The organism is Isoptericola sediminis, assembly GCF_013085345.1.
Classification (GTDB): Bacteria; Actinomycetota; Actinomycetes; order Actinomycetales; family Cellulomonadaceae; genus Isoptericola; species Isoptericola sediminis.
The window spans coordinates 228,897-285,432 of the sequence record NZ_JABFAJ010000024.1; the positions used below are offsets into that span (position 1 = coordinate 228,897).

Annotated in this window: 53 protein-coding genes (2 of these 53 only partly in view); 23 read left to right on the forward strand and 30 right to left on the reverse strand. The window is 71.6% G+C overall.

What is annotated here, in order from left to right:
• Positions 1-240: the 3' portion of a cytochrome c oxidase subunit 4 gene (locus HLI28_RS13500; RefSeq protein ID WP_171248080.1), read on the forward strand. 162 nt of this gene lie to the left of the window's left edge; the window shows 240 of its 402 coding nt (coding positions 163-402); the start codon falls outside the window, past its left edge; the stop codon is at positions 238-240.
• A 579-nt stretch (positions 241-819) separates the two neighbouring features.
• On the opposite strand, the gene HLI28_RS13505 is transcribed toward HLI28_RS13500, so the two are convergent.
• From HLI28_RS13505 to ctaE, 5 genes are all read right to left on the reverse strand, one after another.
• Positions 820-1,443, reverse strand: a complete 624-nt coding sequence (locus tag HLI28_RS13505; RefSeq protein WP_171248081.1) for a superoxide dismutase — start codon at positions 1,441-1,443, stop codon at positions 820-822.
• A 177-nt stretch (positions 1,444-1,620) separates the two neighbouring features.
• Entirely contained in the window at positions 1,621-3,327 is a 1,707-nt protein-coding gene (gene qcrB, locus HLI28_RS13510; protein ID WP_171248082.1) for a cytochrome bc1 complex cytochrome b subunit, read from the reverse strand.
• A complete protein-coding gene (qcrA, locus tag HLI28_RS13515) occupies positions 3,324-4,373 on the reverse strand; it encodes a cytochrome bc1 complex Rieske iron-sulfur subunit (protein WP_343035837.1) in 1,050 nt (349 codons plus the stop codon). Before qcrA ends, qcrB begins: the two co-directional genes overlap by 4 nt.
• Positions 4,370-5,152 (reverse strand): cytochrome bc1 complex diheme cytochrome c subunit, encoded by a 783-nt coding sequence (gene qcrC, locus HLI28_RS13520; RefSeq protein ID WP_171248084.1) that lies wholly within the window; start codon positions 5,150-5,152, stop codon positions 4,370-4,372. Before qcrC ends, qcrA begins: the two co-directional genes overlap by 4 nt.
• Before the next feature lie 70 nt (positions 5,153-5,222).
• Entirely contained in the window at positions 5,223-5,876 is a 654-nt protein-coding gene (ctaE, locus tag HLI28_RS13525; protein WP_171248085.1) for an aa3-type cytochrome oxidase subunit III, read from the reverse strand.
• A 203-nt stretch (positions 5,877-6,079) separates the two neighbouring features.
• Between ctaE and HLI28_RS13530 the strand changes: the two genes are divergently transcribed.
• Positions 6,080-6,469: a response regulator transcription factor gene (locus HLI28_RS13530; protein WP_171248086.1), complete on the forward strand. Its 390-nt coding sequence runs from the start codon at positions 6,080-6,082 to the stop codon at positions 6,467-6,469.
• 37 nt (positions 6,470-6,506) lie between these two features.
• The gene (gene trpD / locus HLI28_RS13535) at positions 6,507-7,571 is read left to right on the forward strand and encodes an anthranilate phosphoribosyltransferase (RefSeq protein ID WP_171248087.1); all 1,065 of its coding nucleotides are present in this window, start codon (positions 6,507-6,509) and stop codon (positions 7,569-7,571) included.
• A 30-nt stretch (positions 7,572-7,601) separates the two neighbouring features.
• Here trpD and HLI28_RS13540 read toward each other — a convergent pair whose 3' ends face one another.
• From HLI28_RS13540 to HLI28_RS13550, 3 genes are all read right to left on the reverse strand, one after another.
• Complete coding sequence (locus HLI28_RS13540) at positions 7,602-7,883, reverse strand: Lrp/AsnC family transcriptional regulator (RefSeq protein ID WP_171248088.1); 282 nt, start codon at positions 7,881-7,883, stop codon at positions 7,602-7,604.
• Positions 7,877-9,640: a DEDD exonuclease domain-containing protein gene (locus HLI28_RS13545; protein WP_171248089.1), complete on the reverse strand. Its 1,764-nt coding sequence runs from the start codon at positions 9,638-9,640 to the stop codon at positions 7,877-7,879. Before HLI28_RS13545 ends, HLI28_RS13540 begins: the two co-directional genes overlap by 7 nt.
• A gap of 93 nt (positions 9,641-9,733) precedes the next feature.
• On the reverse strand, positions 9,734-11,545 hold the full coding sequence (locus tag HLI28_RS13550; RefSeq protein WP_171248090.1) for an AMP-dependent synthetase/ligase: 1,812 nt from the start codon (positions 11,543-11,545) through the stop codon (positions 9,734-9,736).
• A 217-nt stretch (positions 11,546-11,762) separates the two neighbouring features.
• On the opposite strand from HLI28_RS13550, the gene HLI28_RS13555 reads away from it, so the two are divergent.
• On the forward strand, positions 11,763-12,707 hold the full coding sequence (locus tag HLI28_RS13555) for an ROK family glucokinase (RefSeq protein ID WP_171248091.1): 945 nt from the start codon (positions 11,763-11,765) through the stop codon (positions 12,705-12,707).
• Between the two features lie 22 nt (positions 12,708-12,729).
• Here HLI28_RS13555 and HLI28_RS13560 read toward each other — a convergent pair whose 3' ends face one another.
• Entirely contained in the window at positions 12,730-13,260 is a 531-nt protein-coding gene (locus HLI28_RS13560; RefSeq protein WP_171248092.1) for a hypothetical protein, read from the reverse strand.
• A 42-nt stretch (positions 13,261-13,302) separates the two neighbouring features.
• Here HLI28_RS13560 and HLI28_RS13565 point away from each other — a divergent pair, with 42 nt between their 5' ends.
• From HLI28_RS13565 to HLI28_RS13575, 3 genes are all read left to right on the forward strand, one after another.
• Positions 13,303-14,061 (forward strand): lysophospholipid acyltransferase family protein, encoded by a 759-nt coding sequence (locus HLI28_RS13565; RefSeq protein ID WP_246246770.1) that lies wholly within the window; start codon positions 13,303-13,305, stop codon positions 14,059-14,061.
• Between the two features lie 74 nt (positions 14,062-14,135).
• Entirely contained in the window at positions 14,136-15,362 is a 1,227-nt protein-coding gene (locus tag HLI28_RS13570; RefSeq protein ID WP_171248093.1) for a pyrophosphate--fructose-6-phosphate 1-phosphotransferase, read from the forward strand.
• 14 nt (positions 15,363-15,376) lie between these two features.
• Positions 15,377-16,741 (forward strand): class II 3-deoxy-7-phosphoheptulonate synthase, encoded by a 1,365-nt coding sequence (locus tag HLI28_RS13575; protein ID WP_171248094.1) that lies wholly within the window; start codon positions 15,377-15,379, stop codon positions 16,739-16,741.
• Here HLI28_RS13575 and pknB read toward each other — a convergent pair.
• Complete coding sequence (pknB, locus tag HLI28_RS13580; protein ID WP_171248095.1) at positions 16,728-18,764, reverse strand: Stk1 family PASTA domain-containing Ser/Thr kinase; 2,037 nt, start codon at positions 18,762-18,764, stop codon at positions 16,728-16,730. The genes HLI28_RS13575 and pknB overlap by 14 nt on opposite strands.
• Positions 18,765-18,817: 53 nt before the next feature.
• Between pknB and HLI28_RS13585 the strand changes: the two genes are divergently transcribed.
• Entirely contained in the window at positions 18,818-19,204 is a 387-nt protein-coding gene (locus HLI28_RS13585; protein WP_343035838.1) for an Rv2175c family DNA-binding protein, read from the forward strand.
• Positions 19,205-19,211: 7 nt separating this feature from the next.
• Here HLI28_RS13585 and HLI28_RS13590 read toward each other — a convergent pair whose 3' ends face one another.
• Positions 19,212-20,321 carry a polyprenyl synthetase family protein gene (locus tag HLI28_RS13590; RefSeq protein WP_171248096.1) on the reverse strand — a complete coding sequence of 370 codons (1,110 nt, stop codon included), beginning with the start codon at positions 20,319-20,321 and terminating at the stop codon, positions 19,212-19,214.
• Positions 20,322-20,407: 86 nt separating this feature from the next.
• On the reverse strand, positions 20,408-20,971 hold the full coding sequence (locus HLI28_RS13595) for a hypothetical protein (RefSeq protein ID WP_171248097.1): 564 nt from the start codon (positions 20,969-20,971) through the stop codon (positions 20,408-20,410).
• Between the two features lie 108 nt (positions 20,972-21,079).
• Between HLI28_RS13595 and HLI28_RS13600 the strand changes: the two genes are divergently transcribed.
• From HLI28_RS13600 to HLI28_RS13610, 3 genes are all read left to right on the forward strand, one after another.
• Positions 21,080-22,246 carry a DUF4192 domain-containing protein gene (locus tag HLI28_RS13600; protein WP_171248098.1) on the forward strand — a complete coding sequence of 389 codons (1,167 nt, stop codon included), beginning with the start codon at positions 21,080-21,082 and terminating at the stop codon, positions 22,244-22,246.
• A gap of 9 nt (positions 22,247-22,255) precedes the next feature.
• Positions 22,256-22,600 carry a universal stress protein gene (locus HLI28_RS13605; protein ID WP_171248099.1) on the forward strand — a complete coding sequence of 115 codons (345 nt, stop codon included), beginning with the start codon at positions 22,256-22,258 and terminating at the stop codon, positions 22,598-22,600.
• A 253-nt stretch (positions 22,601-22,853) separates the two neighbouring features.
• On the forward strand, positions 22,854-24,473 hold the full coding sequence (locus tag HLI28_RS13610; protein WP_171248100.1) for an RNA polymerase sigma factor: 1,620 nt from the start codon (positions 22,854-22,856) through the stop codon (positions 24,471-24,473).
• Between the two features lie 102 nt (positions 24,474-24,575).
• Here the strand turns inward: HLI28_RS13610 and HLI28_RS13615 are convergent, their stop codons facing one another.
• Entirely contained in the window at positions 24,576-25,334 is a 759-nt protein-coding gene (locus HLI28_RS13615) for a hypothetical protein (RefSeq protein WP_171248101.1), read from the reverse strand.
• Between the two features lie 265 nt (positions 25,335-25,599).
• Positions 25,600-25,803 carry a DUF7455 domain-containing protein gene (locus HLI28_RS13620; protein ID WP_171248320.1) on the reverse strand — a complete coding sequence of 68 codons (204 nt, stop codon included), beginning with the start codon at positions 25,801-25,803 and terminating at the stop codon, positions 25,600-25,602.
• Between the two features lie 152 nt (positions 25,804-25,955).
• Between HLI28_RS13620 and HLI28_RS13625 the strand changes: the two genes are divergently transcribed.
• Both HLI28_RS13625 and HLI28_RS13630 read left to right on the forward strand, forming a co-directional pair.
• A complete protein-coding gene (locus HLI28_RS13625) occupies positions 25,956-28,082 on the forward strand; it encodes a DNA gyrase subunit B (protein ID WP_171248102.1) in 2,127 nt (708 codons plus the stop codon).
• Between the two features lie 11 nt (positions 28,083-28,093).
• Positions 28,094-28,270, forward strand: coding sequence for a hypothetical protein (locus tag HLI28_RS13630; RefSeq protein WP_171248103.1), 177 nt, complete (start codon positions 28,094-28,096; stop codon positions 28,268-28,270).
• A gap of 152 nt (positions 28,271-28,422) precedes the next feature.
• Here the strand turns inward: HLI28_RS13630 and HLI28_RS13635 are convergent, their stop codons facing one another.
• From HLI28_RS13635 to HLI28_RS13645, 3 genes are all read right to left on the reverse strand, one after another.
• Positions 28,423-28,971, reverse strand: a complete 549-nt coding sequence (locus tag HLI28_RS13635; protein WP_171248104.1) for a hypothetical protein — start codon at positions 28,969-28,971, stop codon at positions 28,423-28,425.
• Between the two features lie 67 nt (positions 28,972-29,038).
• Complete coding sequence (locus HLI28_RS13640) at positions 29,039-30,250, reverse strand: amidohydrolase (protein WP_171248105.1); 1,212 nt, start codon at positions 30,248-30,250, stop codon at positions 29,039-29,041.
• Complete coding sequence (locus tag HLI28_RS13645) at positions 30,247-31,293, reverse strand: pyridoxal-phosphate dependent enzyme (protein ID WP_343035839.1); 1,047 nt, start codon at positions 31,291-31,293, stop codon at positions 30,247-30,249. The genes HLI28_RS13640 and HLI28_RS13645 overlap by 4 nt, the downstream gene beginning before the upstream one ends.
• Positions 31,294-31,405: 112 nt before the next feature.
• Here HLI28_RS13645 and HLI28_RS15995 point away from each other — a divergent pair, with 112 nt between their 5' ends.
• Both HLI28_RS15995 and HLI28_RS13655 read left to right on the forward strand, forming a co-directional pair.
• Positions 31,406-31,840 (forward strand): DUF4430 domain-containing protein, encoded by a 435-nt coding sequence (locus tag HLI28_RS15995; protein ID WP_171248107.1) that lies wholly within the window; start codon positions 31,406-31,408, stop codon positions 31,838-31,840.
• Positions 31,837-32,430 carry a DUF6580 family putative transport protein gene (locus HLI28_RS13655; RefSeq protein ID WP_171248108.1) on the forward strand — a complete coding sequence of 198 codons (594 nt, stop codon included), beginning with the start codon at positions 31,837-31,839 and terminating at the stop codon, positions 32,428-32,430. Before HLI28_RS15995 ends, HLI28_RS13655 begins: the two co-directional genes overlap by 4 nt.
• Here the strand turns inward: HLI28_RS13655 and HLI28_RS13660 are convergent.
• From HLI28_RS13660 to HLI28_RS13675, 4 genes are all read right to left on the reverse strand, one after another.
• A complete protein-coding gene (locus HLI28_RS13660; RefSeq protein WP_171248109.1) occupies positions 32,397-33,323 on the reverse strand; it encodes a hypothetical protein in 927 nt (308 codons plus the stop codon). The genes HLI28_RS13655 and HLI28_RS13660 overlap by 34 nt on opposite strands.
• Positions 33,324-33,389: 66 nt before the next feature.
• On the reverse strand, positions 33,390-34,304 hold the full coding sequence (locus HLI28_RS13665) for a hypothetical protein (protein ID WP_171248110.1): 915 nt from the start codon (positions 34,302-34,304) through the stop codon (positions 33,390-33,392).
• A 55-nt stretch (positions 34,305-34,359) separates the two neighbouring features.
• Positions 34,360-35,289 carry a hypothetical protein gene (locus HLI28_RS13670; protein WP_171248111.1) on the reverse strand — a complete coding sequence of 310 codons (930 nt, stop codon included), beginning with the start codon at positions 35,287-35,289 and terminating at the stop codon, positions 34,360-34,362.
• Positions 35,290-35,335: 46 nt separating this feature from the next.
• A complete protein-coding gene (locus HLI28_RS13675; RefSeq protein ID WP_171248112.1) occupies positions 35,336-35,980 on the reverse strand; it encodes a dihydrofolate reductase family protein in 645 nt (214 codons plus the stop codon).
• Between the two features lie 157 nt (positions 35,981-36,137).
• Between HLI28_RS13675 and HLI28_RS13680 the strand changes: the two genes are divergently transcribed.
• On the forward strand, positions 36,138-36,509 hold the full coding sequence (locus HLI28_RS13680; protein ID WP_216077738.1) for a rhodanese-like domain-containing protein: 372 nt from the start codon (positions 36,138-36,140) through the stop codon (positions 36,507-36,509).
• Positions 36,510-36,512: 3 nt separating this feature from the next.
• Here HLI28_RS13680 and arfB read toward each other — a convergent pair whose 3' ends face one another.
• On the reverse strand, positions 36,513-36,959 hold the full coding sequence (gene arfB, locus HLI28_RS13685) for an alternative ribosome rescue aminoacyl-tRNA hydrolase ArfB (protein WP_171248113.1): 447 nt from the start codon (positions 36,957-36,959) through the stop codon (positions 36,513-36,515).
• Between the two features lie 98 nt (positions 36,960-37,057).
• Here arfB and HLI28_RS15820 point away from each other — a divergent pair, with 98 nt between their 5' ends.
• Both HLI28_RS15820 and HLI28_RS13695 read left to right on the forward strand, forming a co-directional pair.
• Positions 37,058-37,381 (forward strand): ATP-binding cassette domain-containing protein, encoded by a 324-nt coding sequence (locus tag HLI28_RS15820; RefSeq protein WP_171248114.1) that lies wholly within the window; start codon positions 37,058-37,060, stop codon positions 37,379-37,381.
• 399 nt (positions 37,382-37,780) lie between these two features.
• Positions 37,781-40,771 (forward strand): SIR2 family protein, encoded by a 2,991-nt coding sequence (locus HLI28_RS13695; protein WP_171248115.1) that lies wholly within the window; start codon positions 37,781-37,783, stop codon positions 40,769-40,771.
• A 417-nt stretch (positions 40,772-41,188) separates the two neighbouring features.
• Here the strand turns inward: HLI28_RS13695 and metH are convergent, their stop codons facing one another.
• Positions 41,189-44,785: a methionine synthase gene (metH, locus tag HLI28_RS13700; RefSeq protein WP_343035840.1), complete on the reverse strand. Its 3,597-nt coding sequence runs from the start codon at positions 44,783-44,785 to the stop codon at positions 41,189-41,191.
• 69 nt (positions 44,786-44,854) lie between these two features.
• Between metH and HLI28_RS13705 the strand changes: the two genes are divergently transcribed.
• Together HLI28_RS13705 and HLI28_RS13710 are read left to right on the forward strand one after the other, a co-directional pair.
• Entirely contained in the window at positions 44,855-45,979 is a 1,125-nt protein-coding gene (locus HLI28_RS13705; protein ID WP_171248116.1) for a GNAT family N-acetyltransferase, read from the forward strand.
• A 61-nt stretch (positions 45,980-46,040) separates the two neighbouring features.
• Positions 46,041-47,165 (forward strand): GNAT family N-acetyltransferase, encoded by a 1,125-nt coding sequence (locus HLI28_RS13710; RefSeq protein ID WP_171248117.1) that lies wholly within the window; start codon positions 46,041-46,043, stop codon positions 47,163-47,165.
• A 173-nt stretch (positions 47,166-47,338) separates the two neighbouring features.
• On the opposite strand, the gene HLI28_RS13715 is transcribed toward HLI28_RS13710, so the two are convergent.
• Positions 47,339-47,893, reverse strand: a complete 555-nt coding sequence (locus HLI28_RS13715; protein ID WP_171248118.1) for a GNAT family N-acetyltransferase — start codon at positions 47,891-47,893, stop codon at positions 47,339-47,341.
• A 42-nt stretch (positions 47,894-47,935) separates the two neighbouring features.
• Here HLI28_RS13715 and HLI28_RS13720 point away from each other — a divergent pair, with 42 nt between their 5' ends.
• Entirely contained in the window at positions 47,936-48,643 is a 708-nt protein-coding gene (locus tag HLI28_RS13720) for a lysoplasmalogenase family protein (RefSeq protein ID WP_171248119.1), read from the forward strand.
• 14 nt (positions 48,644-48,657) lie between these two features.
• Here the strand turns inward: HLI28_RS13720 and HLI28_RS13725 are convergent, their stop codons facing one another.
• From HLI28_RS13725 to HLI28_RS13735, 3 genes are read right to left on the reverse strand one after another with little or no spacing between them, the layout of a single operon-like run.
• The gene (locus HLI28_RS13725) at positions 48,658-49,116 is read right to left on the reverse strand and encodes a hypothetical protein (RefSeq protein ID WP_171248120.1); all 459 of its coding nucleotides are present in this window, start codon (positions 49,114-49,116) and stop codon (positions 48,658-48,660) included.
• Positions 49,117-49,174: 58 nt separating this feature from the next.
• Positions 49,175-49,591: a GNAT family N-acetyltransferase gene (locus HLI28_RS13730; protein WP_171248121.1), complete on the reverse strand. Its 417-nt coding sequence runs from the start codon at positions 49,589-49,591 to the stop codon at positions 49,175-49,177.
• Between the two features lie 44 nt (positions 49,592-49,635).
• A complete protein-coding gene (locus HLI28_RS13735; protein ID WP_171248122.1) occupies positions 49,636-50,349 on the reverse strand; it encodes a class I SAM-dependent methyltransferase in 714 nt (237 codons plus the stop codon).
• A 117-nt stretch (positions 50,350-50,466) separates the two neighbouring features.
• Here HLI28_RS13735 and HLI28_RS13740 point away from each other — a divergent pair, with 117 nt between their 5' ends.
• Entirely contained in the window at positions 50,467-52,059 is a 1,593-nt protein-coding gene (locus HLI28_RS13740) for an MFS transporter (protein ID WP_171248123.1), read from the forward strand.
• A gap of 7 nt (positions 52,060-52,066) precedes the next feature.
• On the opposite strand, the gene HLI28_RS13745 is transcribed toward HLI28_RS13740, so the two are convergent.
• From HLI28_RS13745 to HLI28_RS13755, 3 genes are all read right to left on the reverse strand, one after another.
• On the reverse strand, positions 52,067-54,553 hold the full coding sequence (locus tag HLI28_RS13745) for a DNA gyrase/topoisomerase IV subunit A (protein ID WP_171248124.1): 2,487 nt from the start codon (positions 54,551-54,553) through the stop codon (positions 52,067-52,069).
• A 184-nt stretch (positions 54,554-54,737) separates the two neighbouring features.
• Positions 54,738-55,358, reverse strand: a complete 621-nt coding sequence (locus HLI28_RS13750) for a hemerythrin domain-containing protein (RefSeq protein ID WP_246246735.1) — start codon at positions 55,356-55,358, stop codon at positions 54,738-54,740.
• Between the two features lie 260 nt (positions 55,359-55,618).
• Positions 55,619-56,164, reverse strand: a complete 546-nt coding sequence (locus tag HLI28_RS13755; protein WP_171248126.1) for a hypothetical protein — start codon at positions 56,162-56,164, stop codon at positions 55,619-55,621.
• 166 nt (positions 56,165-56,330) lie between these two features.
• Here HLI28_RS13755 and HLI28_RS13760 point away from each other — a divergent pair, with 166 nt between their 5' ends.
• On the forward strand, positions 56,331-56,536 hold the 5' portion of the coding sequence (locus tag HLI28_RS13760) for a class I SAM-dependent methyltransferase (protein ID WP_216077739.1). 406 nt of this gene lie beyond the right edge of the window; 206 of the gene's 612 nt are visible here — the first part of the coding sequence; it begins with the start codon at positions 56,331-56,333; its stop codon lies off the right edge, out of view.

Below are 56,536 nucleotides of genomic sequence, written 5' to 3' on the forward strand. Positions count from 1 at the left end.
GCCAAGCACACCGACCCGCGTCCGGAGGACGACGAGAACGGCGAGATCGAGCAGGGCGCCGGCGACCAGGGCGTCTACGCCCCGTGGTCCTGGTGGCCCCTGGTGCTCGGCATCGCCGCCGCCGTCAGCTTCTTGAGCCTGGCCGTGGGCTGGTGGGTGCTCTACATCGGCGCGATCATCGGGATCGTCGGCCTGGTCGGCTGGGTCTTCGAGTTCAGCCGGGGCCAGCACGCCCACTGATCGTCAGCATCTCCCGAGAGGCGCTCCGCACCGTCCGGTGCGGGGCGCCTCTTGTCGTCTCCCGGCTCCGCCCTGGCCCGAGGCCCCTCCACGCCAGTCAGGCCGCCCTGCGCCGACTCAGGACCTCTCCGGCCTCCCCGACCGACTCAGGACCTCTCGGGCCGGGTCAGGGCTTTTCTCGCCGAGTCAGGACGCCTCACGCCCGGTCAGGACTGCGGGGAGCGAGTGCAGCCGGCCCATCTCGCCATGACGCGCCCGGAGCCCGTCGTTCGGATGGGACCAGGGGAGAGAGGTCGTCCACGACCAGGCGTGCCGGCCCGTCGGAGGGCCTCGATCGGCCCTGTGCCGCCCTGACCCGCCGCAGGCCGCCCTGACCCGCGCAGCACCGCCCTGACCCGCGCAGAGGGCGCAGGGTGGATTCCCCGTGCTGCCCAGGCCGAGCGGCCCGGAGAAGGGCGCAGACGCGTTCTCGGGGGCAGTTCGAAGGTCGTGGGAACACGCGAGAGGGCCCCGCACGCAACGGCGTGCGGGGCCCTCCGTCGGCCGCCGTCGTGACGGTGGCCGCAGGCTTGGACGAGCTCAGGCGGTGAGGAGCCCGTTCGTGGCGGTGCGGGCGCGCTCGAGGCGGGCGGCCACGTCCTGCCAGTTGGCCAGGTTCCAGAACGCCTTGACGTAGTCGGCCTTGACGTTCAGGTAGTCCAGGTAGAAGGCGTGCTCCCACATGTCGAGCATCAGCAGCGGGGTGATGCCGACCGGGACGTTGGCCTGCTGGTCGAACAGCTGGAAGATCAGCATCTTCTGGCCGATGGAGTCCCAGCCGAGCACGGCCCAGCCGGAGCCCTGGATACCGGTCGCGGTCGCGGCGAAGTGCGCCTGGAACGCGGAGAAGGAGCCGAACTGGTCCTTGATGGCCTCCGCCAGCTCACCCTCGGGCTCGCCACCGCCCTCGGGGGACAGGTTGTGCCAGAAGATCGTGTGGTTGGTGTGCCCGCCGAGGTTGAACGCGAGGTTCTTCTCGTGCAGGTTCACTGCCGCGAGGTCGCCCGACTCGCGCGCCTCGGCCAGCTTGTCCAGCGCGGTGTTCGCGCCGGAGACGTAGGTCGCATGGTGCTTGTCGTGGTGCAGCTCCATGATCTTGCCGCTGATGTGCGGCTCGAGCGCGCTGTAGTCGTAGGGCAGGTCAGGCAGCGTGTAGACGGCCATGCTGGGTACCTCCGGTGTCAGGCCGCACGACACCCGGTGGGCGTGCGCGGCGTGTTCTCGTCGTCCCGGTGGGTCGGCCGTGCCGACCCCCGGTGCAGGATAGACAGAGACCCGCGCGCCCTGCCCGCCGGAGCGGGCGATGGGTGCGCGGGTCTCGGTCGCGACCTGGCAGGAGTCTCAGCGCTCCCGCTCGACGCTCTCCGCCCCCGTGGTGACCTCGGGGGACTTCCTCTCGGCAGCGATCTCGTCGTGCTCGCCGTGCGAGTGCGCGGCGGCGAGCTCGGCCGGGGTCACCGGCTCGACGCGGTCCTCGTAGAAGAACCGGGACAGACGCTGCCAGCGCTTGTCCTTCTGGTAGCCCTTGCGCTTGACGCCGCGGGCGTCGGTCGCGGGCTCGATCTCCAGCGGTTTGTGCGCCGTGTAGTTGACGCGCAGCCAGCGCTCCTGCTCGTCCAGCGGGCGGTGGACCTCGATGTACTCGCCGTTGGCGAACCGCACGATCCGACCGGTCTCGTGACCGTGGAGCACGAGCTCGCGGTCCTTGCGCTGCAGGCCGAGGCAGATGCGCTTGGTGATCAAGAACGCGAGGACCGGACCGACGAAGAACAGGATGCGGAACGCCCAGGTGATCTGGTTGATCGACATCCCGAAGTGCGTCGCGATGAGGTCGTTCGATCCTGCGAGCGCCAGGATGATGAACGCGGTCAGGAACCCGACGCCCAGCCCGGTGCGGACCGGGACGTTGCGCGGACGGTCCAGCACGTGGTGCTCGCGCTTGTCACCGGTGACCTTGGCCTCGACGAACGGGTACGCGAACAGGAACAGGAACAGCAGGGTGGGGATGACCACGGCAGGGATCAGCACGTTGAGCGACAACGTGTAGCCGAAGATGACCCACTCCATGCCGGCACCCGGCATCAGACGTAGCGATCCCTCGAGGAACAGCATGTACCAGTCGGGCTGCGCGCCGGCGCCGACGGGGGAGGGGTCGTACGGTCCGTAGTTCCAGACGTTGTTGATGCTCATCGTGGCACCCATCAGGGCGAGGATGCCGAAGACGATGAAGAAGTTGCCGCCCATCTTGGCGATGTACACCGGGAACAGCGGGTAGCCGACGACGTTCTTGTCGGTGCGGCCGCCGCCCGGGTACTGCGTGTGCTTGTGCAGCACCATGAGGAACAGGTGCACGCCGATGAGGGCGAGGATCAGGGCCGGCACCAGCAGGATGTGCACGGTGAACAGCCGCGGGATGATCTGGTCGCCCGGGAACTCCCCGCCGAAGACGAAGTACGACATGTACGAGCCGATCACCGGGATCGACTTGATGACGCCGTCGGTGATGCGCAGGCCGTTGCCGGAGAGCACGTCGTCCGGCAGCGAGTAGCCGGAGAACCCGGCGGCCAGGCCCAGGATGAGCAGCACGGTGCCGACGAGCCAGTTGATCTCACGCGGCTTGCGGAACGCGCCGGTGAAGAACACGCGCATCATGTGCACGACGATCGCGGCCATGAAGATCAGCGCTGCCCAGTGGTGGATCTGCCGCATGAGCAGACCGCCGCGGACCTCGAAGGAGAGGTCCAGCGTCGAGGCGAACGCCACCGACATCAGCTGGCCCTGCATCGTCTCCGGCCCGGCGCCGTGGTACTCCTCGAGCGCCATCGAGGGGTCGAAGAACATCGTCAGGAACACGCCCGTCAGCAGCAGCACGACGAACGAGAAGAGGGCGATCTCGCCCAGCATGAACGACCAGTGGTCCGGGAAGACCTTGCGCGCGAACTCCTTGACGGCGCCACCGACGCTGGTGCGCTGGTCGAGGTAGTCCGCGGCCTTGCCGGCCGGGGTGGTCGGAGCGCCGCTGTTGGACGCGGTGGTGTCGGTGCTCACTTCAGTCGCTCCCAGAAACTCGGTCCGACGGGCTCGGCGAAGTCGTCCTGCGCGATGAGGTAGCCCTCGTCGTCGACCGTGATCGGCAGCTGGGGCAGCGGCCGGTTCGCCGGTCCGAAGACGACCTTCGCGCCATCGGCCATGTCAAATGTCGACTGGTGGCACGGGCAGAGCAGGTGATGAGTCTGCTGCTCGTACAGCGCCACCGGGCATCCGACGTGGGTACAGATCTTCGAGTATGCCACGATCCCGTCGTACGACCAGGTCTCCCCCTCGGGCGACTGGTCGGAGCGCAGGTCCTCCGGGTTGAGCCGGACGAGCAGGACGACGGCCTTGGCCTTCTCGGTGATCCATTCGTGCGACTCCATGTACTCCTGAGGGACCTCAGGGATGACGTGGGCCGCGGAACCGACGGTGAGGTCGGCAGCTCGGATGGGGCGTCCCGTGGGGTCGTAGGCGAGGCGCGTGCCCCGCTCCCACAGGGTGTGCCGGAACTTGGAGATGTTCCAGTCGCCGCCGACGCTGGAGATCAGCGGGACGGCGAAGGTCAGGGGGAACAGGGCGAGCGCGGAGACCGCGGCACCCTTGAGCACGCCGCGGCGGGCGATCCCGGAGTCCTCGACGCCGTCCGTGAGGTGCTGGACGGCGACCTCGCGCACCTCGGGCGACGAGGCGAGCTCGTGCCGCTCGTCGACGTGCTCGTGGTCGCTCATGAGCGACTTGGACCAGTGGATCGCCGCGATGCCGATTCCCAGCAGGGAGATCGCCATGGTGACGCCCAGCGCGATCGTCGACAGGCGCACGCCCTCGGTGGTGCCGTCGGGACGGACCGCGAAGTAGGCCACGATGCTGCCGATGGCGCCGAGGCACGAGATGGCGAACAGCAGCACCACGAGGCGCTCGTTGCGCCGGCGCGCCGCCGGGTCGGTGTCGGTCAGCCGCAGCTTGTGGGCGGGGACGCCGGGGTCGGTGAAACGCTCCGGGTCCTGGGCGCCCGACGTCGTGGTGACGTCGCGGCCGGGGGTGGGGTTCTGGTTCTCGCTCACGAGGACTTCGCTCCGATCCACACAGCGGCACCGATCATCAGCCCGAGGCCGACGACCCATGCCCACACGCCTTCACTCACGGGGCCGAGCGACCCGAGGGTCAGCCCGCCGGCCGACCCGTCGCGCTGCTCGAGCAGGTACGCGATGATGTCCCGCTTCTCGTCGGGCGTGATGTTGGCGTCGTTGAAGACCGGCATCGACTGCGGGCCGGTCAGCATGGCCTGATAGATGTTCCGCTCCGAGACCTCGTAGAGCGGCGGGGCCCACTTGCCCTCGGACAGCGCGCCGCCGGCGCCGACGGCGTTGTGGCACATCGCGCAGTTGGTGCGGAACAGCAGGGCGCCGTTGGAGGCGTCACCCTCGGCCCCGTCGACCTGCTCGTCGGTCGGGATCGCGGGACCCGCGCCCAGCGAGGCGACGTAGGCGGCGAGCTGCGCGGTCTGCTCCTCGGTCATCTGCGGGGGCTTCTGCGGAGCCTGGGGACCGTTCGCCTGCATCGGCATCCGGCCTGTCGAGACCTGGAAGTCCACGGACGCCGCGCCCACGCCGACCAGGGACGGGGCCTGGGAGGTGCCCTCGGCGTTCGGGCCGTGGCAGGTGGCGCAGTTGGCCTGGAAGAGGCGGTCGCCCTCTTCGACGTCGTTCGCTGTGCTGGCGGTGTCGGCCGTGGCAGGGCTCGGCGCCAGGACGGCGTACACGCCGCCCGTGAGCAGCAGCGCCAGCAGCATCAGCACGACCGGGGCGGCCCGGTGGTGCCGGCGGGCGGCGAGTGCCTTCACGTAAATGTCCTCGTCTCGAAGGTGGATGGTTCGGGGGCGTCGGCCCGGCGACGGCGCCGGGCCGGAGGGATCACTTCAGGACGTAGATCACCAGGAACAGGGCGATCCACACGACGTCGACGAAGTGCCAGTAGTAGGAGACCACGAGGCCCGTGGTCACCTCGTGGTGGGTGAACCGCTTGGCGCGGAAGGACCGGCCGAGCAGGAAGAGGAAGGCGATGAGGCCGCCGATCACGTGCAGGCCGTGGAACCCGGTGGCCAGGTAGAACACGGAGCCGTAGGCGCTGGAGGAGATCGTCAGGCCGTGCTCGACCAGCTCGGCGTACTCGAAGATCTGGCCGGCGATGAAGAAGGAGCCCATGAGGTAGGTCAGGGTCATCCACTCGTTCATGCCCCACTTGCCCACCTGGAGCAGCGAGCCGGTGCGCACGGGCTGGAAGCGCTCGGCGGCCCAGACACCCAGCTGGCAGGTGACCGAGGACAGCACCAGGACGGTCGTGTTGATCAGCGGGAAGGTGAAGCTGACCATGTCGGCCTGCGCGGCCCACTCCTCCTCGGGCAACACGGATCGCACCGTGAAGTACATCGCGAAGAGGCCCGCGAAGAACATGAGCTCGCTGGCGAGCCACACGATCGTCCCGACCGAGACGGTGTTCGGTCGGTTCACGGTCACGTGCTGATGGGCGTGGGGGGCAGCAGCCGTTGCGGTCGACACGCGATCCATTATGGCCGACGTGCGGGAGGTTCGAGGACCATCACGACGGTTTCGGTGGAGACGACCACCACGAAATCTGCAGAAACGGGCGGCCAAGGGCCCAGATCGTGACGGATGGCAGGACAGTGCCACGAAAAGACCACGACATCGTGCTGACCGAGGTGACGGACCTGTGCCACGATGCCACCAAACGACTGCGAAAGGGATGCTCGATGACGAACGGCCCCCGGGTGCTGCTGTACAGCGACGACCGCACGGTGCGCGAGCAGGTGCGCCTCGCCGTCGGACCTCGTCTGGGGGCCGACGCGCCGCCGATCGAGTGGACCGAGACCGCCACCGCCCCGGCCGTGACCTCCGCCGTCACCTCCGGACGGTTCGACCTGCTGGTGCTGGACGGCGAGGCCGACAAGGCCGGCGGGATGGGGCTGTGCCGACAGCTCAAGAACGAGGTCTACGACTGCCCGCCCGTCGTGGTGCTGACCGGCCGGCCCGACGACGCCTGGCTGGCATCATGGTCGCTCGCGGACGCCGTCGTGCCGCGCCCGCTCGAGCCCTTCGCGGTGCAGCGCACCGTCGCCGACGCGTTGGCCCGGGCGGCCTGACCTTCTCGTTCGACCGCGTACCCCGGAGAGGACCGCCGTGCCCACCAGCGACCCCACCGTCCCCACCTGGCCCGGCGTGCTCTCCGCACTCGTCGCGGGCCACGACCTCAGCGCCGAGGAGACCTCCTGGGCGATGGACGAGGTCATGTCGGGCGAGGTGCCGCCGGCCCGCCTGGCCGGTTTCCTGGTGGGCCTGCGGGCCAAGGGGGAGACGGCGGCCGAGCTCACCGGGCTCGCCGACGCGATGCTCGCGCACGCCACGCGCATCGAGGTCCCGGGCCCGTCGGTCGACCTCGTGGGCACGGGCGGGGACCGGCACCACACCGTCAACATCTCCACGATGGCCGCCGTCGTCGTGGCCGGGACCGGCACGCGCGTGGTCAAGCACGGCAACCGCGCCGCCTCCTCCTCGTCCGGGTCGGCCGACGTCCTCGAGGCGCTCGGCGTGCGGCTCGACCAGCCGGCCGAGCGGGTCGCCGAAATCGCGCTCGAGGTCGGCATCACCTTCTGCTTCGCCGGGATGTTCCACCCGTCCATGCGTCACGCCGGGACGGCGCGGCGCGACCTGGGGATCGCGACGGCGTTCAACTTCCTCGGGCCGCTGACCAACCCCGCCCAGCCCGCCGCCACGGCCGTGGGCTGCGCGGACGCGCGGATGGCCCCGCTGATGGCCGGCGTGCTCGCCGCCCGGGGCACGCGTGCCCTGGTGTTCCGCGGCGACGACGGCCTCGACGAGCTCGCCGCCACCGGCGGCGCGGACGTGTGGGAGGTGCACGACGGTGCCGTGGTCGAGCAGCGTCTCGACGCCGCCGCGGACCTGGGCCTGCGCCGCATCGCGATCGAGGACCTGAGGGGCGGCGACGCCGCGCACAACGCCGAGGTGGCGCGAGCGGTGTTCTCCGGTGCCGACCGCGGCCCCGTGCGCGAGACGGTCCTGCTCAACGCCGCCGCGGCGCTCGTCGCGGACGGGTCGCTGCCCGGCACCGCCGAGGGCTCCCTCGTCGAGCGCCTCGCCGCGGGCACCGCGCACGCCGCGCGCAGCGTCGACGAGGGCGGCGCCGCCGACGTGCTGGCGCGGTGGGTCGAGGCCACGCAGCACTGAGGACCCGGGACCCGCGGGGGCCCGCGCCGGTCAGTCGTCCAGGCCGAGGGCGAAGGCCTGCTCGAGGTCCAGGTGCGAGTACGCGCGGAACGCGATGAGCGTCTCGGTACGCAGCACGCCCGGGACCTTGCTGATCCCGTCGGCGATGACGTCGGAGAGGGCGTCGTGCTCCTTCACCCGGACCATCGCCACGAGGTCCGCCTTGCCGGTGACCGAGTAGACCTCGCTCACGCCGGGCAGGTCGGTGACGCGGGACGCGACCTCGGGGATCTGGTCGGCGGCGGTGTCGATCAGCACGATGGCGGTCAGCATGCGGCCATCGTATCGGCGGCCTCGCCCACGGCCAGCGCGACCGTGGCCGCCACGTCGTCGAGATCGGCGTGCGCGACGGCGGACCGGACCGGGCACGTCCACGGGTCCGAGACGTCGACCAGGCGGACGTCGGGCTGGTCGAGCCAGTCCAGGATCAGCGCCGCCTCCTCGGGATGGCACGCCGGGGCCGGCGGCGTCGGTGCGTCGACGACCTCCGCCGTGGCCCGCAGGGCGTGCACGACGGGCCAGGGGTCCTCGCCGGCGCCGGTGACCGCCGTCGCGGCCAGCCGGGCGTGCCGCACGACGACCAGCTCCCAGCCGCCCGCGGGCGTCGGCCGACCGGCGACGAGCTCCGCGCACCGGCTCAGCGGGTCCAGACGCTGGGCACGTGCCGCGCCGCCGACGAAGGCACGCAGCCGGGCCGTGACCTGCCCGGCCTCCTCGAACCGTTCCTGGGCGGCCAGGCGGGCGACCCGTTCGCCGAGGGCCCGCACCACGACCCCGGGGTCACCGGTCAGCGCCGCGGTCGCCTCCGCCACGACGGCGGCGTAGCCGACGTCGGGCGTCTCGACGGCGGTGCAGGGCGCCGAGCACCGGTCCAGCCCGGCCAGCGCGCACGGGCTGCGTCGTTCCCGGGCCACCAGGGGCAGACGCTGCGTGCACTGGCGCAGGCTGAGGGCGTCGTGCACGGCCTCGACGGCGGCCGACGCCGTGCGGCGCGAGGTGAACGGGCCGATGTGGGGCGCGTCGCCGCGCACCTCGGAGACCACGGAGAGCCGGGGGTAGGCCTCGTCGGTCAGGCGGACCCACGACCGTCGCTCGGGGTGCTTGGACCGGCGGTTGTAGCGCGGGGCGTGCTCCGCGATGAGGCGGAGCTCGCGCACCCGGGCCTCCAACGGCGTCGCGCACACGACCGGCGTCACGGCGTCGGCGATCCGCACCATCTCGGTCATGCGGCGGCGCTTCTCGGCGGCGGTGAAGTAGGACCGCACGCGCTGACGGATGTTGGTCGAGGTGCCGACGTAGAGCACCTCGTCGTCCGGTCCCCGGAACAGGTAGACGCCGGGGGAGGAGGGCAGGCCGTCGGCGAGGGTGGCCTTGCGCCGCACGTCCGCCGGCACCGGGTCGGACGCCGTGGCCAGGTCCTCCAGGTGGGTCACGCCGAGCGGGGCGAGCCGCTCGAGCAGGCCGTGCAGCACGTCCACCGTCGCGCGGGCGTCGGCGAGCGCGCGGTGGTCGGGGGAGGTGCCGGCCCGGAACAGCGCCGCGAGCGTGGACAGCTTGTGGTTGCGGGCCTCGTCGCGCGTCACGACGCGCCGGGCCAGCGGGAGAGTGTCGACGACGGCGAAACCCGGCCAGGCGTAGCCCAGCTCGGCGCAGGCCGCCCGCAGGAAGCCGATGTCGAACGGGGCGTTGTGCGCCACGAGCACGGCGTCGTGCGCGAACTCCAGGAAGCTGGGCAGGACGAGGTCGGGGTCCGGTGCGGTCGCGACCATCGTGGTGGTGATGCCCGTCAGGCGGGCCACGAACGCCGGCACCGGCCGCCCGGGGTTGACCAACGACTGGAACTCGCCGAGCACCTCGCCGCCGCGGACCTTGACCGCGCCGATCTCGGTGATCCCGGCGTCGTCGGCGCGGCTGCCCGTGGTCTCCAGGTCGACGACGACGAAGGTGACGTCCTGCAGCGGGGTCCCCAGGTCGGCGAACGACGGCTGGACGCTCGTCCCCGGCTGCCCACGGGTGGACGTGATCGACATGGCGGGGACGCTAGCGGCCGCCACCGACAGCAGGTCGGGGCGAGGTGCCGGACGGGGCGGCCGGGCCGGCGAGGGGCCGGCCCGGCCGCGCGGTCAGGCGGGGGACTGCGTGCGCGTGTCCTGGTAGAGGGAGTCGATGTCGGCGGAGAAGTCGTCGAGCACGACGTTGCGCCGGACCTTCATCGAGGGCGTGAGGTAGCCGTTCTCGACGGTGAGGTCCTCGGGCAGCACCGAGAACTTGCGGATCGACTCGGCGCGCGAGACCGCCTCGTTGGCCCGCGTCACGGCGTGGTCGAGCGCGGCCAGCACGTCCGGGTCCGTCTTGGCCTCCTCGACCGACAGGGTCGGCTTGTCGTGCATCTTGCACCAGCCGGGCAGGCCGTCCGGGTCGAGGGTGATCAGCGCACCGATGAACGGGCGGTTGTCACCGACGACCACGCACTGGCTCACCAGCGCGTGGGCGCGGATGCGGTCCTCCAGCTCGGCGGGGGCGACGTTCTTGCCGCCCGCGGTCACGATGATCTCCTTCTTGCGACCGGTGATCCGCAGGAAGCCGTCGTCGTCCAGCGAGCCGAGGTCCCCGGTGCGGAACCACTCGCCGTCGAACGACTCCGCGGTCGCCTCGGCGTTGTCGTGGTAGCCCTTGAACACCTGCACGCCGCGCAGCATGATCTCGCCGTCCTCGGCGATCTTGACCCCGCAGCCCGGCAACTGTTCCCCGACGGAGCCGATGCGGTTGTTGCTGGGCCGGTTGACGGAGGTCGGGGCCGTCGTCTCGGTGAGGCCGTAGCCCTCGATGATCGTCAGCCCGATGCCGCGGAAGAAGTGGCCGAGCCGCTCGCCCAGCGGGCCGCCGCCGGAGACGGCGTAGCGGGCCTCGCCGCCCAGTGCCGCGCGCAGCTTCTTGTAGACCAGCCGGTCCGCGACCGTGTGCTGCAGGTTCAGCCAGAACGAGGGGCCGCCGGTGTCCTGCGCGCGGGACCACTCGATGGCCGTGGCGGTCGCCCAGTGGAAGATCTTCAGCTTGCCGCCGGCCGCGGCCTTCTGCTCGGCCGAGTTGTAGACCTTCTCGAAGACGCGCGGGACCGCGAGCACGTAGGTGGGCTTGAACTCCGCCAGGCCCTCGGTGACGGTCTTGGTGTCGCCCCAGTGGCCGAGCACGGTGCCGCCGGCGATGGCGAGCACCTCGACGAACCGGGCGAAGACGTGCGCGAGCGGCAGGAACAGCAGGGTGCGCCCGCCGTCCTGCTCGAAGACCTCGGGGAGGGCCGCGACGGCGTTCTTGGTGAGCAGCGCGAAGTTGCCGTGCGTGAGCTCGGCGCCCTTGGGCCGCCCGGTGGTCCCGGAGGTGTAGATGATGGTGGCGACGTCGTCGAGCTGCGCGACGGCGCGGCGGCGCTCGATCTCGGCGTCCTCGACCTCCGCGCCGGCGGCGGTGAGCTCGGCGATGGCGCCGTCCTCGAGGGAGAGGACGTCGTGCAGCGTGGGGGCCGAGGCCTGCACCTGCTTGACGGTGTCGGCCATCTCGGCGTCCTCGGCCACCACGAGGGTGGTGCCGGAGTCGGTGACGATCCACTCGACCTGGTCCCGCGAGGACGTCTCGTAGATCGGCACGGCGACGGCGCCGGCCGCCCAGGCCGCGAAGTCGAGCAGGGTCCACTCGTACCGCGTGTGCGACATGATCCCGACGGCCTGGCCCGGCTGGACGCCCTTGGCGACCAGACCCTTCGCGACCGCCACGACCTGCGCGTCGAACTCCGTGCCGCTCACCTTCTCCCACCCGGACGGCCCGGGGCGCTCGAGCACCGTCGCCGAGGGGTCCGGGGAGATCCGGTCGGCGAGCAGGGTGTTCAGGTTGTAGGTGGGGGGCAGCTCAACGAGCTGCGGTGTGGTGGTCTCGTCCATGGCTGACTCCAGTGGCAGGGATGTCCGACGGAGCGTCACGATACCGCGTCGCAGGGCCTGCGTGGGCCATCTCCGGTCACCAGTCGGACGGTGCGTGCGGCGGTCGCGGAGGTCGGTAGGCTGTCCCCGGCGCGACGGAGCGCGCCTCCACCCGGCGTCGGTGCGGCTCACCGGGCCGTGCGACGTCCCCCCGACGAGCGAACGTGAGGTCGTACGCATGCACGCCATCGGAGTCGACATCGGCGGAACCAAGATCGCCGTCGGCGTCGTGGACGAGGCCGGGCGCATCCTGGCGAAGGTCCGGCGGGACACCGTCGCCGACGACGTCGCGAGCATCGACCGTGCGATCGCGGACGCGTGCACCGAGCTGGCCCGGGAGCACGAGGTCGGTGCGATCGGCCTGGCCGCGGCCGGTTTCGTCAGCCCCGACCGGTCCTCGGTGCTGTTCGCGCCGAACATCGCCTGGCGCGAGTACCCGTTGGCGCAGCGCGTCGGCGACCTGCTGGACCTGGACGTCCCGGTCGTCGTGGAGAACGACGCGAACGCGGCCGGCTGGGCGGAGTTCCGCTTCGGTGCGGCCCGGGCCGCCACCGACATGATCATGCTGACCGTCGGGACGGGGCTCGGTGGCGCCGTCGTCGTCGACCGCGAGCTGGTGCGCGGCAAGTGGGGCGTGGCCGCCGAGGTCGGGCACATGCGGGTAGTGCCGGGCGGGCACTACTGCGGCTGCGGTCACGAGGGCTGCTGGGAGCAGTACGCCTCGGGGTCGGCCCTCGTGCGCGACGCCCGGCAGGCGGCGGTGGCCAACCGCGACGCCGCCGCGCGCCTGCTGGAGCTGGCAGGCGGCGACCGCGAGGCCATCCAGGGTCCGCACGTGACGCAGGCGGCCCAGGAGGGCGACCCGCTGGCGATCGACCTGCTCGCGAACCTCGGGCGCTGGATCGGCGAGGGCGCCGCGTCCGTCGCCGCCCTGCTGGACCCGGAGCTGTTCGTGATCGGCGGCGGTGTCGGCGCCGCCGGGGACCTGCTGCTGCTGCCGATCCGCAAGGCCTACGAGGCGCAGCTCTCGGCGCTCGGCCACCGGCCCGTCGCCCAGGTCGAGCTCGCCCAGCACGCCAACGAGGCCGGCATCGTGGGCGCGGCCGACCTGGCCCGACGCTGACGCCGGCGGTCCGGGCGCGGTCTCAGACGACCGCGCCGGGGCCGTCGTCCTCGGGGTCGCGCCGGGCCGGCATGCGCCAGACCAGCACCGCGACGGCGGCGACGAACGCCCCGCCGGCGGCCGGACCCAGCCAGCCGGGCACGACGAGCTGGGCGAGCATCGCGCGCAGGACGACGCTGAGCACGGTGAGCACCGGCACCGCGACGACCACGGTCCAGGCGAGGGTGAGCAGCGGGTCGCGGTGGGTGATCGGCCCCGGGTCCGGCGGCACGAAGTGCGACTCAGTCTCTTCGAGCGCCTCGACCTCGGGGGAGGCCGGCCAGTCCCGGGGGCCGGCCGCCCGCGCGACGGGCGTCGACGGCGCGTCGTCGTCGGCCGGTTCCGGGTCGGTCCCCGCCTCCGACCCCGTCCTGCGGTCGGTCTCCTCAGGTCGTCCGAGGTCGCGCCCCGACTGCTCCACGTCGCCGAGTCGTGCGACGATATCCGTCCAACGGGCGTCGACGTCGGCGTCCGGGAGGTCGTCCGGATCCGCGTCCCGGTTCGATGAGGCCATGGGAACACTCTATTGTCGTCGGTGACGCCGCGAGGAGGACCGTTGTTCTACTGGGTGATGAAGCACGTGCTGGTCGGACCGGTGCTGCGCATGGCCTTCCGCCCGTGGACCCGTGGTGTGGACAACCTGCCCAGCACCGGCGGTGCGATCCTGGCCAGCAACCACCTCGCCGTCATCGACTCCTTCGTGCTGCCGCTGGTGCTGGACCGGCAGGTGAAGTTCCTCGGCAAGTCGGACTACTTCACCGGCAGCGGGCTGCGCGGCCGGCTGGTGGCCGGGTTCATGCGCGGGGTCGGCACCATCCCGGTGGACCGGTCGGGCGGCAAGGCGAGCGAGGCCGCGCTGCGGACGGGTCTGCGCGTGCTGTCCGAGGGCGAGCTCTTCGGGATCTACCCCGAGGGCACCCGCAGCCCCGACGGCCGCCTCTACCGCGGCAAGACGGGGGTGGCCCGGCTGGCCCTGGAGTCCGGCGCGCCCGTGGTGCCCGTGGCGATGGTCGGGACCGACGTCGCCCAGCCCCTGGGCAAGGTGCTGCCCAAGCCGATGCCCATCGGCGTCGTCATCGGCGAGCCCCTGGACTTCAGCCGGTACCGCGGCATGGAGAACGACCGGTTCGTCCTGCGCGCCGTCACCGACGAGATCGTGTACGCGATCCTGCGCCTGAGCGAGCAGGAGTACGTCGACGTCTACGCGGCCACGGCCAAGGCCCGCATCGCCCAGGGCCTGCCGGTCGACCCGACGCCGGGCAGCTCGGCGTCGGACCGGGGGCCCGCCCCGGACGGGGACCGACCCGAGCGCTGAGACGGGGCCGCGGGGGCGTGACGGCCCTCGTAGGATGGGGAGCGCTGTTCATCCCCTAGGAGAGGTTGCTCCTCATGTCGGTCCGTCGTGTGGCCCTGCTGACCGCCGGTGGTTTCGCCCCGTGCCTGTCCTCCGCGGTCGGTGGCCTCATCGAGCGCTACAACGAGCTCGACCCCTCGATCGAGATCATCGCCTACCAGTACGGCTACCACGGCCTGCTCACCGGCACGAAGATCGAGGTCGGTGCGGAGGCGCGCCGCCAGGCCGGCATCCTGCACCGCTTCGGCGGCTCGCCGATCGGCAACTCGCGCGTGAAGCTGACCAACGCGGCCGACTGCGTCAAGCGCGGCCTCGTCCAGGAGGGTCAGGACCCGCTGCACGTCGCCGCGGAGCAGCTCAAGGCCGACGGCGTGGACGTCCTGCACACCATCGGCGGCGACGACACCAACACGACCGCCGCGGACCTCGCCGCCTACCTGCACGAGAACGACTACGAGCTCACCGTCGTCGGTCTGCCCAAGACCATCGACAACGACGTGGTGCCGATCAAGCAGTCGCTCGGCGCCTGGACCGCCGCCGAGGAGGCGGCCGGGTTCGCCGCCAACGTCATCGGCGAGCACCGCTCCGGCCCGCGCATGCTCATCGTGCACGAGGTCATGGGCCGCCACTGCGGCTGGCTGACGGCCGCCGCCGCCGCGGAGTACCGCAAGTGGCTCGACGCCCAGGAGTTCGCCCCGGCCCTCGGCCTCACCCGCGAGCGCTGGGACGTGCACGCGGTGTTCGTGCCCGAGCTGGCCATCGACATCGATGCCGAGGCCGAGCGCCTCAAGACGGTCATGGACACCCACGGCAACGTCAACATCTTCCTGTCCGAGGGTGCGGGCATGCACGAGATCGTCGCCCAGCTCGAGGCGGCCGGCGAGGAGGTCCAGCGCGACCCCTTCGGCCACGTCAAGCTCGACACGATCAACCCGGGCCAGTGGTTCGCCCAGCAGTTCGCCGAGAAGCTGGGCGCCGAGAAGGTCATGGTCCAGAAGTCCGGCTACTACTCGCGTGCCGCGGCCGCGAACGCCGAGGACCTGCGTCTCATCAAGTCGATGACGGACCTGGCGGTCGAGTGCGCCCTGCGCGGCGAGCCCGGCGTCATCGGCCACGACGAGGAGGACGAGGACAAGCTCAAGGCGATCGCGTTCCCGCGCATCGCCGGCGGTAAGGCCTTCGACGTCCACCAGGAGTGGTTCGGCGAGATGCTGGCCGACCTCGGTCAGTCGCTCGTGCCCGCCCAGCCCACCGAGCACTGAGGCGGACGGGCACCATGAGCACCGCCGTCGACGTCGTCGCGCCCGGGACCGACCCCCAGGGCCTGGACCGGTTCCGGGAGCTGGAGGCCCGGCAGCAGCCGGTGTGGCCGGACGCCGACGCCCTGGACGCCGCCGCCGCCCGCCTGGCGGTCGCGGCGCCCCTCGTGGTGCCCGCCGAGGCCGACACGCTCACCGAACGCCTCGCCGCGGCCGGCCGCGGCGAGGCGTTCCTGCTGCAGGGGGGCGACTGCGCCGAGACCTTCGCGGACGCGAACGCCACCCGCATCCGCAACAAGGTGCGCACCATCCTGCAGATGGCCGTCGTCCTCACCCACGGGGCGAGCACCCCCGTGGTGAAGATGGGCCGGCTCGCCGGCCAGTACGCCAAGCCGCGCTCGGCGGACACCGAGACGCGCGACGGCGTCACCCTGCCGTGCTACCGCGGGGACATGGTCAACGGTCACGCGTTCACCCCCGCGTCGCGGATCCCGGACCCCGCCCGCCTCGAGCAGGCGTACCGGATCTCCGCCGCGACGGCCAACGTGGTGCGCGCCTTCACCCAGGGCGGGTACGCCGACCTGCGGCGCGTGCACGAGTGGAACCGCGGCTTCATGGAGAACCCCGCCTACGCGCGCTACGAGCGCACCGCCACGGAGATCGACCGGGCGATCCGCTTCATGGACGCCTGCGGGGCCGACTTCGACGCCCTGCGCACCGTCGAGTTCTTCCTCAGCCACGAGGCGCTCATCCTCGACTACGAGCGCGCCCTGACCCGGGTCGACCCCCGGTCCGGCCGTGCCTACGACACCAGCGCGCACTTCCTGTGGATCGGCGAGCGCACCCGGCAGCTCGACGGCGCGCACGTCGAGTTCCTCTCGCACGTCGCCAACCCGGTCGGGGTCAAGCTCGGCCCGACCACGACGGCGGACGACGCGATCGCGCTGGCCGCCCGGCTCAACCCCGACAACACCCCGGGGCGCCTGACGTTCATCACGCGCATGGGCGCCGGCACGGTGCGCGACGTGCTGCCCGACGTCGTGCGGGGCGTGACCGACGCCGGTCTGGCCGTGACGTGGGTGACCGACCCGATGCACGGCAACACCATCACCTCCGAGAGCGGCTTCAAGACGCGCCGGTTCACCGACGTGCTCGACGAGGTGACCGGGTTCTTCGCGGTGCACCGCGAGCTCGGCACGGTCCCCGGCGGCCTGCACATGGAGCTCACCGGGGACGACGTCACCGAGGTGCTCGGCGGCAGCGAGGAGATCTCCGACGCCGGGCTGGCCGAGCGCTACGAGACGCTCGTCGACCCGCGGCTCAACCACCAGCAGTCGCTCGAGACCGCCTTCCAGGTCGCGGAGATGCTCACCAGACGGTGATCGTCACCGTCGAGCCGGACGGTGCGTCGCCGGTGGGGTCCTGGTCGCGGACCTCGTCGCTGAACGCGGGCAGCCAGCCGCCCAGGAGCCCGTCCACCTCGACCTCGAACCCGGCCTCCTCGAGGGCCGTGGTCGCCTCGCCGGTCGTCATCCCGATCACGTCGGGCACGGCGACCTGCGGCGGGCCCGACGACAGCGTCAGGGTGACGGTGTCCGTCCGGGACGCCGTCTCGCCCTGCTCGGGGTCCTGGCGCAGCACCGTCCCCTCGGCGACCTCCGCCGACGGCTCCGGGTCGGCATAGGCGGTCCGCAGGCCGAACCCGGCCAGGGCCTCCTCCGCCTCGGCGCCGGTCCGGCCGACCACCTGGGGGACCGTCACGGGAGCCGGTCCGTCCGAGACGGTGAGCGTCACGACCGTGTCGTGCCGCTGCTCGGACCCCTCGGGCACGGAGACGGCCAGGACCCGGCCCTTCGGCGCGCTGTCGTCGTAGGCGCCCTCGATCTCGGTGGTGAAGCCCGTGTCCTCCAGCGCCGACCGGGCGTCCTGACGATCGGCACCCACCAGGTTCTCCGGCACCGTCAGCATGCGGACCCCGAGGGAGACGACCAGCGTCACGGCCCCGTCCTGACGGACGCGGTCGCCGGCCGCGGGGTCGGTCGAGACCACGTCCCCGGCGGGGACCTCGTCGTGGTGGCGTTCCTGGACGGTGGCGTCCAGGCCCCGCGTGGACAGCTCGGTGCGCGCGTCCTCGACGGCGACGCCCGTGAGCCCGGCCGGCACGGTCGTCCACGCGCCGGGGCCGGCGGCGAACCACCACCAGGCGCCGGCACCGAGGCTTCCGAGCAGGAGCAGCACCAGGAGCACGGTGCGCAGGACGGCCCCGCGCCGGTCGGTGCGTCCGCCACCGGCCGACCCGGTGCTCGGCCCGGTGCTCGGCCCGGTGCTCGGCCCGGTGCGGACCGGGGCCGTCATCATGTGCGTCGGGGCCACCACGAGGTGCTCGGTCCGGTGGTCCGGCCCGGCGTCCTGGGTGAAGAGCGCGGCCGGGATCGCGTCGACGGCGTCCGAGGGGAGCGACGACGGCGGTTCGCCGTCCGGCCCGGTGGCGTCGTGCTCGTCGGCAGGTACCGGCAGCACCGGCGGTTCCGCGCGCCGCGCGAGCGTCGCGTCGTCCAGCGTGGCGCGCACGGCGGCGACCGCGGCGCTCGCCGCCGCGGCGTCTACGGGCCGCTGCTGCGGGTCGCGCGTCGTGAAGGAGGCGACGAGGCGGTCGAGCTCCGGCGGCAGCCAGGGCACGCGTTCCGACGGTGCCGGCAGGTCGTCGTGGACGTGGTGGTAGGCCACGCCGATCGCGGGCTCGCCGGGGTAGGGCACGGTGCCGGTGAGCATCTCGGAGAGCAGGACGCCGACGGCGAACACGTCGGTGGCGGGGCCGGACCCGCGGGACGCGATGACCTCCGGGGCCAGGTAGGCGACCGTGCCGAGGATGGTCCCGCTGGCGGTCGAGGTCACCTCCGTGACGGCGCGCGCCAGACCGAAGTCGGCGACCTTCACCGAGCCGTCGTGGCCCAGCAGGACGTTCTCGGGCTTGACGTCCCGGTGCACCAGTCCCACGCGGTGGGCCGCGGCGAGCGCGTCCAGCACCCGGGTGGTGACGTCCAGGGCACGGCCCACCGGCAGCGGTCCCTCCAGCAGCGCGGCGCGCAGGTTGCCGCCCTCGACGTACTCCATCGTCAGGTACGAGGTGTCGCCGTCGAGGCCCTGGTCGAAGACGGCGACGACGCCGGGGTGGGACAGCCGGGCCGAGGCACGCGCCTCGCGGCGGAAGCGCGAGACGAAGCTCGCGCCGTCGACGCCGTCGGCCAGGTGCGGGTGCATCACCTTGAGCGCGACCTCGCGTCCCAGACGCCGGTCGTGGGCCCGGTAGACGGTGGCCATCCCGCCGCGCGCGACGCGCGCGGCGATCTCGTACCGCCCGTCGACCAGGCGGCCGAGCAGGGGATCGGTCGTCGTGGAGGCCACGGGCCGATCCTACGGGGCCTCGGCCGGGCGGGCGTGGAGGCTAGGCTGGCGCCGTGAGCGATGCACCTGAGCAGACCCCCCTGGACGACCTGGTCGGCGACTGGCTGACGCTGCCCGACCTCGCCGACGCGGTGGGGACCGACGTCAGCAAGGTGCGGGGCATGGTGTCGTCCCGCCACGTGATCGGGGTCAAGCGCGGGGAGCGGACCACCTTCCAGGTGCCGGCCGCGTTCGTCGTCGAGACGTCGGACGGCGGGGCGACGACGGTGCTCGAGACCCTGCGCGGGACGCTCATCCTGCTCGGGGACGCCGGGTACAGCGACGCCGAGGCCCTGCGGTGGCTCTTCACCGAGGACTCCACGCTCGGCACGACCCCGGTGGGCGCGTTGCGTGCCGGACGGCGCGCGCAGGTGCGCCGGCTGGCGCAGGCGCTCGGCTGAGAACCGGTCAGGCCCGCCGGTCGACGGCGACCCGGGCGAGGTCGGCGAGCACCTCGCGGCCGGGGGAGCTGAGGTCGGACGACGCGAGGCGCTCGAGCGCAGCGCTGGCGAGCTCGTCGATGAGGGCCTCGACGTCGTCGACCGCCCCCGAGGCCGTCATGGTGTCCCGCAGCGCGGAGACGTCCTCGGCGGAGAGCTCGGGGTCGCCCAGGTGCTTCGACAGCAGGGCCCGGGCCTCCTCGCCGCCGTCGGCCAGGGTCCGGGCCACCAGCACGGTGTGCTTGCCCTCGCGCAGGTCGTCGCCGGCCGGCTTGCCGGTCACCGCGGGGTCGCCGAACACGCCCAGCAGGTCGTCGCGGAGCTGGAAGGCCTCGCCGACGGGCAGCCCCACGGCGCTGATCGCCTCGACGTCCTCCGCACCGGCACCGGCCAGCACCGCGCCGAGCGCCAGCGGACGCTCCACCGAGTAGCGCGCCGACTTCGAGCGCAGCACCGTGCGGGCGCGCTGCTCGTCGGCGACGGGGTCCAGGCCCCAGGGCTCGGCCTGCACCAGCACGTCGAGGTACTGGCCGACCACGACCTCGCTCGTCATGGTGTCGAACAGGTCGCGGGCGGCGCGGGCGACCGTGGGCTCGACGGCGTCCAGCGCGGCGGCCGCCTCCCGGTGGCAGGCCACCAGGCACAGGTCGCCCAGCAGGATCGCCACCGCCGTGCCGAACCGCTCGCCGTCGCCCGTCCAGGCGTTGTCGCCGTGCCGTGCGGCGAAGACGCGGTGGGCCGTGGGACGGCCGCGGCGGGTGTCGGAGGCGTCCATCACGTCGTCGTGCAGCAGCGCGGCGGCCTGGAACAGCTCGAGGGCGGCACCGATGCGGACGACGGCGTCACGGGTGGCGCCGGTCGGGGCGCCGCCGTGCGCGCGGAACGACCAGTAGCAGAAGGCCGCACGCAGGCGCTTGCCGCCGTCGAGCAGCGTGGAGACGTGCTCGGTCAGCGCCGCGGTCCCGGGGCCGATCTCCGCGACCTCCGCGCCCAGCCGGGCGAGGTGGGCACGCAGTGCCGTGTCGACGTCCGTGCGGAGGTTCTCGAGTTCGACCAGGGGGGTCGCGGCAGCAGGCATGGGCACAGCCTAAGCGTGCTGAGTAGTTTGGGCTGGCGATCGTGACCCGACCGTGTCCTGCGTGTCCCCGGGCCTTCGTCCGGTGGTCAGGAACCGTCGGTCGGCCCGTCGGCGGCCACCGTGCCGGACAACGACACCAGGCGCCGCTCGCCGTCGTCCAGCACGCCGATGAGGACGGTCTCGACCGCCGCCTTCTTGGTGTCCCGCGTGCGGGTGAACACCGACCGCGCGGCGAGCCCGGAGGCCGGGACCTCGTCGGCCTCGGCGAAGCCGGCCTCGTCCAGCCGGCGCGCGTAGGACGCCATGACCTTGCGGGCGGACTGGTTCGTCGCCAGGTTGAGGGAGACCTCCACCAGTCCGTCCTCCGCCGGCAGCGCGGAGCTGGCGAGCACCGTCGCCTTCTTCGGGGCACCCAGCAGACCGGTGGGGAATCCCTGGGCGTAGTCACCGACGGCCGACGACGGGTCGAACGACGGCAGGGCGGTCGGGACGTCGGAGGGGCCGCCCGTGGGGTCGGGGCCCGACGCCGCCCCGTGGCCGTCGGCCGTGCCGCAGCCGCTCACGAGGCACGCCACGAGGGCGGCCGTCGCGACGGCACGCGCGGCGGGTCCCGGCGTGCGGTCGGCACGCGGGCGGCTGGTCGAGGACACGGGGACACCGTAGTAGGCGCTCACCCCCAGCAGGGCCCGTCCCCAGGCCCGGCCGCGGGACGGGCCCGGGCGCGGCGGCCGGGTGCCGCGAGGCGGTGTGCTCGGCTCATGACGACCACCTGTGACCCCGCACCCGACACCGTCCGCCTCCGTGACGCCCACGACCTCCTGGCCGCCGTCCCGTACCGGCTGGGGTTCCGGCCCACCGAGTCCGTCGTCCTGGCCTGCGTGACCGCGTCCGGGCGCCTCGGGCTCGTCGCCCGCGTCGGCCTGCCCGACCTCGCCGGCCCCGGGGACGTCACGGCCGGTCTGGAACCGCTCACCCGTGCCGTCGCGGACGTCGACCCGACCTTCTGCCTGCTCGTCCTGTACACCGCGGGGGAGGTCGCGGCCGCCGTGGACCGGGTGGAGGCCGTCCGCCGGGTCGTCGCCCCGACCGTCGAGGTCGACCGCTGGCTCGTGACACCGCACGGGTACCGCGGCCTGGACTGCGACGACGTCGCGTGCTGCCCGCCCGGCGGGTTCCCGACCGCCGCCCTCGAGCACGGGCCGGTGGGGGCGGCCCACGTCCTGGCCGGCCGCGCGCTCGCGGACTCGGCGGAGGAGGCCTTCCGCCTCCCGGCCGCCACCGCCGCCGCCCGGGGACTGGCGGCCCGGGCGGCACGACGCCGCGAGAGCGCCCGACCGACCACCGGCGACGAGGAGGCCGCCCGGCGGTGGCGGGGCGAGGCGTGGTCGGCCTGGCGGTCGGCCCTGGGGCAGGTCGACGACGACCCGGCCGCGGACCCCGCGCTGGGCCCGGCCCTGCTCGGCCGCGTCGGTGCCGGCCTGGCCGACCGGCGAGTGCGCGACGCCGCGCTGCTGAGTCTGCTGCCCCGCGGTGACGAGGCCACCGCGGCGACCGTCGAGGGGGTCGAGGACGACGAGGCCGGCGCAGCCCGCGCGATGGCGTCCGTCGTCGACCCCGACCACGCGGTGGCCCCGGACCCGGTGCGGCTGCGACGTGGCGCCGTCGTGCTCGAACAGGTGGTGGCGCACGTGCCCCGGCGTCTGCAGGCGCCACCCCTGACGTTGCTCGCGTTCCTGGCGTGGTGGCAGGGCGACGGGCCGCGGGCGGCGCGGCGTGTCGAGGGCGCGCTGGCGGTCGACGCGACGTACCGGCTGGCGCGGCTGGTGCACGGTGCGGTGTCGGCGGGGCTGCCGCCCGGCTGGGTCCGGGCCGACCAGCGAGCGGACGGCCCGTCCGGCAGACCCCGGGGCGGCGGCGTCCGGTAGCGTGCAGGCATGGCGATCGTCGTGGGACATCTGAGCACTCCCGAGGGCGAGAAGGCGCTGGCCGCCGCCGAGGCGGAGGCCCTGCAGCGCCAGACGCGACTCGTGGTCATCAGTCCGGGTTCCGGGGGAGAGGACGTCACGCAGCGGCTGGAGGCCGCGTCGGTCGAGCACGTGGTGGTGCCGGGCACGGGCGACCTCGCCGAGGACCTGGTCCGCGAGGCCCTCGAGGCGCAGGCGGAGCTGATCGTCATCGGGCTGCGACGGCGCAGCCCCGTGGGCAAGCTCATCCTCGGCTCCGGCGCACAGCGCATCCTGCTGGAGGCCCCGTGCCCGGTGCTGGCCGTCAAGCCGTGACGCCACGCCGCTGACCCGCGTGTCGCCACGCCGAGGATCCGACAGGGAATAGACGAGCCGTCATCCGGCGTTCACCTGCGTGACCACCGATGACGTACCGGGAAGCGCAGCCGTGGCGAGGCGGCGAGGGCCCTCCGGGCCCCTCTTCCCTGGTACCGCCAGTACAATATAGGTATTCCGCTGCGTCGAGAGGCCCTCGTCCCAGGCTCCGACCGCGGTCCACCGTCTCCCTCGAACGCCGAAAGGTCGGTTTGTGGCGTCCACTGCGCAGAACCCCCCGCTGCCCCGAGAGTTCGACCACCCTGCCCTGCAGGAGCTGCTCGACCGCGGCACCGCGAACGGTCGTGTCGACGCGGAGAGCTTCCGCTCTGCCTGCGAGCACGCGTCCGTGGGTGACCCGAAGCGCCTGAAGGCCGTGCTGCGCGCCTTCGCGGGCGCCGGTGTCGAGGTCGGCGTGCCCACGGCGACCAAGGTCGCCGCGGCCGCGAGCTCGTCCACCAAGACCCAGACGCGCGCGAAGGCGCCCGCGTCGAAGCCTGCCGCGAAGAAGTCCACGACGTCCGCGGCCGCCGGCACGACGTCGGAGGCCGAGGACACCTCGTCCGCGGACGCCGAGTCCGGCGAGGCCACCACGTCGGCCGCGAAGAAGACGGCGGCCAAGAAGCCCGCCGCGAAGAAGACGGCCGCCAAGAAGCCGGCGGCCAAGAAGGCCGCGGCGACGACCACGACCACGCGCAAGGCGGCGGCCAAGGCCCACAAGCCTGCCCCGGAGCCGGACGGCGTCCCGGTCGAGGACGAGGAGGGCGAGGGCCCCCGCGAGATCCACGTCACCGGGATCAAGCTCCAGCGCGGCAAGAAGGAGGAGGAGGGCGGCGGCTTCGTCGTCTCCGACACCGACGACGACGACCAGCCCGCCCAGCAGGTCGTCACCGCCGGCGCGACGGCCGACCCGGTCAAGGACTACCTCAAGCAGATCGGCAAGGTCGCGCTGCTGAACGCCGAGCAGGAGGTCGAGCTCGCCAAGCGCATCGAGGCCGGCCTGTTCGCCGAGGAGCGCCTCGCGCAGGACTTCGCCGACTTCGACCGCACCAAGGCCTCGGCCGACGAGCGCAAGATGTGGCGCGACCTGCGCTGGATCGCGCACGACGGCCGCCGCGCCAAGAACCACCTGCTCGAGGCGAACCTGCGTCTGGTCGTCTCGCTCGCCAAGCGGTACACCGGCCGCGGGATGCTGTTCCTGGACCTGATCCAGGAGGGCAACCTCGGTCTGATCCGCGCGGTCGAGAAGTTCGACTACACCAAGGGCTACAAGTTCTCGACGTACGCCACCTGGTGGATCCGGCAGGCGATCACCCGCGCGATGGCCGACCAGGCCCGCACCATCCGTATCCCGGTGCACATGGTCGAGGTCATCAACAAGCTCGCCCGCGTGCAGCGCCAGATGCTCCAGGACCTGGGCCGCGAGCCCACGCCGGAGGAGCTGGCCAAGGAGCTCGACATGACCCCGGAGAAGGTCGTCGAGGTCCAGAAGTACGGTCGTGAGCCCATCTCGCTGCACACCCCGCTCGGCGAGGACGGCGACAGCGAGTTCGGCGACCTCATCGAGGACTCCGAGGCGATCGTCCCGTCGGACGCGGTGTCGTTCACCCTGCTGCAAGAGCAGCTGCACCAGGTGCTGGACACACTGTCCGAGCGCGAGGCCGGCGTGGTCTCCATGCGGTTCGGCCTGCAGGACGGCCAGCCCAAGACGCTCGACGAGATCGGCAAGGTCTACGGCGTCACGCGTGAGCGGATCCGTCAGATCGAGTCCAAGACGATGTCGAAGCTGCGGCACCCGTCGCGCTCGCAGGTGCTGCGCGACTACCTCGACTGACCGACACCACTGCGTGTGGGTATGAAAGATGCCGTCCTCCTCCCCGGGAGGGCGGCATCTTTCCTACCCACAGCGGTCGGGCGTGCCCGGCGTGGGCCGCTGCTACGTCTCCTTGCTGCCGACCTGCCGTCCCACGGTGTACCCGACGATGGCCGCCAGCACCGAGACCAGTCCGTCGGAGCCGATCTTGCCGGTGACGCCCAGCAGGATGACCGAGAGCACCACCATCACCAGGACCATGCCCTCGATCTGCGAGCGGTAGCTGCCGTCCCCCTTGTCCTCGGACGTCGCCCCGCCGCCGGACGGCGCGCCGCGTCTCCAGAAGCTGCCCTTCATCAGCACCATGACGACCAGCAGCAGGGTCGCCGGGATGACGGTGCTCAGCACGACGACGCGCAGGTCCGTCCCCTGCAGGGGAGGGCTCGTCTGCACCACCGCGACGTCGGGCGACGGCTCCGCCTGGAGTCCGAGCGCTTCCAGCTCGGCATCCGACAGCTGGAAGTCGACCGTCGCCGTCAACCGGGGGTCCTCGGTGATCTCGACGACCGTGCCGGACTCGCTCCCGGTGTCGACGCGGAAGACGGCCGTCGCTCCCGGGCCGCACTCGGCGGGAAGGATGAGCTCGAAGGTCGCGCCCTCCCCGGTGACGAAGTCGCCGCACGTCCTCTCGTCCGCGCCGTCGGCGGCGGCGACGACCGTGACGTGGACACCCGTCGTCGGGACCTCGCCGTTCACGGTCACGAGGCCGACGATGGTCTGCTGGTCCGCGACCGGGGACGCCGTCTCGGCGACGGCGGTCGGGGCGGGCACCGACACGGCGAGCATCGCCGCCGCGAACATCGACGCCAGCGCGGCCCTCATGACGCTCCTGGGCAGACTCACCGTCCGGCCCTCCTCGTGGATGCACCGTCACGCCTTGTTTCACGGTAGGCAGGGTCCTGGACACACGCACCGCAAACGCACACGTCAGACGTCGGACGCATTGCTGACATGGTTCGCGATCACGCCATGCCGGCGTCCGCGAGGCGCCGTTCCCCGGATCTTCCCCCGGCATGACGAAGGCCCCGCACCGGTCGGTGCGGGGCCTTCGTCGGTCCGGGGCGTCCCCGGCAGGTCGTCGTGGGGGTCAGGAGGCGCCGTGCTCGGCGTGCAGACGATCGGTCTCGTCCTGAACGTGCGTGGCCACGGACTGGTAGGCGTCGGCGTGGGCGCGGGCGTGGTGGCCGCAGAACAGCAGCTCCCCGGCGGGAAGCTCGACACGCACGTAGGCCTGGGCCCCGCAGCGGTCACAGCGGTCGGCGGCGGTCATCTGGGTCGTGTCTTCCGTCATGGTGCTCACGCCACCATCAAACCATCTGGGCCGCGATTTCTTCCCGGGAGGGGGCCCGGTTCGCTGTCGGCGATCAACGCCGCGGGTCACATCTCGGCCACCAGCGGGGAGCCTCGGCGGTGCTGTCAGCGGGCTCGGCTACCCTCGACCGCGTGACAGCCACGTCCGAGTCCGGGTACACCGCACGCCATCTCTCCGTCCTCGAGGGCCTCGAGGCGGTCCGCAAGCGCCCCGGCATGTACATCGGGTCCACCGACTCCCGCGGCCTGATGCACTGCCTGTGGGAGATCATCGACAACTCCGTCGACGAGGCGCTCGGCGGCCACGCCAGCGCCATCCGCGTCGTGCTGCACGCCGACACCTCCGTGACGGTCGAGGACGACGGCCGCGGCATCCCCGTGGACGCCGAGCCGAAGACCGGCCTGTCCGGCGTCGAGGTGGTCTTCACCAAGCTGCACGCGGGCGGCAAGTTCGGCGGTGGCTCGTACACCGCCTCCGGCGGCCTGCACGGTGTGGGCGCGTCCGTCGTCAACGCGCTGTCCGCCCGGCTCGACGTCGAGGTCGACCGCGGCGGCAAGACCTACGGCATGCGGTTCCACCGCGGTGAGCCCGGGACCTTCGCCGACCCCGCCACGGGCCCGACGCCGGAGGCCCCGTTCGAGCCGTTCGTCGACCACTCCGAGCTGGAGGTCGTCGGCAAGGCGCCCCGCAAGCGCACCGGCACCCGGGTGCGCTACTGGGCGGACCGGCAGATCTTCCCCAAGTCGGCGGTGTTCTCCTACGACGAGCTGGTCACGCGGGCGCGGCAGACGACGTTCCTGGTGCCCGGGCTGAAGATCACCGTGCGCGACGAGCGGGGCCTGCCCGGCACGCCGGGGGAGTCCGGGCCGCACGAGGAGGTCTTCCAGCACTCCGGCGGCGCCGTGGACTTCGTGGAGTTCCTCGCCCCGGACACCCCGGTCACCTCGACCTGGCACCTGACGGGGTCCGGCTCGTTCACCGAGACGGTGCCCGTCCTGGACGCCAAGGGGCACATGACCTCCCAGGAGGTGAAGCGCGACTGCGAGGTCGACGTCGCGCTGCGGTGGGGCGTCGGCTACGAGACCGAGCTGCGCACCTTCGTCAACATCATCGCCACGCCCAAGGGCGGCTCGCACCGCACCGGGTTCGAGCAGGGCCTGCTCAAGACGATCCGCAAGCAGGTCGAGGCCAACGCCCGCCGGCTGAAGGTCTCGGCGAAGGACTCGGCCGAGCGCATCGAGAAGGACGACGCGATGGCCGGCATGACCGCCGTCGTCACCGTGCGCCTGGCCGAGCCGCAGTTCGAAGGGCAGACCAAGGAGGTCCTCGGCACCGCGCCGGTGCGCCAGATCGTCTCCCGCGTCGTGGAGGACGAGCTCAAGGCGCTGCTGACCTCGACCAAGCGCGACGACAAGGCGCAGGCCTCCCTGCTGCTGGAGAAGGTCGTGGCGGAGATGCGCGCCCGCGTCACCGCGCGCAAGCAGAAGGAGATCTCCCGGCGCAAGAACGCCCTGGAGTCCTCCTCGCTGCCGGCCAAGCTGGCCGACTGCCGCAGCGACGACGTCGGGCGCTCCGAGCTGTTCATCGTCGAGGGAGACAGCGCCCTGGGCACCGCCAAGCTCGCGCGGTCGTCGGACTTCCAGGCGCTGCTGCCCATCCGCGGCAAGATCCTCAACGTCCAGAAGGCGTCGATCAGCGACATGCTGCGCAACGCCGAGTGCGCCGCGATCATCCAGGTGCTCGGCGCCGGGTCGGGGCGCTCCTTCGACGTGGACGCCGCCCGGTACGGCAAGGTCGTGCTCATGACCGACGCCGACGTCGACGGCGCGCACATCCGCACCCTGCTGCTGACGCTGTTCTACCGGTACATGCGCCCGCTGCTCACCGAGGGCCGCGTGTTCGCCGCCGTGCCACCGCTGCACCGCATCGAGGTGCTCGGGTCGGGCCGCCGCAAGGGCGAATACCTGTACACGTACTCCGAGGCCGAGCTCAACGCGACACTGAAGAAGCTCGACAAGGCCGGTCGCCGCTACAAGGACGACATCCAGCGGTACAAGGGTCTGGGCGAGATGGACGCCGACCAGCTCGCCGAGACGACGATGGACCCGCGCCACCGCACGCTGCGCCGGGTGACCGTCGAGCACGCCGAGGCCGCGGAGCGTGTCTTCGACCTGCTCATGGGCTCCGACGTCGCGCCGCGCAAGGAGTTCATCGTGGCCGGGGCGAACGCCCTGGACCGCGCGCAGATCGACGCCTAGGAGCCGGCGGCGTGGACAGCGAACCGATGACCCCGGCGGACCTCGAGCGGGAGCTCGGGGTCCCCGCTCAGCAGATCCGTAACGTCCTTCGGGCGGAGTACGGACTGCTCGCGGAACGCGGTGAGATCCGGTGGGAGCTCACCCCCGAACAGGTCGCCCACGTTCGCCGCGCCTTCCAGCGCGGCTGATCAATCCCGGCTCGGTGCGGTGAGGGTGTCCTCCTGCAGCCGTTGCCTGGGAGCGCGAGGCCGCCATACACTGGTGGCAGCTCATCGCACTAGCGGTGGGAAGTGGACCCGAGACCCTTCCGGACGGTTGTGGCGCTCGGGTCTCGCGCTGTCTACAGGTCGACGACCTCGTCGGTGAGCTGCTCGGCCCGGCGGCGGAAGTCGCCGCCACGGCTGAACGCCCACGCCACGGCATCGGGGATGCAGAGCAACGGTTCTTGGGCGGCGGTGTCGTGGTCGTACCGGAACGTGCACCCCAACCGCCGATGCTCGTGCTGGATGACCTTGCGGTCGCTCCTGACCAGCGTTTCGTCCCGCTCCAGCAGCAAACGGGCGTGATCTCCGGCCTTCATGTCCTCGACCAGCCGGCGAAGGCAGACCTCGCGGCGCTCGAGTTCGGTGCGGTACGTCTGTCCGGCCCGGTACAGCGTGATGGAAGCATCCAGCTCCTCGAGGGCCGACAGGATCTTGCGCTGTCGGCTCTGGCTCTCCTTGACCATGTGAAGCCCACGTTGGCCGGGGAGCATCAGCCCCCGCACGACCTGCCGCGCCGCGGCGATCTCGCGCGGGACGACGACGGCCGCCACCAGCAGATAGTCCCGCCGCTTGCTCTCGTCGACGAAGACGTGACCACGCCGCGGTGATCGCTGCTCGATGTTCACCCACGCAAGGGTAGACACGCGTTCCGACACCCTCGCCGCACCCTGTCGAGGAGTAACGCCGGGAGGCCTACACCGGAGTCTCGTCGGGCGTCGAGAGGCTCTCGACCACGGCCTCGCGGTAGAACGCGATGCCGGACGCCAGCACGTCGTCGTTGAAGACGTAGTCGGCGCTGTGCAACGGCACCCCGCCAGCCTCGGGTGCGGTGCCGTTGCCGAGGAACACCAGGCAGGCGGGCACGTGCCCGGCCAGCACGCCGAAGTCCTCGCTGCCCATGATCGGCGGGGCGTCGACGTCGAGCCGGTCCATGCCCACGGCCCGCGCCGCGGCCAGCCCGGCAACGGCCACGCTCGCGCCGTCGTTGACCGTGGGCGCGAACTCGCGGGTGTAGTCGACGGTGACCTCCGCGCCGTGCGCGGCGGCGACGCCGCCGGCGACCTCCCGGATGCGGCGCTCCAGCAGCGTGCTGACGGCGGGGTCGAAGCTGCGGGTGTCCCCGGTGATCGTGGCGTGGGTGGGGATGGCGTTGCGGGCGCCGTCGGTGCGCAGGTCGGTGCAGGACAGCACGGCGGTGCTCACCGGGTCGACGCTGCGCGCGACGACGTGCTGCAGCGCCACGACGATCTCCGCAGCGACGACGAGCGCGTCCACCACGAGGTGCGGGGCTGACGCGTGCCCGCCGCGGCCCCGGACCGCGATGCGGAAGTTGTCCTCCCCGGCCATGATCGGGCCGGGCCGGGTGCGCAGGTGCCCGGCCGGCAGCCCCGGGATGTTGTGGATCCCGAACAGCCGGTCGATCGCGAACCGGTCGAACAGGCCGTCGTCGACCATCGCCCGCGCGCCGTGCCCCGGCTCCTCGGCGGGCTGCAGCACGAGGCGGACAGTCCCCTCGAACCCTCCGTCCTCGGCCAGCAGCGCGGCGGCCCCCAGCAGCATCGCCAGATGACCGTCGTGCCCGCAGGCGTGCATCGCCCCGGGGCGGGTCGAGGCGTACTCGACGCCGCTCGCCTCGGTGATCGGCAGCGCGTCGAGCTCGGCGCGCAGCCCCACCGACCGGCCGGACGTGCCGCGCGTCAGCGAGGCGACGACGCCGGTGCCGCCGATACCGGTGACGACCTCGTACCCGAGCTCGTCGAGCACGCGCGCGGCATACGCGGCGGTGGCGTGCTCGGTGAACGCGGTCTCGGGGATCCGGTGCAGGTCGTGCCGCCATCGCCGGGCACGGTCCACCACGGCGGGCGGGACGGCGTCGGTGGTGGGGCCCGGGGCGCTCGCGGTCATGCGGGGGACCCCTCGGTGTCGTGGGGGGCTCCCTCGGTGCTGAGCAGCACGACGACGGGGTGCAGCGGCAGGTCGAGCGCTTCGCGGCGGTGCGGTTCGGCCAGTGCGGCGCGGACGCCGGCGAGGGTGGCAGCTCCGCTGGGTCCCGAGGAGATGCCGAGCCGGCCCAGGTCGGCCGCCGCCTGCTCGGCCTCGTCGTCGCTCACGGTGACGGCGGCGTCGCAGCCGTCGCGCAGCACCGGCCACGCCGTGCTGGAGACGGTGCCGCAGTTCAGGCCCGCCATCACCGTCGATCCCGTCTGAACGGTGACGGGCTCGTGCACGGCGAGGCTCTCCAGCGCGCAGGCCGCGGTGTCCGGCTCGACGGAGAGCACGGTCGGGTGCGGGGTGTCCGGGCGGCGGTAGTGGCGCACCACGGCCTCGGCGAGCGAGCCCACGCCCACCGGCACGGCGACGAGGTCCGGCGCGCGGCCGAGCTGTTCGTCGACCTCCTCCAGCAGGGTGCCGTAGCCGTCGACGATCCACGCCGGGACGTCGGTGTAGCCCTCCCAGGCGGTGTCCTGCACCAGCGCCCGGGTGTCCGCGTCGTCGGCGTAGTCCGCCGCGGCGCGGACCGCGTCGTCGTACCCGACGTCGAGGCGTACGACGGTCGCCCCCTCGGCCTCGATGGCTGCCTGGGTCGCCTGCTCCATGACGTCGGGGACGAACACCGTCGCCGGGACGCCGAGCTGGTGGGCGGTGCGAGCCACCGCCCGGCCGTGGTTGCCGTCGGTCGCGGTGACCAGCTCCGCGCCCGGCTGCCGTTCCAGCACCTGCCGGCAGGCCCAGGAGGCGCCGAGGATCTTGAAGGCGGGCAGCCCGAGCCGGGACGACTCGTCCTTGACGAACAGCCGCCCCACGTCGAGCTCCGTGGCGAGCTCGGGGAGCTCGACCAGCGGGGTGGGGGAGTAGCCGGGCAGCGTGCGGTGGAAGTCGCGCGGGCTGTCGTGCGTCGCCGGCGCGTCCCAGGTGCGGGCGTCGGGTGCGCTGAACCATCGAGTCACCTGCTCATCATCGACGCGTGTGAACGCCCTGGTCCAGCGCGAGAGCGACGTCACGCGTCCGGATGGCGGCACCCCGCACGTCCGGTAGAGGACGCGGGCTAGGCTCGACGGCGTGAGAATCCCGAAGCGCACCACGCCCGACCGCCTGCTGTCCGTCGCCGCCGTCGGCGCGCTCGCGGTGGGTCTGCTGGCCGGGTGCGGGCAGGACGACGACCCGGCGGCCACCCCCGTGGACACCTCGGCGTCGGTCTCCGCCCCGCAGGACACGGCCGAGGCGTCGGCCGAGCAGGACGTCACCGAGTTCTCGTACACCGGCGAGGACGGCAGGACGGCCCTGGAGCTGCTGCTCGAGGCCGACCCGGAGGCCGAGGTGACCGGCGAGGGCGAGATGGCCTACGTGACCGGCATCCAGGGGCGCACCGCCGTCGAGGGCGAGGAGTTCTGGTCGCTGTCCGTCGACGGTGAGATGGCCCAGGTCGGTGCCGGCGCGCTGGAGACCGAGGACGGCCAGGAGATCACGTGGACGCTCGAGGAGATCACCGAATGACCCCGACGACGGACCTGACCCTGCGCGAGCTCGGCGAGCGCTGGTGGCGCCCCGCCGTCGCCGTGCTGCTCGTGGCGGCGGCGATCGTGTGGCGGGTCGTCAAGGACGACCTCGGCGCCCCGCCGAACCTGGAGCTGTCCACCGCAGCCGCGTTCGCGGCGGCCGGTCTGCTGCGGCACCGCCTGGCGATGCTCGCCCCGCTGGTCGTCGTGGCGATCAGCGACGTGCTGCTGACCAACTCCGCGATCCTGCTGTTCACGTGGACCGCGTGGGCGGCGATCGGCGTCGGCGCCTGGTGGACCCGCCGGGCGAGCGGCGGCCGCCGCGTCGTGGCCGCGCTGGGCTTCGGCGTCGGCTCGTCGCTGGTGTTCTACCTCTGGACGAACTTCGGCGTCTGGCTGCAGGGCCGCGGCACCTTCTACCCGGCCGGTCTGGACGGGCTCCTGGCCAGCTACGTCGCCGGGCTGCCGTTCCTGCGGCCCATGCTGCTCGGCAACCTCGTGCTCGTGCCGGTCGCGGCCGCCGTCGTGGCGCTGGTCGAGCGGCTGGAGCGGGCTCACGCCGTCGGGACGGCGCCGACGGCGGCCTGACGTTCCCGCTGGCGTCGGCGGACGAGGAGCACGACCAGCTGGCCGACGACGCCGACGACGAGTGCCGTGACGGGGTACGGCAGGCCCCTGTCCAGGAAGACCTTGAGGTCGTCGATGACGACGGGGAGAAAGGCCACCAGGCTCGGCCCGCCCGGAGTTCCCCAGTGCGTCAGGACAGGGAGGACGGCCGGTCCGGTCCAGACGATCAGCACGGCGAGCGCCCAGGCTGCCAACCGGCGGAGGGGTGTCCAGCCGCACCAGGCCAGCGCGACTCCCGTGAGCACGGCGGGGGTGTAAGTCATGGTCAGGAAGAGTGCGCGCATCAGCTCCGTCGGCACCGGGCCCTCTGTCATGATCCCCGGGGGCAGCAGCAGCGTCGGCAGCCAGAACCCCGCCGCGACGGCGCCGATCGCCGCCGCGACGGTCGCCGCCGGGACGGGGCCGAAGGCCAGCACGCGGCAGACGCCGACGGACAGCACGAGCAGGATTCCCACCGCCCCCGCGCCGAGGACGGTGTTGAGCGCGGTGGGTGAATCAGGGCGGAGTCTCGGCAGGATCACCGTGAGGCTCTGCACCGTCGCGCCTGCGAAGACCACGGCGAGCCCGGCAGCTGCGGCCCAGGCCGCACGACCCGTCGAGCCGGACGCGCCTCGCCGCAGGACCAGCCCGATGGCTGCCCCGGGAAGGACCACGATTCCCACGAGACGCACGAAGGTCATCAGGTTCAGGGGGAGGAGCGCGCCGCGAGCGTCCGCCAGCCAGGGCGGGCCGTCCATCGGCGGGGCCTGCAGCCCGGCCACGAACCAGGGGAGCAGGCTGACGACGGCGGCGCCGACGCCGAGGAGGAATCCTTGGATCGGTGTGAGGTCTCGGAGCGACGGTGATCCGGTCATGACCAGGGATGATGTCACACCGCGTGGTGCCGGCGTCGTGATGCTCGGCGGGCGGCTGGAGCGGGCTCACGCCGTCGGGACGGTGCCCTTCTTCTCGCGGTAGCGCCGCCGGGCATGGGGTGCGACGAGCCGGCCCACGACGCCGACCAGGATTGCCGCAGCGGCGTACGGCAGGCTCCAGACCAGGCCGTCCAGAGCGACGCCGACGTACTGCGCGGGGCTCGCGGAACCCGGCGACCGCGCGATGACGAACCAGTACGTCGCCGCGTCCAGAACGGCTTGACCGACCCCGAAGATCAGCAGGGCGACCGTCCAGGCCCAGAGTCGGCGTCGAGGCGTCCAGCCGCACCATGCCAGGGCGGCTCCGAGGAGGACGGCGGGTGCGACCTGCGTGATGACGGCGAGGGTGGCGATGACTCCGTCCGGGAGCTGAAGCCCCCACGACCACGTGATGCGCAGGACGCTCTGCAGCCAGTACCCGGCGGCCACGGCAACGACCGCTGCGGCGACGGTGGCGGCCGGCACCGTGCGGTGGGCCAGCACCCGGGAGACGAGGGCGGAGAGCACGAGCGCGACGGCCACGGCTGTCAGACCGACAGCGACATCGAGCAGACCGGACGTCTCCGGGCGGAGCCTCGGCACCGTCGCCGCGACGCTCTGCAGTGCCGCCAAGGCGATGACCAGGACCAGTCCGGCGGTCGCGGCGGCGTCGACGCGCCCTGGGGTCCCCGCGGTGCGCGGGCGGAGGACGACCCCGACGATCGCGCCGGGCAGGACGACGGCGCCAAGCATGAGCGCGAGGAGGTCCGGCGCGAACGGGAGGAACGTGCCGGTGAAGAGGTCGGGCGTGTTCGGGTAGGTCGGCCACGACGGCTGCCACCCGGCCAGGACCGAGGGGAGCAGGCCGACGACGGCCGCGCCGACGCCGAGCAGGAATCCTCGGGTGGGAGTGAGCTCGCGGAGCGACGGCGAACCGGTCATGACCAGGGATGATGCCACACGGCGTCGTGACGCTGTTCGAGCGGCTCGGGCACGCTCACGCCGCCGGCACGGTGTCGGCCTGCTCCCGATCGCGCCGTCGGAGACGGGCCACGACCAGCCCGCCCACCACGCCGACGACGAGAGCCGTGACTGCCGACGGCAGGCCAGCGATCAAGGCCTGGGTGAGCTCGCCTGGCACGAGCGCCGAGTTCTGGGCAGTGCTCGGCATGCCCAGCGGCTGCTCCCAGAAGAGCCAGATCTGCAGGGTCTCCAGTGCCGCCCGGCCGCCCCAAAGGAGCAGCAGCGCCACGACCCAGGCCCCCAGCCGGCGGGCGGGCGTCCAGCCGCACCAGGCCAGCGCGAAGCCCGTGAGCACCACGGGGACGTAGGCCACGACCTGGAGGAGCGTGGTCGTCACCTCCGGGGGGAGGCCCTGCAGCGCGGTCGGGGACAGCTGGACCAGGGCTTCCCGCAGACCGGGCCCGGCCGCGACGGCGGCGCCCGCGACCGCGACGGTCGCCGCCGGGACAGAGCCGCGTGCCAGCACGTGGCAGACCACGGCGGACAGCACGAGCAGGATGCCCACGGCCACCGCGCTGACCGTGACGTCGAGCAGGAATGGCGAGTCCGGGCGGAGCCGCGGCACGATGACCGCGAGGCTCTGAGCCACCGCGCCGCCGAAGACCAGGACGAGCCCGCCGGTCGCGGCCCACGCCGCGCGGCCGTTCGACCCGGCGGTGCGTCCGCGCAGGAGGATCCCGGCGATCGCGCCGGGCAGCATCACGATCCCCACGAGGAGCACCAGGGCGTTCGGGATGAGCGGCAGAAGCGCGCCCGTGATGTCCGGTGGCATCTGCGGTGCGGACAACCGCGGTGCCTGCAGCCCGGTGAGCAGCCAGGGGAGCAGGCCGACGACGGCGGCTCCGGCGCCCAGGAGGAAACCTTGGAGGGGTGTGAGCTCGCGGAGCGACGGCGATCCGGTCATGACCAGGCACGATGACAGCCCGCCGGGTCAGGGGCAAGTACCTGCGTCAGCTCCGAGGCGCCGCTCCGCGGTCCGGCGCGGTCATGTCCCCGGTGCGGGGTGGCGTCGTGCCGATCCCGTAGCGCAGGTGCACGACGCCGTGCGGGCTCGCCTCCGGCGGGCCGAGGAGCGTGAGGCCGGCGGGGACCTCGCCGCCGTCGAACACCTTCTTGCCGGCACCCAGCACAAGGGGGTGCAGCCACAGGTCGAGCGTGTCGGCGAGCCGCTCGTGCAGCAGCGTCTGGACCAGGTTTAGGCTCCCCACGACGCAGACCTTGTCGTGGCGCTCGCGGATCTCTCGCACGGCGGCGGGGAGGTCGGGGCCGAGCTGTGTGGACCCGGCCCAGCCCAGGTCGGGGCGGCCGCGCGAGGCCACGTACTTGGGCACGCGGTTGAACAGTGTCGCGATGCTGTTGTCCTGGCCGCCCTCCTGGTGCGGCCAGTAGTCGGCGAAGATGTCGTAGGTCCGCCGACCGAGCAGCAGGGCGTCGGTGTCCTCGTAGGCCGCCGCGATCTGAGAGCCCGTGACGTCGTCGATCACGGGCGCCTGCCAGCCGCCGAAGGGGAAGTCGTCCGGGTCCTCGTTGGGGCGACCGGGGGACTGGCCGACGAGGTCGAGGGTGGCGAAGAGCTCGATCTGGATGATGCCCATGGGTCCTCCCGCGTGGGTAAACCGTCGCAGGGTGGACCGTCGGGGGAGCGGATAGTCATCGTTGACGACCGCGGCTAGATACCCCAGGGGGTATCTAGTAGGATGCTCCAGAACGGGGTGACCGCTCCGTGCGACGACTGACGGGAGTAGTAGGGGCATGTTCAAGATGTCGATGCTGGGAATCGGGCTGGCGCTGACGGGCACCGTGGCACTCGCCGCGTGCGCGCCGTCGGGTGACGGCGATACCACGACGCTGGACGCCGGGACGACGGTGATCGACGTCCGCACCCCGGCCGAGTTCGCCGGCGGCCACCTGGAGGGCGCGCTCAACATCGACGTCCAGTCGCCCGACGCTACCCAGCAGCTCGCCGAGCTGGACCCGAACGGCTCCTACGTCCTGTACTGCCGTTCGGGCAACCGTGCCGGCGCCGCGCTCGACTTCCTCAAGGCGCAGGGCTTCGAGGACGTCGTCAACGCCGGCGGCGTCCAGGAGGCGGCCGACGAGACCGGCCTGGAGATCGTCGACTGACGTTCATTCGTCACGCGACGGCCGCGACGAGCGCATCCGCTTCGTCGCGGACCGCTGCTTCTTGGCCTTCAGGCGCCGTTCCTGGGATCCGCGGGTGCGTCGGGTGGCACGACGCGCGGGGCCAGGTGGCGCGACGGCGTCGGCGACGAGCGCTGCCAGGCGGTGTGTGGCCGCGTCCCGGTTCCGGCGCTGCTCGCGGTGCTCGGATGCCGTCACCGTCAGGACGCCGTCAACCAGGCGGTGACCCGTCCTGGCGACGATCCGCTCCCGCTGGACGCGGCTCAGCACCGCCGAGCGTTCGACGTCCCAGGACAGCTCCACCCGGGAGTCGGTGGTGTTCACGCCCTGCCCGCCGGGTCCGGAGGACCGCGAGAACCGCTCGGTCAACTCGGCCCGGGGGATCGTCAGGGACGGGCTGACGACGAGTCCGGCACGGGTCGGCGAGGGCATACCTCCATCGTGCCGCGTCCCCTGACTGAGGTCACGGACATTCGGCGTCCCCGATGGCCTCCGGCGCTCAAGAGGTCATCCCTGCGGAGAGTGTGCTTATGATCGAGATGTCCAGGATGACCAGGACCGACGGCCACAAGCGGGCCGTCGACGACATCTCGTTCGTGGCTCCGCCCTGCTCGGTGACCGGGATTCTCGGGCCCAACGGCGCCGGCAAGTCGACAACGATGCGCATGATCATGGGCCTCGACCGGCCAGACTCGGGTACCGCGACGATCAAGGGCAAGCCGCTCGCGGACCACGTGGCGCCGAAACGTGCCGCGGGGCGCTGCTCGAGGCCAAGTCCGTGTCACCGGGCCGGGCCGCCCGCAACCACCTATGGGTGCTGGCCGCCTCGCACGCGATCGGACGTCGAAGCTTGAGGAGGTCATCCTGACGACCGGCCTCGACACCGTGGCAAACACGCGCGTCAAGGGACTCTCGCTGGGGATGGGCCAGCGGCTCGGGATAGCGACGGCGATGCTGGGCGACCCGTCAAGGTGCACCGCTACCACGCCAACAAGCCCAAGTGCACCGTCGCAATCGTCTACCCGACTACCTCGCAACACGCCCGCACCGCTGACTCCCAACCTCAGACGCCTGGACCCGTGAGGCCATGGGAGATTGAGAACCGTTTGCACTGAGTCCTTGGCATCGCATTCGCGACGACGGTTGCGAACCGCGGGCACCTCGTGAGGCATAGCCTTCCATGGGCTCACAAATTCACCCAGCGGCCGTCTGTCAGACAGCATAGACTGTTCACAGGAAAGAACGGAGTGCAAGTGATTCAAGCCCTTAGACAAGCGATACAGGCGCGCAACGTGATCGTCGTCGTCGGAGCTGGCGTCTCGGTCGCAGCGACTTCAAACGCACCGACCGCTACATGGGTCGGACTAATCAGACACGGCATTGAAAGCGCCCACATCTTCGGCGCTGAGGATGACGATCGTTGGCGAGCCATGGTTAGCAGTCTGCTGGATTATGGCATCGAATCGGGCGAGAACCAGCAACTTGTACAAGCTGCATCCGCCATCAAAGCCAAGCTACTAGCCGTTGGTGAGCAAGCCTATGCGAACTGGCTCGAAAATGCAGTAGGAGAACTTCAAGCGAGAGACACTACGCTCTTGGACGCGATTGGCGAACTGCCCTTTCCTATAGTCACCACGAACTACGATACGCTGCTTGAAAAGCATCTGAATCGTGGGACAACCCACTGGAATCAACCTGAGCAGATGCAGCAAGTCTTGGGTACGCTCTCTAACTCGATCGGACATATTCATGGTGTTTGGTCAGACCCAAGTTCTGCAGTTTTTAGCACCGAGGACTACAGCGCTGTACTAAACTCAAACCCAGCGCAAGCATTGCAGCACAGCATATCATCCGTGAAATCTCTGATCTATATCGGTTGCGGCGAAGGGCTGCGCGATCCGAACCTGGGCCAACTGACGCGATGGCACGCTGAACTATTCAAGCCCTCCGGCATGCATCACTTCAGATTATGCCTACAATCTGAGGTCGAATCGCTAGAAAAAGCGCATGCAGTCGATCACATCACGCCAGTTGCTTTCGGCGATAACTATTCGGATCTACCTCAGTTTATTTCCGAGATGGCGTCAGTTGTTGACGACGTGGAAAGATCGCCCCGGGGGTTGGTCCGCGATGTTGCGCAAGATGCGCGAGACAGAATCTTGAGTGATATTGAGTCCGACCTAATCTTGGGGCAAACAGGAACCGCGACCGGGGGTAAGATTCAACAACACCTTCTCCCACCCATTCTTTTGCCGGTACCACACAGTGAGTTTGTGAAGCAACAGCGCACTGGCAAGCCAATTGAGAAAATCGATCCGCACTCCGTCGTCGGCACGGATGAATTCATCGTGATAGCGGCCGAGAGCGAGACCGGCCTAACAACGGCCATCAAGTGGTTCGCACTAAAATCGTCTCAGGATCTGGGGACAGCGGCACCTCTCTATCTGAGCTTCCGAGAATGCAAGGCGAAGAGCAATCCCCTGGCAAAGCGAGCGTACACTGCGGCTGCCGGTCTCGGGCTATTGTCGGGTGACGGCACTATCATCGATCATGTGTTGGCTCTTGACGATGTTCACCCAGGAGTCCGCCGAATCTTCTCCCATGTCATGTCCGACTTGTTGGATAATGATGCGATCGTGAAGATTATTGGCTGCCGTCAAGGGGATGAAGACGTAATTATTGACAAGCTGAACCAGTCGGGCCACGAGCCGCGCCTTCTCTACGTCGGCAAGCTTGGGGATGCCGAGGTTGAACACTTGGTCCGGAACGCAAGTCCGCCGGACGCCGAACGACTAGTGCCGGTCGTAAATGAGGTACTAAGAGCCGAGCACCTGCCACGCACTCCATTCTCCGTGTCGCTACTTGTATCGGTGCTGCTTAGCGGTGGCCAAGTGGCAAGCACCGCGTCTCAAACGGCAATTCTTGAAGAATACGTGTCGTTGCTTCTAGGTCGCGGGGATCCCCATGAAGACTCGCGCTTCGAGATTGATCAACCCGGCAGAGAGGCACTGCTCGCCTGCTTTGCGGAGATTCTCGCCCGGAAGAAGGTTTCCGCCGTACCGGAAGCTGAGGCTGTTCAGTTTTTCGACACTACTATGAAATCGTTCGACTGGCCAGATTCCGCGATCGGAATTATTCACCATCTTACCGAGCTTCGCGTATTGCATCGAGAAGAGAACTATATTGGCTTCGCTCGCAGCAGTTTTCTGTTTCTTTTTGCCGCAAAGCGAGCGAATGTGGATCACAAGTTTCGCGATTACTTGCTGGACAACGCGCTTTACTATTCAGCGGTTGTTCGCGACTATTCTGCGCTGGTGCGGTCAGATGGGAGTGTTCTGGAATCCGTTCTCTCGACCCTCCCGCTGGACGAGGAACTTGCCACGCAGCGGACCCCCTACGCTGTCCTCGAACCGGTAGACGCGCCGCCGCCACCTCCCGGCGATTCTCAACCCTCTGATTCCCAGAAACATTCAGGGTTGCAGGTTCGCGACCACGACGATTCGGATCTCGCGCCTTTCCCCGTCGACAGCACGACGGATATATCACCCCTGCGGAAGTTGATGCGGTCGCTCGAGTTGACTTCGACCGTGCTTCGCGATTCAGACCAAGTGGAAGATCTGGGCTTGAAGAGCAGAGCGTTTAGGCGGGTGCTGAATCGTTGGGGCCATCTTGTCTCAGTGATGCAGGAGGATCCGCAGTATTCAGACTTGATCGATCAGATAGCCAAATCGCTTCATGATGTTGACGAGTTGAGGGCCAACGATCCGGAGGTACTCGAAGAGATCGTCGATGAACTCTTTCGGCTCTTCCCTGCGGCGGTCGCTGCCGGAGGGATTGAGTCTACGCTGGCATCGAGGAAACTGGTGCTTGTTTTCCAACGAGAAGTCGCTGAGGGATCCCTCTCTCAGAACGATGAGAGCGCGATCGCTGCCTGCTTATTCGCGTACTCTCTCCGCGAGCCTGGATGGTCCGGTGCAATCCGCACCCTCGCTGCTGGTGTGGAGAATAGCTGGCTAACAAGAAACTTCATCTTGCGCCTCCTGCGGTCGGTTTATGAGAGTGCCTACTCTTTCGCCTCGCGCGAGGACGAAGAAAATCTCCTTGAAGCCTGTGTGGAAATATTCTCGCGGGCAACGAGGTATGATTCTGACGCGCTTCGGAAACGCCGCCTGGACCAGTTGCGTGAAGAGATGCGCCGCCGTCGCACATTGGCTCGCTCGCGCGTAAAGATGATCGACATCTAGGCCGCTTGTTCCGATTACCGCGTACGCGGAGCCGGCGAATCATGGAGTTCGATCGCATTTCGTTTTGGTTGGTAAGTTTCTCGTCTCGCATACTTCCCATTTTCGGGTTCACGAGTATGTCTCAGTTCTAGACCAGGGTGCTTGTCAATGCGCCTCGAATTCCATCGGGGACCAAGACCACCGGCGTCAGATCGCGGGATGATGGGTGGCGATCGAGCCGAGCCGCTTCGGCTCGGGTCGACGACCGCGCGGCATGCTGCTTGCTGACGGAATCAGACCTGAAGCCGCGTTTGCACGGGCCATGAAGCTCGCGGTCTGCGAGCACTTCGTCACCTACGAGCCTCAGTGTGGCGCCTTGTGTCGACTGCAGGCTGCCGCGTTGCCGAAACCGCGATGACGTGACGTCACGTGGGCGGCTCACACGCTGTAGTACTTCGCCTCGGGATGATGCATCACGAACGCGTCGGTCGACTGCTCCGGGTGCAGCTGCAACTCGTCGCTCAGTGTCACACCGACCCGCTCGGGCCGCAGCAGCTCGACGACTTTGCGGCGGTCCTCCATGTCGGGGCAGGCCGGGTAGCCGAGTGACATCCGCGCCCCGCGGTACTCCAGCTTGAACATGCCCTCGACGTCCCGCGGGTCCTCGTCGCCGAACCCGAGCTCGGCGCGCACGCGGGAGTGCCAGAACTCGGCCAGCGCCTCGGTGAGCTGCACGGACAGCCCGTGCAGCTCCATGTACTCGCGGTACTTGTTCGCGGCGAACAGCTTCGCCGTGTACGCGGACACCGGCTCGCCGACGGTGGCGAGCTGGACGGGCAGGACGTCGTAGCGACCGGTCTCCTCGACCCACGCCTTGGGCCGGACGAAGTCGGCCAGGCACAGGTGCCGGTCGCGCTTCTGGCGGGGGAAGGTGAAGCGCAGCCGCTCGGTGCCGGGCTCACCGCCGGAGCCGCCGTCGGGCGCCCCGATGCCGGCCAGGCCGGGTCCGTGGTGCGCCACGACGATGTCGTCGCCCTCGGACCACACGGGGAAGTACCCGTAGACGACCGTCGGGTCCATGATCTGGTCGGTGCGGATGGTGTCGAGCCACTGGGACAGTCGTGGCCGACCCTCGGTCTCGACGAGCTCCTCGTACGACGCGCCGTCCTCGCCGCGGCCGGGCTTGAGGCCCCACTGGCCCATGAAGGTGGCGCGCTCGTCGAGGAACGCGGCGTAGTCGGCGAGCTGGATGCCCTTGACCACGCGCGTGCCCCAGAACGGGGGAGTGGGCACCGTGTTGTCGGTGGCGACGTCGGACCGCTCGGGCAGGTCCTCCGGCGCGGTCTCGGTGACCTTGACGACGTTGTGGCGGCGCTTGCGCAGCGCCGGCAGGTCGACGTCGTCGGGGGAGGCGCCGCGCGCAACGGCGACCAGCGGCTCCATGAGGCGCAGCCCCTCGAAGGCGTCGCGGGCGTACCGCACGACGCCGGGGAAGGCGGAGGCGAGGTCGTCCTCGACGAAGGTACGGGTCAGGGCCGCGCCCCCGAGCAGGATCGGCCAGCGCTTCTCCATCCCGCGCGAGACGAGCTCCTCGAGGTTCTCCTTCATCACCACGGTCGACTTCACCAGCAGCCCGGACATGCCGATGACGTCGGCGTCGTGCTCCTCGGCGGCCTCGATCATGGCGGAGATCGGCTGCTTGATGCCGGTGTTGACCACCGTGTAGCCGTTGTTCGTCAGGATGATGTCGACGAGGTTCTTGCCGATGTCGTGCACGTCGCCGCGCACGGTCGCCAGCACGATGACGCCCTTGGACTGCTCCTCGGCACCCTCGACCTTCTCCATGTGCGGCTCGAGCAGCGCCACGGCCGTCTTCATGACCTCGGCGGACTGCAGCACGAACGGGAGCTGCATCTGCCCGGACCCGAACAGCTCGCCGACGACCTTCATCCCGCCCAGCAGGTGGGTGTTGACGATGTCGAGGGCCTTCATGCCGTCGGCCAGCGCGGTGTCCAGGTCGTCCTCGAGCCCCTTGCGCGCGCCGTCGATGATGCGGCGCACCAGACGCTCGCCCACGGGCAGCGCGGCGAGCTCGGCGGCCCGCTGGTCGCGCATCGCGGCGGCGTCCACGCCGGAGAACACCTCGAGCAGGTGCGACAGCGGGTCGTGGGTCAGGTTGCCCTCGTCGTCGTACTGGCGCCGGTCCCACACGAGGTCCTCGGCGGCCTGCCACTGCTCGTCGTCGATGGCGGTGCGCGGCAGGATCTTCGCGGCGTGCACGATGGCGGAGTCCAGCCCGGCCTGCGTGGCCTCGTGCAGGAACACCGAGTTCAGCACCGTCCGCGCGGCCGCGTTGAGGCCGAAGGACACGTTCGAGACGCCCAGCGTCGTGTGCACGCCGGGGTAGAGCCGGGTGATCTCGCGGATCGCCTCGATCGTCTCGATGGCGTCCCGGCGGGTCTCCTCCTGGCCGGTCGCGATGGGGAAGGTCAGGGCGTCGACGATGATGTCGTCCACCCGCATGCCCCACTGCTGCGTGAGCGTGTCGATGAGGCGGGAGGCGATCGCCACCTTCTTCTCGGTGGTGCGGGCCTGGCCCTCCTCGTCGATCGTCAGCGCGACGACGGCGGCACCGTGCTCGCGCACGACCGGCATGATCCGCTGGAACCGGGAGTCCGGCCCGTCGCCGTCCTCGAAGTTCACCGAGTTCACGACGGCGCGCCCGCCGACGAGCTCCAGCCCGGCGCGGATGACGGCCGGCTCAGTGGAGTCGATGACCAGCGGCAGCGTCGAGGCGCTCGCCAGCCGCGAGACGACCTCGGTGATGTCGGCGACGCCGTCGCGCCCCACGTAGTCGACGCAGACGTCGAGCAGGTGGGCGCCGTGCCGCGTCTGGTCGCGCGCGATGTCGACGATGTCGTCCCAGCGGCCCTCCAGCAGCGCCTCGCGGAACGCCTTGGAACCGTTGGCGTTGGTGCGCTCGCCGATCGCCAGGTACGAGGTGTCCTGGGTCAGGTCCGTGTGCGAGTACAGCGACGCGACACCGCTGGTGCGCTCGATCTCGCGCTCCGGCAGCGCGCGGCCGCGCACCGCCTCGACGACGCGGCCCAGGTGCTCCGGCGTCGTGCCGCAGCAGCCGCCCACCAGGCCCAGGCCGAACTCGTCGACGAACTGGCTGTGCGCCGCCGCCAGCTCGTCCGGGGTCAGCGGGTAGACGGCGCCGTGCGGGCCGAGCTCGGGCAGCCCGGCGTTCGGCATGCAGGTGACCGGCACCTCGGCGTGCTTGGACAGGTAGCGCAGGTGCTCGCTCATCTGGTCCGGGCCGGTGGCGCAGTTGATGCCGATCGCGTCTACGCCGACGGACTGCAGCGTCGTCAGCGCCGCCCCGATCTCCGAGCCCATGAGCATGGTGCCCGTGGTCTCCACCGTTACCGAGGCGATCACCGGCACACGGCGCCCGACGGCGTCCATCGCGCGGTGCGCACCGTTCACGGCGGCCTTGGTCTGCAGCAGGTCCTGGCTGGTCTCCACGAGGATCGCGTCCGCGCCGCCCTCCAGCAGCCCGGCGGCCTGCTCGGCGAACGTGTCGCGCAGGTTCTCGTAGGTGGTGTGGCCCAGGGAGGGCAGCTTCGTGCCCGGACCCATCGACCCCAGCACCCAGCGCGGGTGGTCCGGCGTGGTGTAGGCGTCGGCGCGCTCGCGGGCCAGCTCCGCGCCCACGCGCGCCAGCTCGCGGATGCGGTCCTCGATGCCGTAGTCGGACAGGTTCGACCAGTTGGCGCCGAACGTGTTCGACTCGATCGCGTCCACGCCGACCTCGAGGAACCCGTCGTGCACACCACGGACGATGTCCGGGCGGGTCACGTTGAGGATCTCGTTGCAGCCCTCGAGCTGCTGGTAGTCCTCCAGCGTCGGGTCCGCCGCCTGGATCATCGTGCCCATGGCGCCGTCACCGACGACCACCCGGGTGCGCAGCGCCTCGAGCAGGGCGGCGGAACGGGCGTCGGCAGCGGCGAGGTCGAGCGTGGAAGTCACCCGGTCAGCCTAGTTCGGCCGGGCGAAAACAGGGTGCGACGCACACCTGGTGAGACCTACCGTCGTCGTATGGCCACCGTGGAGCCCGCTGCCACGCTCGCCCCGATCGCGGAGCGCGCGGCGGCCCCGGCGCGCCTGCCCGAGATCACCGCCGGGGACCTCACCTGGCGTCCGGCCACCGTCGCCGACGCCCCGGCCCTGCTGGAGCTGCACAACACGATCGCCGCAGCCGACGGCGTGCCCGACCGGGAGGTGCTGGACGAGGTCACCGACCTGTTCGACGCCCCGTGGCGCCGGTTCGACACCGACACCCTGCTCGGCTTCGACGCCGCCGGTCGGCTGCGGGCCGAGGGCTGGGTCGAGACCCCGCCCGGGGACGTCCGCACGCTGCGCGTGTTCCTGGACGGCGGCGTGCACCCGGACCGCCGGGGCGAGGGCATCGGCCGCGAGCTGTTCGCGTGGCAGGTCGCCCGCGGCCGCCAGGTGATGGCCGAGTCCGGCAAGGAGCTGCCCGCCCGGCTTGCCGTCTTCACCGACGACGACGTCCCGGCCGCCAAGCTCCGTCTCTACGAGCGGGCCGGGTTCACGCCCTGCCGGTACTACGCCGACCTGCGCCGCGACCTGCGTGACCTGGAGTCAGCCCCGCTGCCCGACGTCCCCCTCGACGGCTCGCTGCGGATCGTGCCGTTCAGCACCGAGCTCGACGAGGCCGCGCGCCTGGCGCACAACGACGCGTTCCGCGACCACTGGGGCAGCGAGCCGAAGTCGCCGGAGCAGTGGACGCACAGCCGCGCGTGCTTCGTGCCGCGATGGAGCCATCTCGTCGTCGACGACGACCCGGATGTCGAGGCGCTGCTGGCCGACCCCCGCACCGACGACGAGACCGCGGCCGCCCTGCGTGCCGGGGAGCCGCTCGTCGTCGGGTATGCCATGAACGAGCTCTTCGAGGGCGACTTCACGACGCGGGGCTACACGTTCGGGTACACGGCGATCCTCGGCACGCGGAAGGCGTACCGGGGACGCAAGGCCGGTCTGGCAGCCCTGGTGGCGAGCATGCGGTCATTCGCCGAGGACGGCATGGAGTACGCCTGCCTCGGGGTGGACACCGCCAACCCCAGCGGAGCCCACGGGCTCTACGCCCACGTCGGGTACACCCTGGCCTACGGGTCACGGTTGCTCAGCATCGAGCTGTAACGACCCGCCCGGTCCCGAAAACCCGGTGCGGCCTGCACCGGGGTCGCCGTACGCTCGCCGCATGGCCACCGTGGAGACCTCACCCGACCTTGCGCCCCTCGCCGAGCGCGCCGACGCCCCGGCGACGCTGCCGGCCCTGACCGCCGGCGGGCTGACCTGGCGCCCGGCCACCGCCGACGATGCCGCGGCGCTGCTCGACCTGCGCAACACCACCGCCGAGGCCGACGCCGAGCCCTACCGCGAGACCCTCGAGGAGCTTACCGAGTTGTTCGACGCCCCGTGGCGCCGGTTCGAGGACGACTCGATCCTCGGGTTCGACGCCGACGGCGCGCTGCGGGCCTACGGTCACGTCGAGACGCTTCCCGGCGACTCGCGCACGTTGCGGGCGTTCCTGTTCGGCGGGGTGCACCCGTCCCGCCGCGGCGAGGGCATCGGCCGCGAACTGTTCGCGTGGCAGGTCGCCCGAGCCCGGCAGGTGCTCGCGGCGTCCGGCAAGGAGCTGCCCGCCCGGATCGGCGTCTTCGCCGAGGACGACGGCCCGGCGGCGAAGCTCCGGCTGTACGAGCGGGCGGGTCTCGAGCCGCGCCGGTTCTACTCCGACCTGCGCCGCGATCTGCGCGACCTGGAGGCCGAGCCGCTGCCCGAGGTCACGCTCGACGGCTCCCTGCGGCTCGTGCCGTTCAGCGCCGACCTCGACGAGGCCACGCGCCTGGCGCACAACGACGCGTTCCGGGACCACTGGGGCAGCGAGCCCAACACCCGCGAGCAGTGGACGGGCGGGCGCACCGGCTTCGCGCCGCAGTGGAGCCGTCTCGTGGTCGACGACGCCCCGGACGTCCAGGCGCTGCTGGCCGACGAGCACACCGACGACGAGACCGCGGCCGCGCTGCGGGCCGGGGAGCCGCTGGTGGTCGGCTACGCGATGAACGAGCTGTACACCGAGGACTTCGAGGTGCGGGGCTACTCGTTCGGCTACACCGCGGTTCTCGGTACCCGGCGCGCCTATCGCGGACGCAAGGCCGGCCTCGCGGCCCTGTTGGCGAGCATGCGGGCCTTCGCCGCCGACGGCATGGAGTACGCCTGCCTCGACGTCGACACCGCGAACCCCAGCGGTGCGCACGGGCTGTACGCGCACCTCGGGTACACCAAGACCCACGGGTCGCGGCTGCTCAGTATCGAGCTGTAGGCGCCTTGCCGGGGCGGCCCCGGCTCCGGCGTGGCGCTCGCCGCGGCCCGCCGCCGCTCGGTCGGCAGTGCTGATCGGACCTGTTCGTTTAGCGGGAGCGTCGGCACTGCAGCGTGCGCCACTCACGGATGGCGTGAGAATCACGCCATCCGTGAGGGGCGTGCGTTGGCCCGTCACCGTTCCTGCGGCACGCACACCCCCGAAAACAAGGACAGTCGCGCGCCGCTGGGCGCCGGATCCGTCCGCAGCCGGCCGTAGGCGGCGACGTCGACGCGCCGTCCGTCCACGAGGAACTTCTCGCGCTCGGTGCCCTCGCGGACGAACCCTGCGGCTCGCGCCACCGCGCCCGACGCGGGGTTGTTGACCCGGTGGCCGAGCTCCAGGCGCTCCAGCTCGCCGTCGGACAATGCCCAGTCGGCCACCGTCGCGGCTGCCCGCTGTGCCAGTCCGCGCCCCCGGTGGTCGGCGTGCATCCAGTACCAGAACCACCCGCTGCGGTTCACAGCGTCGACGGTGACGGTCACGAGGCCGACGCACGTCCCGGCGTCGTCCACGGCGAACGCACGGTGCGGACCGGCGAGATCGATCAGCCGGTCCACGTACCGCCTGGCCTCGGTGGGAGTCGACACGTCGCCCTGGCGGGCCATGTCGGGAGCGGAGCGGAACGCCGCCAGCACCGCTTCCGCGTCGTCGGCGGCGAGGGGGCGGAGCACGGGGTCGGGGGTCATGGCGGCAGGATCGCACCCCGGCCGGGCGCTACGCTGCCGCGCATGACCGATGCCGTTCATACCGACCGCCCGGTGCTGCGCTCGGGCCTCGCCCGCGTCGCGGCCGGTGTCTTCTCCGCACTGGTCCTCGTCCACCTCGTGGCACAGCTCCTCGGTGCCGGGTCGTTGGCGGAGCCCACGCAGTGGCTGCTCATGCCGGCGCTCGCGGCCGTGCTCTGGTGCGCGACGACGGCACCCCGGTCCCGCCTCGTGCGGCTGGTCCTCGTCGCGCTCGGCTTCTCCTGGGTCGGTGACACCCTGCCCGACCTGTTCACCGGCGACGCCGCGTTCCTCGCCATGGTCGGCGGGTTCCTCGTCGCACAGGTGGTGTATGTGACCGCCTTCTGGCCCGACCGCCGCGACTCGGTGCTGCACCGTCGCCGCGGGGTGCTGCTCGTCTACGCGGCGCTCGCGGTCGTGCTCGTCGCGCTGTGCCTGCCCGGGGCTCCCGGCGTGCTGGCGGTCGCCATCGTCGTCTACGCGGTCTGCCTGGTCTCCATGGCGGTCCTCGCCACCGGCGTGCACCGACTGGCCGGGATCGGCGGAGCGGTCTTCCTCGCCTCCGACGCGATGATCGCCCTCGGGGCGTTCACCGACTGGTTCGCGCCGCCCGCCGCCGACTTCTGGGTGATGCTCACCTACGTCGTCGGACAGGCGCTGCTCGTCGCGGGCGTCGTGGCGCGGCAGGAGATCTCAGGTCGTGCCGCCTGAGCCGCGGGGGCGGGTCACCGACGGTCTCTGGCGATGAGGACGCCGGCCACGACGCCCGGGAGAGCGACGACGGCGCCGATCCCGACCGAGACCCAGGCCGTGGGAGCCGCGGCGCCACCGAGGTACACGGACGTCGCGATGGCGACGTAGAGCACCCCTGTGCCCGTGATGCCGACGAGCGTCGTGCGCCGGGCGTGCCGGGGCCAGGTTAGAGTCCGCCGTTGCCGGTGGGCTGTCGCTGCGACGATCGCGCCGAGTATGGCTGCCTGCAGGGCGACGTTGACGAGCCCGCGCCACGGCAGCGAGCTGTTCCAGAGACTGAGCACGGCTCCGGCGCAGGCGCCCAGCGCGAGAGCCTGAAGAATCACGGCACGGCCGTGGATGTGACGGTCCTGGGCGTCGGCCGGCGCCGGGCGCTGGGACGACGTCGGCAGGGAGGCCACTTCCGCCGGGGAAGGTCGCTGCTCGGTCATCGGTCGCTCCTCACCATCAACGCAAAATAGGCAATTCAGGCCCAGCCGGGCAAGCGGGTCAGCGCAGGCGCCGCCCCAGCCAGGTCTCCGGCTCGTCGAGGCGGTCGAACCCCGCACGGCGGTACAGCTCGTGGCCCTCGGGCGAGGCCTTGAGCAGCACCCGCTTGAGGCCGAGCGCCTCCAGGTCGGCCATCAGCCCGTCTATGATCCGGGTGCCGAGCCCCTGGCGTCGGTGCGCCGGGTCGACGATGACGTCGGCCACCCAGGCGAACGTGACGCCGTCGGTCACGGCCCGGGCGTAGGCGACCTGCGCGCCGTCGTCCGCGTACATGCCGTAGTTGCGGCTGCTGGCGACGGCGGCCTCCTGCGCTGCGCGGGTGCGCCCGCGGGCCCAGAACGCCTGCGTGGACAGGATCGCGTGGATCCAGTCGACGTCGAGACGGCTCGGGTCGGCGGAGAACTCGTAGGCGGTCACACGGACGAGTCCACCATCACCGCCGGGCAGGACGCCCGGCCGTCTCACTCTCGGCTGCGGAACAGGGCCGCGTTGAGGAAGTCGGCGCCGAACGCCTCGGGGTGGTCGTCGCGGACGGGCCGGGCCTCGAGGAGGTCGAAGTGGTCGCCGAAGATCCCTTCGAGATCCTCCAGGGTGAAGGACGTCCCGCCCACGGTGTCCCCGGTGACCACCATGGTCTTGTCGTCGACGCTGGGTTGGCGCTCCTGGGAGAAGGCCACGATGCCGTAGAACCCGCCCGGTGCCACCAGCGGCAGGACGCGCTCGAGATAGGTGATGCGGCGGTGCGGCGCCAGGTGGTGGAAGCAGCCCGAGTCGTACACGAGGTCGAACGGTCCTGCCGGCAGCTCCTCGCGCAGCACGTCGACCGACATCAGCGTGACCCCGGGTGGCATCTGCGGGCGGGCGGTGTCGAGCAGCTCGGAGGCGAGGTCGATACCGACCACCTCCGCACCCTGGGCGGCGAACCAGGCGGCGTTGCGCCCCGCCCCGCAGCCGACGTCGAGCACCCGCGCGCCCCGCAGGCCGTCGAGCAGTCCGCGCGCCGACCAGTCGACCAACGGTTCGTCGGGAAGGGTCGTGTTCAACGGGTGGTCCGGCCCGGTGAGCATCCGGTGCCAGAAGTCCTCGGCCTCGCGGCACGTGCGGTCCCCGCGTTGATGGGCGGCGACGACGCCGTCCAGCAGGTCAAGCAGCTCGTCCACCGTGCTCAGGCGCATGGCCAGAGCATGCCAGAGATCCGGGTCCAGACGGGTGGCAGAGGCAACATTCACCCGCGACGGAGTGCAAGTCGCCGTCGGCGAGTGAGCGGACCCGTCTGCGCCTAGCCTCACGGCATGGACGCAGGCGGGCAGGCCGCCCGGAGCGCGTCGTCGGGCACGGCTCGGCGCGCGCCGACGGGGCGTGTGCTCGCGACGCTGATCCTCGTGGCGGCCGTGGCCAACCTCAACCTGTCGGTCGCCAACGTCGCGCTGCCGGACATCGGTGACGCCCTCGACGCCTCCCAGGTCCAGCTCAACCTCGTCGCCGTCGGCTACTCGCTGGGCCTGTCCGCCTCGGTGCTCTACCTCGGGGCGGTCGGCGACCGGTACGGGCGCAAGCTCCTGCTGCTGATCGGCACCGGGCTGACGGTCCCGTTCAGCCTGCTCGCCGCCTGGGCGCCGTCGGTGGAGGTGCTGTTCGTCGCGCGGCTGGGCGGGGGACTGTGCGCGGGCATGGCGTTCCCCACGACGCTCGCCCTCATCTCCGCGCTGTGGTCCGGCCCCGGTCGGACCCGCGCCATCGCCCTGTGGTCCGGCATCGGTGCCGCCTTCGCCGCCCTCGGACCGCTGGCCGCCGGCTGGTCGCTCACCCAGTTCTGGTGGGGGTCGGTGTTCCTGCTCACCGTGCCGCTGGCCGCGATCGCCTTCGTCATGGCGATCGTGCTCGTGCCGTCCCACGTCAACGAGAGCGTCGAACCCGTCGACCACCTCGGCGGGGTGCTGTCCGTGCTGCTCGTCGGGTCGCTGGTCATGGGCATCAACCTGCTCGCGGTCCCGGGCCGGGCCGGACTGCTCGCCGTGCTGGGCGGGACCGTCGTCGGCGCCGGCACCTGGTTCGTGCTGCGCCAGCTGCGGGCCGAGAACCCGCTGTACGACCTGCGCGTGGCCGCCCGCCCGACGTTCTGGGTCGCGGCCGTCGCCGGGCTCATCATCTTCGGCTCGCTCATGGGCGCCATGTACATCGGCCAGCTCTTCATGCAGAACGTGCTCGGCTACTCGAGCGTCGCGGCCGGCGCGGCGATCCTGCCCGGCGCCGTCGGCATGGTGCTCGTCGCGCCCCGCTCGGCCGCGCTCGTGGAGCGGCACGGCTCGCGGGCGACGATGCTGTCCGGCTACGTGTTCGTGCTGCTCGGGTTCCTCGTGATGCTGCTGCTGTGGCGCGAGGGCATCGGATACTGGGCGGTCGGCCTGGCCTACCTGCTGGTCGGCGTCGGCGTCGGGCTGTCCGGGACCCCGGCGTCGAACTCCCTGACCGGCTCGGTGCCGGTGCAGCGCGTCGGCATGGCCTCCGGCACGGCCGACCTGCAGCGCGACCTCGGGGGAGCGATCATGCAGTCCGCGTTCGGCGCACTGCTGGCCGCCGGGTACGCGAGCTCCATGGCCACGGCGATCAGCGGTGACAGCGACCTGTCGGACCTCACGGCGAGCACGCAGGCGACGCTGGAGAAGTCCTTCGCCGGGGCCGAGTCCATCGCGTCGCAGTACCCCCAGTACAGCGACGAGATCGTCGCCGCGGCCCGCGAGTCGTTCCTCGCGGGTGACCAGTGGGCCTACCTGGCGGGGATCGTCGCCGTGCTGCTCGGCTCGCTGCTGGTGCTGCTGGCCTTCCCGCGGCGGGACCGCGAACGCGAGCTGCGCGCGCGGTACCAGCCGCCGTCCGAGACCTGACGGGGCCTCAGCCGATGGCGGCGGCCGGGCCGGCCAGCGGCACCCCGGAGCCGTCACGGCGGGGGTTGTCCTCCGGCAGGTCGACCGGCTGGCCGCCCGTGCCGACGGCCCGTGCCGGACCCTCCCCGACCCAGGCCAGGACGATCTCGTCCTCGCCCTTGAGGAACCGGTGGGCGCGCACGCCGCCGGTCCCGCGGCCCTTGCCCGGGTACAGCTCGTAGGGGGTGACCTTCACCGAGCCGCCGCCCGTGCCCGGCAGGGCACCGGCCGTGCCGGCCACCGTCACCACCGTGTGCAGGTCGCGCGTGGCCGCGCGGGCCACGCCGAAGAACACCACGTGCTGGCCCCCGCCGAGGCGGATGCCGGCCATGCCGGCGGCGGCACGGCCCTGCGGGCGGACCAGGGAGGCCTCGAAGTGCAGCAGGCTGGCGTCCGAGGCGAGGAAGACCACCTCGTCGTCGTCCGCGGCCGGTGCCGCCCCGACGACGGCGTCGCCGTCCTTGAGGCCGATGACGTCCCACACGTCGCCGTTGCGCGGCGCGTCACCCGGCAGCACCCGCTTGACCACGCCGTGGCGGGTGCCGAGAGCCAGGGGAGCGGCGTCCTCGTCCAGCGACACGACGGCCAGCGCCTGCTCGCCGGCCTCCAGCGACACCATCTCGCTGACCGGCACCCCGCCGGACAGCGACGGCGGGCCGTCGACGCTCGGCAGGGCCGGCAGCTCCAGGGCGGACAGCTTGTACAGGCGCCCGGCCGAGGTGACCAGACCGATCTCGGAGCGCGCCGTCGTGGCGACGTCGGAGCGCAGCGCGTCGTGCGCGTGCCGGCGTCCGGCACGTTCCACCGGCGCGTCGGCGTTCTCGCCGGACGTGCGCGCCAGCAGCCCGGTGGCCGAGAGCAGCACCCGGGTGGGGGTGTCCTTGATCTCCAGGTCCAGGGCGGGGGCCTTCTTGCCGCGGGTCGGCGCCGCGGTGGCGGACTGGGCCGTCCCGCCGGCCGAGTCGAGCAGCACCGTGCGGCGCGGGGTGCCGTAGGTGGCCGCGACCTCGGCCATCTCGTCCGAGACGACGCCGTGCAGGCGCGCCTCGTCGGCGAGGATCGCCTCCAGCTCGGCGATCTCCTGCTCGAGCTGGGACTTCTCCGACTCCAGCTCCATGCGGGAGAACTTCGTCAGGCGGCGCAGCTGCAGGTCGAGGATGTAGGAGGCCTGTGGCTCGGACAGGTCGAACACCGACTGCAGGCGCTCGCGCGCGGTCGCGGCGTCGTCCGAGGAGCGGATCACCTGGATGACCTCGTCGATGTCCAGGATCGCCACGAGCAGACCCTCGACGAGGTGCAGGCGGTCCCGGCGCTTGCCCAGGCGGTACTGCGACCGGCGACGCACCACGTCGATGCGGTGGTCGACCCAGACCTGCAGCAGGTCCAGCAGCCCCAGCGGGCGCGGCTGGCCGTCGACGAGCGCGACGTTGTTGATGCCGAAGGAGTCCTCCAGCGGGGTGGTGCGGTAGAGCTGCTCGAGCACGGCCTCCGGGTCGAACCCGGTCTTGACCTCGATGACGACGCGCATGCCGTGCGCCCGGTCGGTGAGGTCCTGGACGTTCGTCACGCCCTGGATCTTCTTGTTCCGCACGCCGTCGGCGATCTTCTCGATCACCTTCTCCGGGCCGACCGTGTACGGCAGCTCGGTGACCACGATGCCCTGGCGGCGCGCGGTGACCTTCTCGATCCGCGCCGTGGCGCGGGTGCGGAAGGAGCCGCGGCCGGTGCGGTAGGCGTCGCGCACGCCGTCCAGCCCGATGATCTTGCCGCCGCTGGGCAGGTCCGGCCCGGGGACGAACCGCATGACGTCGTCCAGCGTCGCCTCGGGGTTCGCCAGCAGGTGCTGGGCGGCCGCGACGACCTCGGTGAGGTTGTGCGGCGGCATGTTCGTGGCCATGCCGACCGCGATGCCGGACGCGCCGTTGACCAGCAGGTTCGGGATGGCCGAGGGCAGCACCTCGGGTTGGGTGAGCTTGTTGTCGTAGTTCGGGACGAAGTCGACGACGTCCTCGTCCAGCCCGGCCGTCATCGCCATCGACGGCGCGGCCAGGCGTGCCTCGGTGTACCGGGCGGCGGCCGGGCCGTCGTCGAGGGAGCCGAAGTTGCCGTGGCCGTCCACCAGCGGCAGGCGCATCGAGAAGTCCTGGGCCAGGCGCACCAGCGCGTCGTAGATGGCGCCGTCGCCGTGCGGGTGCAGCTTGCCCATCACCTCGCCGACCACGCGCGAGGACTTCACGTGCGCGCGGTCGGGCCGCAGGCCCATGTCGGCCATCATGTACAGGATCCGGCGGTGCACCGGCTTGAGGCCGTCACGGGCGTCCGGCAGGGCGCGCGAGTAGATGACGGAGTACGCGTACTCGAGGAACGACGTCTCCATCTCCGCGGCGACGTCGATGTCGACGATCGTCTCGTCGTACGGCTCGTCGGCGACGGGTGCGGCCTTCTTGCGCGCCATGCGGTGCGGCTCCCTGGTGTTCCTCGGTGCGGACTGCGGGCCCGACGGCGGCACGGCGGCCGCGTACGGGCGTTCGAAGGAAGCGTAGCGTCAGCGCGGGGTGGAACCGCGCAGGCGGGCCGGTCCAGAGGCCTGGCGAGCTCGACCGGCCTGGCGAGGACGCGGTGGTCGGCGATGTTCAGGCTCAGGCTGAGCGGCGCAGGCCGGCGCGGTGCGCCGCATAGCGCCGCCGCCCCACCGCGCGCCACATGAGCCGGACCGGCGCCGGCAGGTGCGCTCGCAGCCATGCATCGGGATCGGGCTGCGCCGCCACGATGCCTCCCAGCTGGGTCCACATGTACCCGCGCGGAGTCGCGCGCCTGCCGTGCTCGCTGAACCAGTCGACCTCCTCCTGGGTGAGGGTGGTCTCCATCACCGGCACGATCTCCCGCTCCTCGTCCGGCAGGTGCTCCGCGAGTGCGGCGTTGACGCCGTCGAGAGCGCTCAGCACGGCGTCGGCGGTGGCCGGAGCAGGATTCGCCTTCCAGGCCGGCAGCGCGACGTCGAGCTCGGCGAGGTGCCCGAGCATCCGGGCGTGCTGGACCTTCATCCGCTCGACGTGCACGGCGCACCCGGGGGCGCGGGACGCGAGAGCGTCCCACAGGCGCTCGTCCTCGCCCTCATGGTGGGCGTGCAGGGCCGTCGACAGCAGCCACAGATGCTCGGCCACGGCCGTCGCGTGGGAGACGTCTCCGGGCTCGACCCCGCGCACCAGATCTGGTGCCTCACCGAAGCCGGCGCGAAAGAAGCGGTGGATCTGGGCCATGCCGCTCGCGTCGCAGGTGATGGCGGGCTCAGGGGATCCGGGTGGTGAGGGCTGGATCGAGGACATGGCAACGCCTCTCGCTGCGTGATCTCACGTCTACATTCGCGGGGTGGTCTCGCCGTGTCAAGACGCTGGGCGATGTCGGCCAGCAGCGCCGCGAGCTCTCGGCGGCCTGTGCCCGTCGGCGTGCCGCAGGGCCACCTGGAGCTCCTGACCCGCGCCGCCGAGATCCTCGCCGGGCTGTTCTGACGGCGGCGTCGTCAGGATGTGCTGGGCGTCGACCACCTGCCGGTGACGTCCGGATACTCGGCCTGGACGACGTCGGCGACCACGGCGCCCAGCTCGACCAGGCACTGGTCGGCCTCGTCGCGGGGGAGCAGCCCCATCTCGACCGCCGTCTCCAGCCGCTGCGCGGTCGCCGCGACGAGGCCGGCCTCCAGCGTCGCGAGCGGGACGCCCCGGGCCGCCGCCACCGAGGCCAGCGTCGCCCCGTCGGCCGACAGGGCCGTTCGCAGCGCCGCCGGGGCGATGCCGATCACGGCGGCGGCCGTGGGCAGGTCGAGCAGGCGTTCGTCGTCCTCCTCGCCCTCGTCGGCCCGCTCGACGTCGGCCGCGATGGCGTCGCGCTCGGCGGCGGTGATCGCACCGTCGTCGACGAGCGTCTGCAGCAGCTCGACGACGGTGCCGGTGTGCTGGACCTCGTGCTGCGGCAGAGCGGTGTCCGCGGCGACCGCGGGGGCCGCGCCGAGCGCCGCGAGCCCCAGGGCCCCGGCCGCCGCCGTCCGGCGCAGGAACCGACGCTTCATGATGCTCCTCCCCGCCCGGAGCCTCCGGACGTCTCCAGCATCGTGGCCGGACCTGCCGTGTCCCTGGGGCCCACCTGGCAGTTCGCTGACGAGGTGAGCCGGGGCAGACCGGGGCAGACTGGGCGTCGGGGGCTCGTCGGGAGACGTGGACGCGGAGGTGATCGGGATGACGGACTACGCGCGGATGTACCGGTTCGGTGTCCGGCCCTGGGAGCGGTACCCGAAGGTCGCCGCCGCCGACGTCGCAGCGGTGCTCGACGGCGCGGCCGAGGGGCGGGGGCGCCCGCTGGGCCGGGCCCTCGACCTGGGCTGCGGCCGCGGGATCTACACCCGCGAGCTCGCCCGGCGCGGCTGGGAGGCCGTGGGCGTCGA

Coding starts and splice junctions, on each gene's coding strand:
- HLI28_RS13505 (WP_171248081.1), bottom strand. CDS start 1,443: ATGGCCGTCTACACGCTGCCTGACCTGCCCTACGACTACAGCGCGCTC.
- ctaE (WP_171248085.1), bottom strand. CDS start 5,876: ATGGATCGCGTGTCGACCGCAACGGCTGCTGCCCCCCACGCCCATCAG.
- HLI28_RS13530 (WP_171248086.1), top strand. CDS start 6,080: ATGACGAACGGCCCCCGGGTGCTGCTGTACAGCGACGACCGCACGGTG.
- HLI28_RS13540 (WP_171248088.1), bottom strand. CDS start 7,883: ATGCTGACCGCCATCGTGCTGATCGACACCGCCGCCGACCAGATCCCC.
- HLI28_RS13545 (WP_171248089.1), bottom strand. CDS start 9,640: ATGTCGATCACGTCCACCCGTGGGCAGCCGGGGACGAGCGTCCAGCCG.
- HLI28_RS13550 (WP_171248090.1), bottom strand. CDS start 11,545: ATGGACGAGACCACCACACCGCAGCTCGTTGAGCTGCCCCCCACCTAC.
- HLI28_RS13555 (WP_171248091.1), top strand. CDS start 11,763: ATGCACGCCATCGGAGTCGACATCGGCGGAACCAAGATCGCCGTCGGC.
- HLI28_RS13560 (WP_171248092.1), bottom strand. CDS start 13,260: ATGGCCTCATCGAACCGGGACGCGGATCCGGACGACCTCCCGGACGCC.
- HLI28_RS13570 (WP_171248093.1), top strand. CDS start 14,136: ATGTCGGTCCGTCGTGTGGCCCTGCTGACCGCCGGTGGTTTCGCCCCG.
- HLI28_RS13575 (WP_171248094.1), top strand. CDS start 15,377: ATGAGCACCGCCGTCGACGTCGTCGCGCCCGGGACCGACCCCCAGGGC.
- HLI28_RS13590 (WP_171248096.1), bottom strand. CDS start 20,321: ATGCCTGCTGCCGCGACCCCCCTGGTCGAACTCGAGAACCTCCGCACG.
- HLI28_RS13600 (WP_171248098.1), top strand. CDS start 21,080: ATGACGACCACCTGTGACCCCGCACCCGACACCGTCCGCCTCCGTGAC.
- HLI28_RS13605 (WP_171248099.1), top strand. CDS start 22,256: ATGGCGATCGTCGTGGGACATCTGAGCACTCCCGAGGGCGAGAAGGCG.
- HLI28_RS13615 (WP_171248101.1), bottom strand. CDS start 25,334: ATGAGGGCCGCGCTGGCGTCGATGTTCGCGGCGGCGATGCTCGCCGTG.
- HLI28_RS13620 (WP_171248320.1), bottom strand. CDS start 25,803: ATGACGGAAGACACGACCCAGATGACCGCCGCCGACCGCTGTGACCGC.
- HLI28_RS13640 (WP_171248105.1), bottom strand. CDS start 30,250: ATGACCGCGAGCGCCCCGGGCCCCACCACCGACGCCGTCCCGCCCGCC.
- HLI28_RS13655 (WP_171248108.1), top strand. CDS start 31,837: ATGACCCCGACGACGGACCTGACCCTGCGCGAGCTCGGCGAGCGCTGG.
- HLI28_RS13660 (WP_171248109.1), bottom strand. CDS start 33,323: ATGACCGGATCACCGTCGCTCCGAGACCTCACACCGATCCAAGGATTC.
- HLI28_RS13665 (WP_171248110.1), bottom strand. CDS start 34,304: ATGACCGGTTCGCCGTCGCTCCGCGAGCTCACTCCCACCCGAGGATTC.
- HLI28_RS13670 (WP_171248111.1), bottom strand. CDS start 35,289: ATGACCGGATCGCCGTCGCTCCGCGAGCTCACACCCCTCCAAGGTTTC.
- HLI28_RS13675 (WP_171248112.1), bottom strand. CDS start 35,980: ATGGGCATCATCCAGATCGAGCTCTTCGCCACCCTCGACCTCGTCGGC.
- HLI28_RS13680 (WP_216077738.1), top strand. CDS start 36,138: ATGTTCAAGATGTCGATGCTGGGAATCGGGCTGGCGCTGACGGGCACC.
- arfB (WP_171248113.1), bottom strand. CDS start 36,959: ATGCCCTCGCCGACCCGTGCCGGACTCGTCGTCAGCCCGTCCCTGACG.
- HLI28_RS15820 (WP_171248114.1), top strand. CDS start 37,058: ATGATCGAGATGTCCAGGATGACCAGGACCGACGGCCACAAGCGGGCC.
- HLI28_RS13705 (WP_171248116.1), top strand. CDS start 44,855: ATGGCCACCGTGGAGCCCGCTGCCACGCTCGCCCCGATCGCGGAGCGC.
- HLI28_RS13710 (WP_171248117.1), top strand. CDS start 46,041: ATGGCCACCGTGGAGACCTCACCCGACCTTGCGCCCCTCGCCGAGCGC.
- HLI28_RS13715 (WP_171248118.1), bottom strand. CDS start 47,893: ATGACCCCCGACCCCGTGCTCCGCCCCCTCGCCGCCGACGACGCGGAA.
- HLI28_RS13720 (WP_171248119.1), top strand. CDS start 47,936: ATGACCGATGCCGTTCATACCGACCGCCCGGTGCTGCGCTCGGGCCTC.
- HLI28_RS13725 (WP_171248120.1), bottom strand. CDS start 49,116: ATGACCGAGCAGCGACCTTCCCCGGCGGAAGTGGCCTCCCTGCCGACG.
- HLI28_RS13735 (WP_171248122.1), bottom strand. CDS start 50,349: ATGCGCCTGAGCACGGTGGACGAGCTGCTTGACCTGCTGGACGGCGTC.
- HLI28_RS13740 (WP_171248123.1), top strand. CDS start 50,467: ATGGACGCAGGCGGGCAGGCCGCCCGGAGCGCGTCGTCGGGCACGGCT.
- HLI28_RS13745 (WP_171248124.1), bottom strand. CDS start 54,553: ATGGCGCGCAAGAAGGCCGCACCCGTCGCCGACGAGCCGTACGACGAG.
- HLI28_RS13750 (WP_246246735.1), bottom strand. CDS start 55,358: ATGGCCCAGATCCACCGCTTCTTTCGCGCCGGCTTCGGTGAGGCACCA.
- HLI28_RS13755 (WP_171248126.1), bottom strand. CDS start 56,164: ATGAAGCGTCGGTTCCTGCGCCGGACGGCGGCGGCCGGGGCCCTGGGG.